This window comes from Bacillus sp. AY3-1 (genome assembly GCF_008368785.1).
Classification (GTDB): Bacteria; Bacillota; Bacilli; order Bacillales; family Bacillaceae_G; genus Bacillus_A; species Bacillus_A wiedmannii.
The window spans coordinates 1-57,671 of sequence record NZ_QORZ01000014.1; the positions used below are offsets into that span (position 1 = coordinate 1).

At 35.5% G+C, this 57,671-nt stretch carries 59 protein-coding genes, 1 pseudogene and 2 riboswitches (1 of these 62 running past the window's edge); of the genes and pseudogenes, 15 read left to right on the top strand and 45 right to left on the bottom strand.

Annotated features, from left to right (window positions below; all coding sequences use genetic code 11):
* Positions 1–21 precede the first annotated feature (21 nt).
* The 4 genes from queF to queC are packed head-to-tail and all read right to left on the bottom strand — an operon-like array spanning position 22 to position 2,400.
* Positions 22–519 carry a preQ(1) synthase gene (gene queF / locus DN389_RS09115; protein ID WP_000918895.1) on the bottom strand — a complete coding sequence of 166 codons (498 nt, stop codon included), beginning with the start codon at positions 517–519 and terminating at the stop codon, positions 22–24.
* An 18-nt stretch (positions 520–537) separates the two neighbouring features.
* Positions 538–1,254: a 7-carboxy-7-deazaguanine synthase QueE gene (queE, locus tag DN389_RS09120; protein WP_000036277.1), complete on the bottom strand. Its 717-nt coding sequence runs from the start codon at positions 1,252–1,254 to the stop codon at positions 538–540.
* On the bottom strand, positions 1,247–1,738 hold the full coding sequence (gene queD / locus DN389_RS09125) for a 6-carboxytetrahydropterin synthase QueD (RefSeq protein ID WP_000368411.1): 492 nt from the start codon (positions 1,736–1,738) through the stop codon (positions 1,247–1,249). The genes queE and queD overlap by 8 nt, the downstream gene beginning before the upstream one ends.
* Positions 1,738–2,400, bottom strand: a complete 663-nt coding sequence (queC, locus tag DN389_RS09130) for a 7-cyano-7-deazaguanine synthase QueC (protein ID WP_000711606.1) — start codon at positions 2,398–2,400, stop codon at positions 1,738–1,740. The genes queD and queC overlap by 1 nt, the downstream gene beginning before the upstream one ends.
* A gap of 93 nt (positions 2,401–2,493) precedes the next feature.
* Positions 2,494–2,537: riboswitch (PreQ1 riboswitch) on the bottom strand.
* Between the two features lie 208 nt (positions 2,538–2,745).
* Here queC and kinB point away from each other — a divergent pair.
* Positions 2,746–3,963 carry a sporulation sensor histidine kinase KinB gene (kinB, locus tag DN389_RS09135; RefSeq protein WP_088121686.1) on the top strand — a complete coding sequence of 406 codons (1,218 nt, stop codon included), beginning with the start codon at positions 2,746–2,748 and terminating at the stop codon, positions 3,961–3,963.
* A 3-nt stretch (positions 3,964–3,966) separates the two neighbouring features.
* Here kinB and DN389_RS28730 read toward each other — a convergent pair whose 3' ends face one another.
* From DN389_RS28730 to DN389_RS09150, 4 genes are all read right to left on the bottom strand, one after another.
* Positions 3,967–4,083 carry a DUF6254 family protein gene (locus tag DN389_RS28730; RefSeq protein WP_000038254.1) on the bottom strand — a complete coding sequence of 39 codons (117 nt, stop codon included), beginning with the start codon at positions 4,081–4,083 and terminating at the stop codon, positions 3,967–3,969.
* Positions 4,084–4,183: 100 nt separating this feature from the next.
* The gene (locus tag DN389_RS09140) at positions 4,184–4,717 is read right to left on the bottom strand and encodes a DinB family protein (protein ID WP_000941972.1); all 534 of its coding nucleotides are present in this window, start codon (positions 4,715–4,717) and stop codon (positions 4,184–4,186) included.
* A 140-nt stretch (positions 4,718–4,857) separates the two neighbouring features.
* Entirely contained in the window at positions 4,858–6,552 is a 1,695-nt protein-coding gene (locus DN389_RS09145) for a M3 family oligoendopeptidase (RefSeq protein ID WP_060489482.1), read from the bottom strand.
* A 160-nt stretch (positions 6,553–6,712) separates the two neighbouring features.
* Entirely contained in the window at positions 6,713–7,159 is a 447-nt protein-coding gene (locus DN389_RS09150; RefSeq protein ID WP_000203344.1) for a MarR family winged helix-turn-helix transcriptional regulator, read from the bottom strand.
* A gap of 194 nt (positions 7,160–7,353) precedes the next feature.
* Here DN389_RS09150 and DN389_RS09155 point away from each other — a divergent pair, with 194 nt between their 5' ends.
* Positions 7,354–8,850, top strand: a complete 1,497-nt coding sequence (locus DN389_RS09155; protein ID WP_098189700.1) for a DUF3149 domain-containing protein — start codon at positions 7,354–7,356, stop codon at positions 8,848–8,850.
* A gap of 29 nt (positions 8,851–8,879) precedes the next feature.
* On the opposite strand, the gene DN389_RS09160 is transcribed toward DN389_RS09155, so the two are convergent.
* The gene (locus DN389_RS09160; protein WP_000495533.1) at positions 8,880–9,161 is read right to left on the bottom strand and encodes an aspartyl-phosphate phosphatase Spo0E family protein; all 282 of its coding nucleotides are present in this window, start codon (positions 9,159–9,161) and stop codon (positions 8,880–8,882) included.
* Between the two features lie 397 nt (positions 9,162–9,558).
* On the opposite strand from DN389_RS09160, the gene DN389_RS09165 reads away from it, so the two are divergent.
* Positions 9,559–10,329: a divergent polysaccharide deacetylase family protein gene (locus DN389_RS09165; protein WP_001234116.1), complete on the top strand. Its 771-nt coding sequence runs from the start codon at positions 9,559–9,561 to the stop codon at positions 10,327–10,329.
* Positions 10,330–10,396: 67 nt separating this feature from the next.
* Here the strand turns inward: DN389_RS09165 and cbpA are convergent, their stop codons facing one another.
* From cbpA to DN389_RS28385, 11 genes and pseudogenes are all read right to left on the bottom strand, one after another.
* Entirely contained in the window at positions 10,397–11,020 is a 624-nt protein-coding gene (gene cbpA / locus DN389_RS09170) for a cyclic di-AMP binding protein CbpA (protein WP_001264215.1), read from the bottom strand.
* Between the two features lie 124 nt (positions 11,021–11,144).
* Complete coding sequence (locus DN389_RS09175; protein ID WP_000895986.1) at positions 11,145–11,774, bottom strand: class II aldolase/adducin family protein; 630 nt, start codon at positions 11,772–11,774, stop codon at positions 11,145–11,147.
* 254 nt (positions 11,775–12,028) lie between these two features.
* A pseudogene (locus tag DN389_RS09180) lies at positions 12,029–12,709 on the bottom strand (leucine-rich repeat domain-containing protein); the annotation flags it as partial.
* 581 nt (positions 12,710–13,290) lie between these two features.
* The gene (locus DN389_RS09185) at positions 13,291–14,073 is read right to left on the bottom strand and encodes a DeoR/GlpR family DNA-binding transcription regulator (protein ID WP_000117659.1); all 783 of its coding nucleotides are present in this window, start codon (positions 14,071–14,073) and stop codon (positions 13,291–13,293) included.
* Between the two features lie 40 nt (positions 14,074–14,113).
* Positions 14,114–15,298 (bottom strand): saccharopine dehydrogenase family protein, encoded by a 1,185-nt coding sequence (locus DN389_RS09190; protein WP_149237030.1) that lies wholly within the window; start codon positions 15,296–15,298, stop codon positions 14,114–14,116.
* Positions 15,295–16,392 carry a 2-aminoethylphosphonate--pyruvate transaminase gene (gene phnW / locus DN389_RS09195; RefSeq protein ID WP_000138234.1) on the bottom strand — a complete coding sequence of 366 codons (1,098 nt, stop codon included), beginning with the start codon at positions 16,390–16,392 and terminating at the stop codon, positions 15,295–15,297. Before phnW ends, DN389_RS09190 begins: the two co-directional genes overlap by 4 nt.
* Before the next feature lie 15 nt (positions 16,393–16,407).
* Positions 16,408–17,202 (bottom strand): phosphonoacetaldehyde hydrolase, encoded by a 795-nt coding sequence (gene phnX / locus DN389_RS09200; protein WP_048545023.1) that lies wholly within the window; start codon positions 17,200–17,202, stop codon positions 16,408–16,410.
* A 21-nt stretch (positions 17,203–17,223) separates the two neighbouring features.
* Positions 17,224–18,981, bottom strand: a complete 1,758-nt coding sequence (locus DN389_RS09205) for a putative 2-aminoethylphosphonate ABC transporter permease subunit (RefSeq protein ID WP_048567063.1) — start codon at positions 18,979–18,981, stop codon at positions 17,224–17,226.
* On the bottom strand, positions 18,982–19,983 hold the full coding sequence (locus DN389_RS09210; RefSeq protein ID WP_000006170.1) for a putative 2-aminoethylphosphonate ABC transporter ATP-binding protein: 1,002 nt from the start codon (positions 19,981–19,983) through the stop codon (positions 18,982–18,984).
* Positions 19,984–20,003: 20 nt separating this feature from the next.
* A complete protein-coding gene (locus DN389_RS09215; RefSeq protein ID WP_149237031.1) occupies positions 20,004–21,080 on the bottom strand; it encodes a putative 2-aminoethylphosphonate ABC transporter substrate-binding protein in 1,077 nt (358 codons plus the stop codon).
* 228 nt (positions 21,081–21,308) lie between these two features.
* Positions 21,309–21,461, bottom strand: a complete 153-nt coding sequence (locus tag DN389_RS28385; protein ID WP_000240799.1) for a hypothetical protein — start codon at positions 21,459–21,461, stop codon at positions 21,309–21,311.
* Positions 21,462–21,607: 146 nt separating this feature from the next.
* Here DN389_RS28385 and DN389_RS09225 point away from each other — a divergent pair, with 146 nt between their 5' ends.
* Positions 21,608–21,943 (top strand): DUF3905 domain-containing protein, encoded by a 336-nt coding sequence (locus DN389_RS09225; protein WP_000725963.1) that lies wholly within the window; start codon positions 21,608–21,610, stop codon positions 21,941–21,943.
* 38 nt (positions 21,944–21,981) lie between these two features.
* On the opposite strand, the gene DN389_RS09230 is transcribed toward DN389_RS09225, so the two are convergent.
* The 5 genes from DN389_RS09230 to phaR all read right to left on the bottom strand — a co-directional run bounded on the left by DN389_RS09230 (position 21,982) and on the right by phaR (position 27,191).
* The gene (locus tag DN389_RS09230) at positions 21,982–23,331 is read right to left on the bottom strand and encodes a TrkH family potassium uptake protein (protein ID WP_001204694.1); all 1,350 of its coding nucleotides are present in this window, start codon (positions 23,329–23,331) and stop codon (positions 21,982–21,984) included.
* 24 nt (positions 23,332–23,355) lie between these two features.
* Entirely contained in the window at positions 23,356–24,549 is a 1,194-nt protein-coding gene (locus DN389_RS09235) for an NAD(P)/FAD-dependent oxidoreductase (protein WP_046957072.1), read from the bottom strand.
* Between the two features lie 94 nt (positions 24,550–24,643).
* Entirely contained in the window at positions 24,644–25,729 is a 1,086-nt protein-coding gene (phaC, locus tag DN389_RS09240; protein WP_000206842.1) for a class III poly(R)-hydroxyalkanoic acid synthase subunit PhaC, read from the bottom strand.
* An 82-nt stretch (positions 25,730–25,811) separates the two neighbouring features.
* A complete protein-coding gene (locus DN389_RS09245) occupies positions 25,812–26,555 on the bottom strand; it encodes an acetoacetyl-CoA reductase (protein WP_000250411.1) in 744 nt (247 codons plus the stop codon).
* 153 nt (positions 26,556–26,708) lie between these two features.
* Complete coding sequence (phaR, locus tag DN389_RS09250; protein ID WP_000566954.1) at positions 26,709–27,191, bottom strand: polyhydroxyalkanoic acid synthase subunit PhaR; 483 nt, start codon at positions 27,189–27,191, stop codon at positions 26,709–26,711.
* Between the two features lie 199 nt (positions 27,192–27,390).
* Here phaR and phaQ point away from each other — a divergent pair, with 199 nt between their 5' ends.
* The 7 genes from phaQ to DN389_RS09285 all read left to right on the top strand — a co-directional run bounded on the left by phaQ (position 27,391) and on the right by DN389_RS09285 (position 32,864).
* A complete protein-coding gene (gene phaQ, locus DN389_RS09255; RefSeq protein ID WP_000903018.1) occupies positions 27,391–27,843 on the top strand; it encodes a poly-beta-hydroxybutyrate-responsive repressor in 453 nt (150 codons plus the stop codon).
* A 42-nt stretch (positions 27,844–27,885) separates the two neighbouring features.
* Positions 27,886–28,410: a polyhydroxyalkanoic acid inclusion protein PhaP gene (gene phaP, locus DN389_RS09260; RefSeq protein WP_149237032.1), complete on the top strand. Its 525-nt coding sequence runs from the start codon at positions 27,886–27,888 to the stop codon at positions 28,408–28,410.
* A gap of 101 nt (positions 28,411–28,511) precedes the next feature.
* Positions 28,512–28,955, top strand: coding sequence for a MaoC family dehydratase (locus DN389_RS09265; RefSeq protein WP_001067917.1), 444 nt, complete (start codon positions 28,512–28,514; stop codon positions 28,953–28,955).
* A gap of 147 nt (positions 28,956–29,102) precedes the next feature.
* Positions 29,103–29,288 carry an alpha/beta-type small acid-soluble spore protein gene (locus DN389_RS09270; protein ID WP_000241212.1) on the top strand — a complete coding sequence of 62 codons (186 nt, stop codon included), beginning with the start codon at positions 29,103–29,105 and terminating at the stop codon, positions 29,286–29,288.
* A gap of 114 nt (positions 29,289–29,402) precedes the next feature.
* Positions 29,403–30,722, top strand: a complete 1,320-nt coding sequence (locus DN389_RS09275) for a TrkH family potassium uptake protein (protein ID WP_000822345.1) — start codon at positions 29,403–29,405, stop codon at positions 30,720–30,722.
* A gap of 38 nt (positions 30,723–30,760) precedes the next feature.
* Positions 30,761–30,926: riboswitch (yybP-ykoY riboswitch) on the top strand.
* A 90-nt stretch (positions 30,927–31,016) separates the two neighbouring features.
* Positions 31,017–31,811 (top strand): TerC family protein, encoded by a 795-nt coding sequence (locus DN389_RS09280; RefSeq protein ID WP_000383317.1) that lies wholly within the window; start codon positions 31,017–31,019, stop codon positions 31,809–31,811.
* A 201-nt stretch (positions 31,812–32,012) separates the two neighbouring features.
* Positions 32,013–32,864, top strand: a complete 852-nt coding sequence (locus DN389_RS09285) for a formate/nitrite transporter family protein (protein WP_000893016.1) — start codon at positions 32,013–32,015, stop codon at positions 32,862–32,864.
* A gap of 27 nt (positions 32,865–32,891) precedes the next feature.
* Here DN389_RS09285 and DN389_RS09290 read toward each other — a convergent pair whose 3' ends face one another.
* The 9 genes from DN389_RS09290 to DN389_RS09330 all read right to left on the bottom strand — a co-directional run bounded on the left by DN389_RS09290 (position 32,892) and on the right by DN389_RS09330 (position 41,049).
* The gene (locus DN389_RS09290; RefSeq protein WP_098189693.1) at positions 32,892–33,203 is read right to left on the bottom strand and encodes a cyclic-phosphate processing receiver domain-containing protein; all 312 of its coding nucleotides are present in this window, start codon (positions 33,201–33,203) and stop codon (positions 32,892–32,894) included.
* Positions 33,204–33,217: 14 nt separating this feature from the next.
* The gene (locus DN389_RS09295) at positions 33,218–33,940 is read right to left on the bottom strand and encodes a prepilin peptidase (protein ID WP_149237033.1); all 723 of its coding nucleotides are present in this window, start codon (positions 33,938–33,940) and stop codon (positions 33,218–33,220) included.
* A gap of 112 nt (positions 33,941–34,052) precedes the next feature.
* A complete protein-coding gene (locus DN389_RS09300; RefSeq protein ID WP_098189691.1) occupies positions 34,053–34,763 on the bottom strand; it encodes a LutC/YkgG family protein in 711 nt (236 codons plus the stop codon).
* Positions 34,763–36,184 (bottom strand): LutB/LldF family L-lactate oxidation iron-sulfur protein, encoded by a 1,422-nt coding sequence (locus DN389_RS09305; RefSeq protein WP_000061936.1) that lies wholly within the window; start codon positions 36,182–36,184, stop codon positions 34,763–34,765. Before DN389_RS09305 ends, DN389_RS09300 begins: the two co-directional genes overlap by 1 nt.
* A 16-nt stretch (positions 36,185–36,200) precedes the next feature.
* Positions 36,201–36,920, bottom strand: a complete 720-nt coding sequence (locus DN389_RS09310) for a (Fe-S)-binding protein (protein WP_000869144.1) — start codon at positions 36,918–36,920, stop codon at positions 36,201–36,203.
* A 168-nt stretch (positions 36,921–37,088) separates the two neighbouring features.
* Positions 37,089–37,778, bottom strand: a complete 690-nt coding sequence (locus tag DN389_RS09315; RefSeq protein ID WP_254915158.1) for a FadR/GntR family transcriptional regulator — start codon at positions 37,776–37,778, stop codon at positions 37,089–37,091.
* Positions 37,779–38,006: 228 nt separating this feature from the next.
* A complete protein-coding gene (locus tag DN389_RS09320; protein ID WP_000494800.1) occupies positions 38,007–39,407 on the bottom strand; it encodes a sensor histidine kinase in 1,401 nt (466 codons plus the stop codon).
* 3 nt (positions 39,408–39,410) lie between these two features.
* Positions 39,411–40,082 carry a response regulator transcription factor gene (locus DN389_RS09325; protein WP_000049878.1) on the bottom strand — a complete coding sequence of 224 codons (672 nt, stop codon included), beginning with the start codon at positions 40,080–40,082 and terminating at the stop codon, positions 39,411–39,413.
* On the bottom strand, positions 40,075–41,049 hold the full coding sequence (locus tag DN389_RS09330; RefSeq protein ID WP_001234162.1) for a YncE family protein: 975 nt from the start codon (positions 41,047–41,049) through the stop codon (positions 40,075–40,077). Before DN389_RS09330 ends, DN389_RS09325 begins: the two co-directional genes overlap by 8 nt.
* 136 nt (positions 41,050–41,185) lie before the next feature.
* Here DN389_RS09330 and DN389_RS09335 point away from each other — a divergent pair, with 136 nt between their 5' ends.
* The 4 genes from DN389_RS09335 (at position 41,186) to DN389_RS09350 (ending at position 46,449) form a co-directional block, all read left to right on the top strand.
* Positions 41,186–42,301: a CdaR family transcriptional regulator gene (locus DN389_RS09335; protein WP_149237034.1), complete on the top strand. Its 1,116-nt coding sequence runs from the start codon at positions 41,186–41,188 to the stop codon at positions 42,299–42,301.
* Between the two features lie 117 nt (positions 42,302–42,418).
* Positions 42,419–43,831 (top strand): glycolate oxidase subunit GlcD, encoded by a 1,413-nt coding sequence (glcD, locus tag DN389_RS09340; RefSeq protein WP_098802257.1) that lies wholly within the window; start codon positions 42,419–42,421, stop codon positions 43,829–43,831.
* Complete coding sequence (locus tag DN389_RS09345) at positions 43,828–45,156, top strand: (Fe-S)-binding protein (RefSeq protein ID WP_149237035.1); 1,329 nt, start codon at positions 43,828–43,830, stop codon at positions 45,154–45,156. The genes glcD and DN389_RS09345 overlap by 4 nt, the downstream gene beginning before the upstream one ends.
* Positions 45,157–45,621: 465 nt before the next feature.
* Positions 45,622–46,449, top strand: coding sequence for a CAP domain-containing protein (locus DN389_RS09350; RefSeq protein WP_098189690.1), 828 nt, complete (start codon positions 45,622–45,624; stop codon positions 46,447–46,449).
* A 40-nt stretch (positions 46,450–46,489) separates the two neighbouring features.
* On the opposite strand, the gene DN389_RS09355 is transcribed toward DN389_RS09350, so the two are convergent.
* From DN389_RS09355 to inhA1, 11 genes are all read right to left on the bottom strand, one after another.
* Positions 46,490–47,095, bottom strand: coding sequence for a DUF1648 domain-containing protein (locus DN389_RS09355; protein WP_098149908.1), 606 nt, complete (start codon positions 47,093–47,095; stop codon positions 46,490–46,492).
* Positions 47,096–47,186: 91 nt separating this feature from the next.
* A complete protein-coding gene (locus DN389_RS09360) occupies positions 47,187–48,110 on the bottom strand; it encodes an RluA family pseudouridine synthase (protein WP_087984791.1) in 924 nt (307 codons plus the stop codon).
* A gap of 100 nt (positions 48,111–48,210) precedes the next feature.
* Positions 48,211–48,627, bottom strand: coding sequence for a hypothetical protein (locus tag DN389_RS09365; RefSeq protein WP_060489448.1), 417 nt, complete (start codon positions 48,625–48,627; stop codon positions 48,211–48,213).
* A gap of 101 nt (positions 48,628–48,728) precedes the next feature.
* Positions 48,729–50,921, bottom strand: a complete 2,193-nt coding sequence (locus DN389_RS09370) for an MMPL family transporter (protein ID WP_098189689.1) — start codon at positions 50,919–50,921, stop codon at positions 48,729–48,731.
* Positions 50,922–51,030: 109 nt separating this feature from the next.
* On the bottom strand, positions 51,031–51,678 hold the full coding sequence (locus tag DN389_RS09375; protein WP_000727812.1) for a phosphatase PAP2 family protein: 648 nt from the start codon (positions 51,676–51,678) through the stop codon (positions 51,031–51,033).
* 59 nt (positions 51,679–51,737) lie between these two features.
* A complete protein-coding gene (gene potD, locus DN389_RS09380; protein WP_000772499.1) occupies positions 51,738–52,787 on the bottom strand; it encodes a spermidine/putrescine ABC transporter substrate-binding protein PotD in 1,050 nt (349 codons plus the stop codon).
* Positions 52,788–52,825: 38 nt separating this feature from the next.
* Entirely contained in the window at positions 52,826–53,626 is an 801-nt protein-coding gene (potC, locus tag DN389_RS09385) for a spermidine/putrescine ABC transporter permease PotC (protein WP_000714201.1), read from the bottom strand.
* Positions 53,627–53,632: 6 nt separating this feature from the next.
* Positions 53,633–54,481 carry a spermidine/putrescine ABC transporter permease PotB gene (gene potB / locus DN389_RS09390; protein ID WP_000715495.1) on the bottom strand — a complete coding sequence of 283 codons (849 nt, stop codon included), beginning with the start codon at positions 54,479–54,481 and terminating at the stop codon, positions 53,633–53,635.
* Positions 54,478–55,461, bottom strand: a complete 984-nt coding sequence (potA, locus tag DN389_RS09395) for a spermidine/putrescine ABC transporter ATP-binding protein PotA (protein WP_000720323.1) — start codon at positions 55,459–55,461, stop codon at positions 54,478–54,480. Before potA ends, potB begins: the two co-directional genes overlap by 4 nt.
* A gap of 233 nt (positions 55,462–55,694) precedes the next feature.
* Positions 55,695–57,062: an aldehyde dehydrogenase gene (locus tag DN389_RS09400; protein ID WP_060489442.1), complete on the bottom strand. Its 1,368-nt coding sequence runs from the start codon at positions 57,060–57,062 to the stop codon at positions 55,695–55,697.
* A 171-nt stretch (positions 57,063–57,233) separates the two neighbouring features.
* Positions 57,234–57,671, bottom strand: the 3' portion of a protein-coding gene (inhA1, locus tag DN389_RS09405) for a M6 family metalloprotease immune inhibitor InhA1 (RefSeq protein ID WP_001035922.1). 1,950 nt of this gene lie beyond the right edge of the window; 438 of the gene's 2,388 nt are visible here — the last part of the coding sequence; its start codon lies beyond the right edge, outside the window; its stop codon occupies positions 57,234–57,236.

Sequence of the window (57,671 nt, forward strand, 5' to 3'; positions counted from 1 at the left end):
ATCCTTTCTTTCTATTATATATTAACGATTATCAATTGTTTCTGGATATAGATCATGGTTCATCATGCGGTAGTCTGCCATTTGTTCATACTTCGTGCCTGGGCGACCGTAGTTGCAGTAAGGATCAATTGAAATCCCTCCACGTGGTGTGAATTTCCCCCATACCTCAATGTAACGCGGATCCATTAATTTAATTAAATCATTCATAATAACGTTCATGCAATCTTCGTGGAAATCACCATGATTGCGGAAACTAAATAAATATAGCTTTAAAGATTTACTCTCTACCATTCTTTGTTCTGGAATGTAGCTAATATAAATTGTTGCAAAATCTGGTTGTCCTGTTTTCGGACATAAGCTTGTAAATTCAGGACAATTGAATTTCACAAAATAATCACGGTTTGGATGATTATTATCAAATACCTCTAAAATTTCTGGGCTATATTCAAATAAATATTTTGTATTTTGATTTCCTAATAATGTTACATCTTTTAAATCTTCATCTAATCTTCCTGCCATTTTAAACATCCCTTCTCATTATACTCCGCGTTTATTTCCCCATACTAACGCATGAAGCTGCGGCAATACTTTTGCATTATTCATCTCTTTACAATTTACAGCTTTATCGATCAGCCACTCATACTTATCTAATAATTTTTTAATCAACATCGTATCATCCACCGTTTTTGTATCATCATTTCCTACTTGTAAGAAAAATGGCACATCTGGATAACGTTCGTGCATATTAACTGCATACTCAAAGTCATAATCGTCAAATACTACTACCTTTAAACTAATATCTTTTCCTGCTAGTTTCTGAATAACAGCATCTAACTTCTGAAAATCAGTATTCATTGCCGAACTTGGTGGTTTTGGAGAAATCGTTATCTCATCAATTTGAAGTAACCAATCTTGCCATTTACTCCCTTGCGTTTCGATTGCTGTTCGCATTCCATTCTCTTTTAATATAGAAAGAAGAAACTCAATATTTTTCAGCAATGCTGGATTTCCACCTGAAATCGTAACATGAGAAAAATTTTCGCCACCAATTTCTACAAGCTCGTTCCAAACGTCCTCTGCTGTCATCTGTCTAATTTGATCTTTAGCCGATCCATCCCACGTAAAAGCAGAATCACACCAAGCACAGCTATAATCACAACCAGCCGTACGAATAAACATCGTCTTTTGTCCTACAACCATTCCTTCACCTTGAATAGTCGGACCAAATATTTCTAAGACAGGGATTTTACTCATCAAGCATCCACTCCCGTCTTACTTCCGCATAACTAGTCGGCGTCTCAAATAGACGAACAAATTCAACGCGAGCTCCTTTATATTCGTTCGCACGATTATCTTTTAGTAATGCTTCTGCCATCTTTTCATAAATCCAAACGACCATGTTTTCAGCAGTCGTATTCATTGCTGGTAACGTTTCGTTTAAATAACGATGGTCTAAATAAATTTCTATTTCATTCTTCCAAATTTCTTTTATATCTCCAAAGTCAATCGCAAGACCTATTTCATTTACATATCCACTAATCCCAAATACAACTTTATATGTGTGACCATGTAAGTTTTTACATTTCCCCTCATAACAGTGTAAATGGTGTGCTGCATCAAATGTAAATTCCTTGCTGACCATTACTCTTTTATTATGATATTTGAGCTGTTTACGCTGAATATCCTTGTCCATTTTTTGCAAATTTTCTACGATGCGAAATCCAAAGAAATTATCCATTAGTTATTTGCTCCTTCGCGTTCTTGTAGGTACGTATCTAATCCTGCTTTACGAAGCTGACATGCTGGACATTCACCGCAACCATCACCAATGATTCCGTTATAACATGTTAATGTTTTTTCTCGAACAAACTCGAATGCTCCAAGTTCATCTGATAATTTCCATGTTTCCGCTTTATCAATCCACATAAGTGGTGTATGAATTACGAACGGATAATCCATGGATAAATTTAAAGTAACGTTTAACGATTTCACAAACACGTCACGGCAATCTGGATAACCACTAAAATCAGTTTCACATACACCCGTTACAATATGACGTGCTCCAACTTGTTTTGCTAATACAGCAGCAAATGATAGGAATAGTAAATTTCGTCCATCTACAAACGTCGATGGCAATTCACCTTCTTCATGTGTAATCTCCATATCCGTTCTCGTTAACGCATTTGGAGCAAGTTGATTTAATAGACTCATATCTAGCACCGTATGTTTAATTCCTAGCTCTTTCGCAATTTCCGCTGCACAATCAATTTCTAGTTTATGACGTTGATTGTAATTAAACGTTACAGCTTCTACTTCTGCAAACTGCTTTATTGCCCAAAATAAACATGTCGTACTATCTTGTCCTCCACTAAAAACAACAACTGCCTTTTCTTTTTTCATTTCACTCATTCTCCTTCTCTACTACGAATAAGAAGAAAGAACGTTCTTGAACTGTCACAATAAAAAAACAAAACAATACCTAAAGATATTGTTGTTTCCATAGTTTTTTATAGAGGGAGTTCGCGAACCTCTCCCGTGCAATGCACGGAATTCCTTCTTTCATTGACAAAGCTTATTGTAACATATTGTATACTACCAGAAAAAATTTCTGATTTTTCCGCTATTTTTCCATTTCATTTCTTTCATTTTATAGTATGATGAATTTAATGCGAGAAGAGAGGAGGCATACCACTGAAACCCTTTATTATTTATCTCTTTTTAAATATATTATTCATCCTTGTTACAATGCTCGTATACCATTTATTTTGGAATCAAAAAGGGAAACGTTCTCCTAAATTAAATTCAGCTATATTTATTGTATTATGTTGCCTCGTTACTATACTATGTATCACTTTCGCAGCAAAAACAAATTATGGATTTCAATTTGATATGCGTCATATCGTATTAATTGTCGGTACATTAACCGGAGGTCCTATTGCTGGTGGATCTATATTAGTTGTATTAAATATATACCGCTTCTTATTAGGAGGAATAGGTGTTTTCCCATCGCTTATCGGTTCTATCCTTCTATTTATTGTCCTATTATTTACATACAAATTTTTCAACCGAACTTCTAATCGTATAAAAATAGCACTTGCTATTATCTACAGTCTCACATACGGATTTAGTTGGATACCTTTCTTCCTTTCAAAAGTTACAAACAAGGCTGATTATATACCACATATTATTGTGTATGAGTTATGTACGATACTTGGTACGATCCTTATTTTATATTTACTACACATATTACAAACTCAAGTTCGTCTCCAAAATGAACTTATGAATGCTGAAAAATTTCATTTAATTGGTGAAATGGCAGCGTCTATCTCTCATGAAATTCGCAATCCATTAACTTCAACGAAAGGATTTTTGCAACTTTTACAATCAGATACATGTACTGAGCAGGAGCGAAAATTATATATCGACATAGCCATCAACGGAATCGAACAAGCAAACCACGTTCTTACAGATTATTTAACCTTTGCAAAACCAAGTATTGAAAAAGAACAAAGATTACAGTTAGAAGAAGAACTACTACATGCATTATCGTTAATTACACCGCTTGCTAATTTAGCAAATGTACGTACACATTATATAAAGCAAAGCACTTCTTTTTTTATCGCGGGAGAAAAACAAAAACTAAATCAATGCTTGTTAAATATTTTAAAAAACTGCATTGAGGCCATGCCAAAAGGCGGTGATCTTTATTTCACATTAGTTCCTGATCATAAGCATATTCAGTTGTATATAAAAGATACAGGAATCGGTATGGATACCGAACAAGTGAAACGTCTTGGCTCTCCTTTCTACTCAACGAAAGAAAAAGGAACTGGTCTTGGAATGATGGTCGTGTTCAGTGTTGTTCAAGCTATGAACGGAAAAATCGATATTATAAGCGAAAAAGGTACAGGTACAACCTTCTTATTAACTTTTCCACTCATACAAAAAAACGTGATGAAATAATCATCACGTTTTTTCTGTTCCTTCAACTAATTCAGCAAAGGCTTTCACTTTGCCATGTGGTTTTTGATTTTCTTTACGTGCTTTCCAAGCGCGCTCTTCTTCTTTCTTTTTCTTGGACATACTTTTCAACTCCTTCTTTTCTTTCTCCATGTAGTATTCCAAAATAAGAAAGAAAACTATGCACGTATCAAAAAAGAAGTGGTCTCCCACTTCTTCCTACTTATCGCTGTAAAATTGCATGTTTCGCCTCTTTTAACTGCGTAAGATGTCTTTGTTCATGCAATTCAAGAAATTGAACCCACTGATACAAATTCAACTCATTAAAAATAGGATGCTTTAATCCATTTTCAAATAGATCTTTTTCATCTATAACACTATGAAGCGCGTGTAATAGTTCTTGTCGTGAATGTTCTAGCAATTGAATTCCTTGCTGTTTTTTCATTAACGTTTCTGTTGGTTCCATTTGCTGAGGAGCTTCTCGTTTATGTGTGCGATCAAGCGTAAGTTGGAGGTCTTTAAATGGAGTCGTGTTTCTTTCATTTTTTTGTAAAGCATATACAAGGGCAGATGTAACTGATTGTTCAACTAAATGCAAGTGATGCAAAATTTGAATAATACTCCATTTATCACGGCGTGGCTTTACATTCACTTCTGTATCATTTAACATTTCAATTTCTGATAATAGCGTGCTTCGAGTAGACTGTAGTGAGTTCACCAAACTTTCTAAACTCACATCCATATTAGATTGAAGCATACTTCTTTCCCCCCCTTTTTGTTGGTGAAAAGAGGTGCTCCTTATTAGAAACACCTCTTTAGTATTCTGAATTTTCTTTTATTATCTCATCATTTTCTCGTTATGTCGATGTTAAACATGTGAAAAAAAGCGCATGTTTTTTACAATTTTGTGTCGTCAATCGCATGTAGCCACGCTTCAATTTCTGTAATGACACTTTTCACACAGCCTTCAGCAAATGGTGATGTTAAATTTGCAACTTCTACTAATTCCAAGAATGATTTACTTCCACCTTGTTGACACAGATTCACATAATCTTCCCATGCCTCTTGTCTATTATCTCTTGCACGTTTCCAAAATTGCAGTGCGCAAATTTGTGCTAATGTGTAGTCGATATAGTAGAATGGCGAGCTATAAATATGTCCTTGACGTTGCCAGAATCCACCGCGCTCTAAATAATCATTATCTTCATAATCACGATGCGGCAAATACTTTTTCTCTATATTACGCCATGCTGTCTTACGCTCTTCTGGTGATGCTTCTGGATTTTCATATACATAATGTTGATATTCATCAACAGATACACCATACGGTAAAAACAGAAGTGCTGAACTTAAGTGAGAGAAATAATATTTATCTGCATCTTGTTCAAAGAATGACTTCATCCATGGCCATGTAAAGAATTCCATACTCATAGAATGAATTTCACATGCTTCATACGTTGGCCAATTGTATTCTGGAATTTCAAACTTACGACTTTCATATACTTGGAAAGCATGACCAGCTTCATGTGTTAATACATCAATGTCGCCAGATGTTCCGTTGAAGTTTGAGAAAATAAATGGTGCTTTATAATTCTCAATATATGTACAATATCCGCCACCAGCTTTTCCTTTTTTCGCAACTAAATCTAATAAATCATTATCTAGCATGAAATTGAAAAATTCATCCGTTTCAGCCGATAACTCTTTATACATCGTTTTCCCATGATTAACAATCCAATCCGCATCTCCTTTTGGAGTTGGATTACCAGTAGCAAACTCAAAGTTTTCGTCGTAATATGCTAACTTCTCTACACCGATACGTGCTTGTTGTCGCTTTCTTAATTCCGTTGTAACGGGAACGATATAATCAAGTACTTGCTGACGATAATTCGCCACCATTTCCGCATTATAATCTGTACGGTACATTCTTGCATATCCAAGTTCAACAAAGTTTTTGAAACCTAAAGATTTGGCGATTTTCGTTCTCACTTTAACAAGCTCATCATAAATACGATCTAACTCTTCCTCATTCTCAGCTAAAAATCCGTAATATGCTTCACTTGCTACTTTACGTTCATTTCTTTCTTTCCCTTGCATAAATGGAATCAGTTGCGATAACGTTCTTTCTTCTCCTGCAAAGTCAATTTTTGCAGATGCTAATAACTGCGTATATTGTGAAGACAATTTATTCTCTAATTGTAAATCTTTCACAACTTCATCAGAGTATGTTTTCAAATCACACTCCGCTAAAGCAAATAATTGCTTTCCATAATACGCTTCTAATTCTTCACGGAATGGAGAATGAATTAACGCATTATAATACTTTGTACCATATCCTTGTACAACTGGAGAGAATTCATCAAAGAAATCTTGCTCTTCCTTATAAAAAGCATCTGTCGTATCAACAGAATGACGAATGTAACAAAGATTCCCCATTGTACCGAAGTCGTTGCGAATTTCGTTAATTGAATTGATGACTTGTTTTTGTTCTTCTACAGTTTTTGCATTATCAAACTTCTCTAAAGCAACAGTAAACTTTTCTTTTAATTCTTCAATATTTGGCCGTTTATATTCATAGTCTTTAAATGACATGAACGAGCCTCCTCTCCATTATGTGCATCCCTACTATAATTCAATGCTTACTTACAAATCTCCTCTTATTCTTCAACAAAATACGGCAGATGCTGTCATAATTACATGTAAACAAAAGAGCCTTGGATTTCTTTATCCAAAGCTCTTTTGGAACATACTATTATTTTTCATATTTTCCAATCTTTTTTAATAGAGCAAGTAATTCATCCTTTTCCTCTTTCGTTAACATTTCAAAAGACTGATGTATAACTTGCTCATGCCCTGGAAAAATAGAAGCAATAAAGCTCTCTCCAGATTCAGTTAGTTGTGCATAAATAACACGTCTGTCATTCGGGCACGGAATTCTCTTTACTAGTCCCTTTTTCTCTAGCTTATCTACAACATATGTAATGCTGCCACTAGCTATTAAAATACGCTCACCAATTTGCTGAAGTGGTTGACCGCCTTTATGATATAACAGTTCTAATACAGCAAATTCAGTTGGATTTAACCCGTTACTTTGTATAGATTTATTTGTAGTATCCATAACAGATCGATGTACACGAGATAATGCAATAAATACTTTTAAAGATTGAGAAATATCTTCTCGTTCATTATTTGATGTCATACAACTTTCAACCCTTCACTTAAATTCTCAGTAATAAAAAGAAAAAACAACTTAGTACTTCATGTAAATTCCGAATGAGTATTCACTCATTCATTTCCTCTCCCCAAATATATTATGAATGATTCTTGAATAAAAACATGACAATTTTAACATAGTTTATATATAATGATAATAAAAAAGAAGGAGTACCAAATTTGAAAGTCAAATTCCACAGCATAGTTTTATATATGGTGCTTGTTATCCTACCAACGATAGGAATTGGTGCTACATTTTATTCATATCATTCGTATAAAATGAAGCAGGAAAACAAACTATCTGCTCACACGGTTCTCTTTTTATATAGAGACTATTTAGATCATCACCTTGGTGAAGCAATTTCCGCATTAGAAATGCTCTCAAAGGTCGTAGGAACCGAGACTGGAAATATAAATGGAGTTAAACAAATTGTACATGATACAGATGGAAACGATACACGTTTTTCTGGTTTATATTACGCTACACCAGAAGGCATCATTACAATCGCATCCGAAGGCGACCGACCACCTGTTGATGTCTCAGATCGCAAATATATTCAAGACGTATTGCAAACGAAGAAAACAACTGTATCATCAGCCATTACAGATCGTGTTCTTGGACATCAAGCTATTATGATTGCTTCTCCCATTTTCAATAAACAGAAGGAAATCTCAGGCTTATTGTTAGCAAGTTTACGCTTTGACTACATTTCATCATCTTTAAATGCCATTAAGCCACAATACCATTTTGAAGTAACTGATAAACATGATGTAGTTTTTCTCAACGATGATAATAACGAAACAAGTGATGCGCATTCTAATATGCTTACCACCCCACTCCAAAGATTAAATTGGAAGGTCTCTGTTTCTCCATTGCCTATCCATCAAAAAACTTTATATCAGTGGGTTGCAATAGAGTGTATAGCTACTTTATTTTTAATGTCTATTTTATTTTTACTTGCTCAATATATGTTGTTAAAACGTCAAACAAAACTGGAAAGACAACAAAATGAAATACAAAAAATTGAATTGGTTGGAACTTTTGCAGCTAGTACAGCCCACGAAATCCGTAATCCTCTTACCGGAATTAAAGGGCTCGTCGCTCTATTAAAAGAGAAATATAAAGATGAACAAGATCAGTTTTATTTTTCCGTCATCGAACAAGAAATAGAACGGATTAATGAAATTGTAAGCGAATTTCTTATTCTTGGAAAGCCAACTGCTATCATTGAACAAACATATGATGTGAGAACCATTCTAAATGAGGTAGCATTAATTATTCAATCTGAGGCGAATCTACATAACATTGTATTCCATTTACATTTGCCAGACCATCCTGTTCATATCCGTTGCTCAAAAGACCATATGAAACAAGTGGTTTTAAACATTACAAAAAATGCAATTGAAGCCATGAATTCTGGTGACACACTAATCATTTCCGTAACAAACAATGAAACACACGCACAATTGCAAATTATAGATACTGGAAAAGGTATTCCAAAACATATTCAAAAACACCTCTTTCATCCGTTCTTTACTAATAAAGATACTGGAACCGGTCTTGGACTTGTCATATGTAAACGAATTGTAGAGATGTACAATGGGCATATTTTTATTGACAGTATAGAAAACGAAGGAACGACAGTTCATATCGAAATTCCGTTACACCTAGTATAATTATCCTTATCCCAAAAGGGTAATTATACTTATTTCATAAAACCAGCCACAAGCATTCGCCAAAAATTACTTGATTTCCCTTCATATCCAATTTGAAAAATAGGTACCTTTATAATTGATAACCATTTTGGTGTTTGTTTTTCTTTATAACGCTGGTACTGTAAAATAAGCTTGTCCAATTCTTGACTCACTTGAATTGTCTCCATACTATTTAACCCACTTGTTAAACCTAATTGAATCATTTCTTCACGTTTCATATGAATATCACGTGAAAGCTTTTCTAATGTGTACTTCCTTTTTACAGTAAACATTCATATCCCCCTTATTATACTTCCATGCTCTCAACTTTACTTCTCCATTGGCCTTTTAACTACTTAATCATATTTGAATTTGAAGAATCAGAAAATTTAACATTTTCTCCCTGTAATTTACAAATCTTTACCCTCACTTTGAGAATTATTACAAATTATTCTATCTTTGTAAATACATTCGCAATAATAGACATTTTTTTCATCTTCTTTTTTTACAAATACCAATTAAATAGCGGATTCTCTATTTTCCATATACTTTTCTTCGACATTTTTTGTTTAATTTTTATAAAAACGCAAAACATAATGATGATTGATAAAGTGAAATTTAATCATTGGGGATTTTGTCCCTTCCTCACTGCTCGCAAATAGCGGGATAAAATAGAAAGGAAATATTTATATGCGCAAATATACGATTGCATTGCTTATATTTACTATGTTCTTACCATCCTTCTTGTTTCCTGTTCAAGCAAAGGCCCATACAAACAAAGTCGCTATTGTCATTGATGACTTCGGCAATAATATGAAGGGGACTGATAAAATGTTATCACTTCCTATTCCACTGACTGTTGCCGTTATGCCTTTTCTCCCTTCCACAAAGGAAGATGCGATAGCGGCTCATAAGAAAGGGCACGAAGTTATTATACATATGCCAATGGAACCTATTAAAGGTAAAAAAGAATGGCTTGGACCAAAAGCAATTACAACTGATTTAAGCGACGAAGAAATAAATAACCGACTCGAACAAGCGATTCAAGAAGTACCGCATGCAATTGGCATGAACAATCATATGGGATCAAAAGTGACCGCGGACGAAAGAATTGTACGACTTATACTTGCAGCTTGTAAAAAACACGGTTTATTTTATTTAGATAGCAAAACAAATCCTAAGAGTGTTGTCCCAAAAATCGGGAAAGAATTAGGAGTGCCTATTATTGAAAATCAATTATTTTTTGATGATGTGTATACAGCGGCACATATTTCAAAACAAGCCCAATTACTTATTAAAAAACTTCAAGAAAAACCGATTATGGTAGCTATTGGACACGTTGGACCTCCAGGTGAAATTACATCACGTGTTATAGAAACTTCTATTCCTAAAATTCGCGAACATGCAGATTTTATTTTTTTATCTGATTTAGCATTATCTCCACCTCCTGTTTCAAAATAAGATTCATTACTCGCACTAAAAAAGGTATCAATCTGCATATAGCAAATTGGTACCTTTCCTTTTCACCTTAAATATAATCTACATGACTCACCCTGAATCCTTTTTTCTCTATTTTTTCGATTAATTGCTTTAATCTTTTTTCATTTAACTCATCTGCTATATTTACGATAACGCGGCGAATATATTGATCACCGTTATCTAGCGTAAATAATCCACCGATATTAAAGGCTTTCAACAATGTCCCAAGTTCTTTAATCGTTCCCTTACAATCTTGTGTTGCAATCGTTAATATATAACCACCCGTCCGCATACCGAATGAATCTTCAATAACATCAAATATATTGGAATGCGTTAAGATACCGACAAATTCATTATAGTCATTTAGCACAGCTAAAAATGGAAGTCGACGAATAACATAAAATGCTCTAAAAAAAGAATCCTTTTCAAAAATAAATGCAGAGGAATCTCCCAGCATATGTTCCGTACTTAATTTCTCTAATCCGCTATTACACTTCTTTTCTAAAAGATCTACTTTATAAATAATCCCTATGAATTTCTTTTCATCTTCTGCTAATACAGGGATTGCTCGAAATCCCGTTTCATTCATAATGTGCAAAGCCTCTTCACCTGAATCGTTCATTTTGCAAAATGTTACTTGCTGTTTTGGCAGAAAATGATATTTAACTCGCAAAATATGTTCCTCCTTACATGTCAACATGTAATCTATATATAATAAGGAGACCTATATTTTATGAGTAAAATTATTTTTAAAACGCTTTCATTTCTTATTGACTTGTAACGACATCACAAACATTTTATATAACAGAGCTCTTTGCACCTTTTATCATTAACAACTTTACATGGTAATTCATTAAATATTCTATACCCTCTAGCCATTTTTTCGCTTCTTCTGGAGTTTTCCCCCACACAATCATGCCATAATTATGAACAAGAACTACTCCTCCACCTTCAATAAAATTCGGTACATTACTTTCTAATAAATCAGCAAATTTCTTCTCATCTTCTACAATCGGAATTGTCATTTCTGTTATACCTTCTTTTCCAAAAACACGTTCCACGCTACGTTTATCGAATGTTACTTCCCCTTCTTCTCCATATAACTCTGATATTAAATGGCTATCTACAGTCTGCACTTGTAAAATACATTCTGCACTACTTTTTTTATAAATATCCGCATGCATAAACGATTCTGCAGCTGGTTTTTCTTCATTTTCAAATACTGGCTCACACATACAATTAACAACAATAAAGTCTTCTTCTGAAAATAACCCTTTATCTCTTCCCTCAACGTTTATTAAAAAAGTTAACGGCTCTTTTGACGTACAAAGTGATAAACTAATTTTTGTTCCATAAAACCAATCACGAAGTGCCAATTCAGATTTCACATCTTTTAATTCATTCCATTTCTTTAGAAAAAATAACATTTCGTCACCCCCGGCATAATATTTATATAATGTTCGAATCCTTTCTATGTAAAAGGAATATTTTTTGATTATTCTAAAAATTTAATTGAATTATCACATGAGAACGCCTTTTTGTCAATATAGTTTCATAGCTCTTCTTTAAAATGGGCCATTCATATATCTATACTTCTGTCTATTACCTATTTCATTTTGTACATAAAAAATACGTTATTCTTTTTAAATCAAAGAATAACGTATTTTCTCATCTTTTATTTCTATATTGCATTATATAAAAACTGTGCATATTGTTCACGTGTTACGAAATCATCACCTAAAAAGTTTCCTTTTCCATCACCTTTTGATATATTATTATCCGCTAAAGCTTTCACATATCCTTCTGCCCAATGGCCCTTTGGTACATCTTTAAACTCTATTACTTCTTCAGCTACTTTTTCATTTACAACCTTTTAAATCACAGAACCAGTGAAGAAAATACCTGTATCATTAAATGGATCTTTCACTCCAAATTCATATACTTTCTCACCTGGTGTACTCCATTTCACTACACCATTACTATACGTACCACCATCACTCTTCAGACGGATTTTTGTAGATACCTCGCCGTCTTTTTCGTATATAGGTACTTTTACTTCTTTATTTACTTCTGTATCCTCTAAAAAGACTTTTTGGTTTTGAACATTAATATAAGCTTTCTTACTTAGTTCTATCACTGGTCTAACATCGCGGATTTCATTTGCAACAAAACTTAAATATACTAACTTATTCAACTTACTAACTGGCGATAAGTCTGAAATATAATTTGCTTCTAAATCAAGTTTTTGTAAGTTTACTAGATTTGATAATGGAGTAATATCCTTTAACTCATTATTAGGTAAATCTAATTCTGTAAGCTGAGTCATTTTAGCAAGTGGTGTCACATCTTCAATTGCTACTTTAGGATTTTTTATGTACTGAGAAACCATAGATGGCTCATCTTTTTGATCCTTATATATTTTAATCTCAGTATCGTATGTACGTTCACTAGCTGCTACCACCGACTGGTTTGCTTCAGCTTTTAGTGCTACTAATGCTGGAGTAGAGTATGTAGCAAATGGAATTGCTAATGTTGTGGCTACTACTAGCGCCTTAATATAACTTTTTTTCAAAATAATATCCCCTATCATACATAATTTTTATAATTGATAATATTACATTAAGTTTATATTTCCAAAGATAAAAAATAAAAAAACCCTTTAATCAAAGGGCCTTTTTACCTAGCGTATGAAGAATTTCACTTTTTTCTTTTTCATTAATAAAACCAATTTTTTGCAAAATATTTGCATACAATACAAGTTTATTATATATCCGTTCTGACATGCTTCTCCCTTCTTTCCTTCGACCAACTTTTTTTGTATTGGTAAATTATATGAAAGAGATGAGAAAATGTGTCCACTTTTTGCATACATACAAATCTTTTATCCCGCTATTTGCGGACAGTAAAACTCCCACCTCAAAAACAGGTGGGAGTTCAATTTATTTAGCAAATTGTCCATTGAATATTATGATTTTTGACTTCCTCTTCAAAACTATAGGGCATTTTCTTATCACAAATTACATGTTGAATACGTGAAAATGCTGCTATTCGGTAATTTCCTTTTACCCCTACTTTTGTATGATCACATAAAATATATGTTTTCTCCGCTAATTTCAGCATCGCTTCTGACAGTTTCGCCTTTTCTAATTCAAAACTAGAAACCCCAAAACCAGGTAACAATCCATCAATCGAAACGAATGCTTTATGAAAATGAAATTGCTGGATTACTTGCTGTGAAATAGAACCTGACACACGTGAATGCTTTGGAGATACTTTGCCACCAATAAATAAAACTTCACCGTGAAACATCTTTTTATTAATAGAAGAAATTAATTGTGTAGCTACTGGAAATGAACTTGTTACAATCGTTAAATTTTTACGATGAACAAGATATGGCACCATTTGAAGTGGTGTACTTCCATCATCAATCGCAATCACATCTCCATCTTCCACAAACGTTGCTGCTTTATACCCAATTCTCTTCTTCTCTTCTATATGCAGCATCTCTCGTTCTAACATTGGTGCCTCTATTCCAGCTCCCGGAAGTTGGACGGCTCCGCCATACACTTTCTTCAACTTCTTTTCACGATCCAATTCTTCTAAATAACGACGAATCGTCTCTGTTGATACAGCAAACTCTCTCGCTAACTCTGAAACTTTTACTTTCCCTTTAAACTCTACCTTCTCAAGAATGGTTCGCTTTCTTTCTTCACCTACTACAGACATAGATTCACCCCATTGATTTCTACCTCATACACTGCCTTACTTATACAAAGTTATGACTTTCTTTTTCAGTGAAAACTTCTTCATGAATATGAATACCACGCTTTTTTAGTTCATCAAAAATAATTTGTGGATTTACAAAAGCTTCCTCAGGTGTCACAACACCAACTTTGTTTACACTCCCTTTTGCGATTAACTCTGTAGCAATCCCAAATGGAATACCGACGTTTCTCGTATAAGCTCTTAATTTTTCCCATCCTACAACAGAACCATCAGATAACGGGTGTGTATGATATAATATGTGCCTTTGTTTCTCATTATTTTTCATACCTATTACTTCTACATGAAGCGCATAACCGTAAATTTCTGTTTCTTGCCCTTCTTTCGATTGCAATAAATAATTCGAAATACAATCCATAATGCCAATTTCTTTCCCATTTATGTCAACCCGATCATTACGCAATATACCATAATCATATAAAGCACGTACGAGCTGCATATTTTGCTTTGGCCAAGTTCCTCTCGTCTCTATCAGTTTGACCCCTTTATTTTCTAGTGCTTTTGCTAACGTAATCGTTTCAGAATGCGGTATTATATACTGCGTTTCCTTACCATAAGGCGCCGGTAATTCAATTTCTCTCGGACGCGCAAACGGCGGTACTTGCTTAAACTCACCATCTTCATATACTGTACGCGATGGTAAATGTGGATCATATTCATATGTCGTTGTTTCTGTAATTGATGCAGAAAAAGCAATTGGACGGTACGAGCCATGACTTACACGTACTGACCCTACAGTATCTAGCTGATTTGCTACATGCATTGCCATCATTTGCGTTACACCTGGCGTCATACCAAAACCAGGTAAACACGTTTTTTCATTTTGAGCAAATATAGAATGAGATTCATTTTCTTCACCAAATCCATTCAAATTCACACCGTGACAACCCGCTTCTGCAATACATCGAGTAGACAATCCATTTAACTTAATTGTCGTACCGTCCATTACAATGTCATAACCTTTCATTTTTGCAACCGTATCCTCGTGATTCGTTACATCTACTTTCACAAAATCAACACGAGGATCGTTGAGCCATTCTACTACTTTCAGGCCCTCTTCTTCATTAAAATCAGCTACTGTAATCGTCTCAAAAGATGAAAATTGCACTAAATCTAAAATTGCTTCACGACAAATTTTACCTGCTCCACCTAAGCAAAATACTTTCAACCTATAACAACTCCTTTAGCGATACTATCAACTAAGCGATTGATATCTGCCTCATGTACATCACCGATATTTCCAATGCGGAATGTATCTACTTTTGAAATTTTACCTGGATAAATAACAAACCCATCACACTTTAATTCATTATATAACTGCCCAAAATCGAACCCCTCTTCTGGATAAATGAAGGATGTAATAATAGGCGATTGATATTTTTCATCTACTAGTGGCTTAAATCCGATTTCTCTCATTCTATTCACTAATATTTTTTGATTGTTATAATATCGATTGTAACGTGCTTCTACTCCGCCCTCTTTTTCTAATTCAAGTAGTGCTTGATAAAAAGCGTGTACAACATGTGTAGGTGACGTAAAACGCCATTTTCCATTTTGATGTTCCATCGTTTCCCACTGATCAAATAAGTCTAATGATAATGAACGTGCCTGCCCTTTACATTTCACCAATTCATCGCGCTTCGCAATAACAAAGCCGAATCCAGGAACCCCTTGAATACATTTATTCGCACTACTAATTAGAAAGTCAATTTGCAACTCAGCGATATCTATTTCAATACCACCAAAACTACTCATTGCATCAACCAGTGTTACTTTTCCGTATTGCTTCCCTAATTTACATACATCTACAATTGGATTGATAATACCTGTTGTTGTTTCACAATGAACAACTGCAATATGTGTAATCTCTTTATCTCGTTGCAATATCTTTTCTACTGCTGCAATATTAGTAGGCTCCCACTCTTCTGTTTGACTGACCACCACATCTATATGTAACATCTCTGCCATTTGTACAATTCGCTTACCATACGCACCATTTGTACATACGAGCAGCTTTCCATTTTTAGGAACGACAGATCCAATCACTGCTTCAACTGAAAACGTACCGCTTCCTTGCATGAGAACAGTTGTATATGTCTCTTTTTCCTTCGTTGCTAACGATACAAGCTTAGCTCTTACCTCTTGTACCATTTTGTTATATTCAGCATCCCACGTACACCAATCGTATAACATAACTTCTTTTACTGTTTTGGTTGTTGTTAATGGTCCAGGCGTTAATAATAAATAGTGATTTTCAGTCATGATCCTATTCCCCTTTTATGAAATAATAAGTTCTTGTTTCTCGATATGTTCCATTACGTTTTCGAGTTCCTGCATCGTTTCTATCGTAAAGTGCGCCCCATTTTCAACGAAACGATTGCGAACTACTTCTATTTTTTCACGAAGTTCTACCGGATCCATATTCTCCACTTCCTCTTCAGTTAAGCCGAGTTCGCTACTGCCGAGAATTACACCCACTGTCCACATACCAGCATTTCTTCCCTCTTTCATATCTGATACTGTGTCTCCAACTTTTATCATATGATTCATTGGATATACACCAAGCTCCATCGCATTTTTATAGCACATCCACGGATACGGACGACCTGCTGGAACATCATCTGGTGTTACAAGAAAATCAGGTTTATACCCTTGTAGTGCTGCTTCTTTTGCTACAATATCCATCATTTCTCTCGTATAACCAGTCGTTGAACCAATTTTAATTCCTCGTTCACGTAAAGAAGCAATCACTTCTTTTACTCCATTAATCGGCGACGCATAGCGCGGTAAAATAGCGAAGAGAATCTTTTCGAATTCTTCATACATCTCCTGAATGTCTGCTTCTGTTGGTAATTGTCCGAAAATACGATTCCACTCACTCGCAATACGAGGCATCTCTGTTAATGCCCTAACATGATCAATTTTCAATAATCCCATTGGCTTACGGGCTTCTTCTGCAGTAATTGCAACACCGCGTTTATGGAAAATCTCCATAAATACTTCCAGTGGTGCAAAACATCCGTAATCAACTGTTGTACCTGCCCAATCAAAAATAACTGCTTCTACTTTCATCCAATCCATCACCCTTCTTATTTATCTTTTTTGCCATTGTGACGTTCGGTTACGAAGTGCTTTCGTTCCCCATTCATATACAACTCTCACTACAATATTTGTAACAACAATAAGTACACTCATTGCAGCTGCTGGTGCTACATTTCCTGCATCATCCATATTTACAATTGATACGGCAGCTAGTTTAAAATCAGCTGCATACAGGAATACAACTGCTGAGACAGTTACCATTGAATTTACGAAGTAGTACATTACCATTTCTAAAATGGCTGGTAAACACATCGGTACCGTAACTCGAAAGAATGTTTTATAAAACGGTATCCCCATCGACTGTGAAACAAGTTCAAACTCTCGATCTAATTTCTTTAAAGCTGTCGTTGCCGTAACAAATGTTACAGAATAAAAATGAATGATATTGACTAGTACTAGCACAGCAATTGTTCCGTATAGAGAATGGAACGGGTTCGTTACGGAAAGTCCAAAAATTTGTATGGTTGGTTGACTAAAGAAGAAGACGTAGCCTAACCCAAGTACTAAACCTGGTATCGCTAAAGGGACGATAGAGAAAAAGTAACCTACTTTTCGGAAAAATTGTAGCTGATCTATTTTCTCAATCGCATAAGCGAACATAAATGTTAAAACCGCTCCAATAACCGCAGTAATTGCTGAAACAATTACGCTATTTTTAAATGCTTCCAATCCATCTCCTGTTAAACTGGAAAAATTAAAATGCTCAAATGTAAAGCTCATATTATATGGCCATACTTTCACACTTGCAGCAATACCAACTGCCACAAATAATAGAATGATCATAAGCGTTACTACGCTACAATATACGAATGAAATAACATCTCGTTTCTTATTATTTATTATTCTGTAAGGTACTGATTTGGAAGATAAGAGATTCGCCTGCTTTCTTTGCGTAATGCGATCAACTGCAAAGGCAAATATAGCTGGGATTAATAAAATCATTCCGACAGTTGCACCCATCGGCATATTTTGCTGCCCAATTACTTGCTTATATACGTCAGTAGCAAGTACATTATATTGCCCACCAACAATTTTTGGTGCCCCAAAATCAGTGAAACTAAGTGTAAACACAACGAACATCGCACTAATTAATCCGTACTTTACACTAGGTAAAGTAACAGTGAAAAATTGCTTTGTTTTACTCGCTCCTAACATATTAGAAGCTTCATATAAACGATAATCAGAGCCTTGAAAAGCAATTAATAATATAAGAAATGCTTGCGGAAATGTATACATGACTTCAGCCATTACAATTCCTACTGGTCCATATAAAGGGATTTGTATCCCTTCAAACAAACCAAACATTCCTTTCGTTACTAACCCTTGATTACCAAATAAATATGTAAGTGCGATACCATGCATCATCGTTGGTGCGAATAATGGTAACAACGCAATATATTGGAATACACGCTTTCCAAAAACATTCGTACGAGCGATCGCATAGGCGTAAGCGAAAGCAAGTGTCACTGCAATAATTGTTGTCGCACCCGAAATCCATATCGTATTTTGTAATGATTGAACTAGCGTTGGTGTTGTGAAATATTTACTGAAATTCGCAACACCAATGAAAGCTCCATCTTTATCATAAAAAGCTTGTGTAAACAATTGTAATAGAGGTAATACAAGCATGATCAAAAACGCGAGAAGCATACCAATAATTAATAGTCTTTGTATCCACTCTTCTTTACCGATACGTCTCTTAATCTTTTTTTTCGTACTTTCTACCTTAAAATCTTCTAACATCTCCATCTATACAATGACCTTCTTTCCATATGACAACATATGATTTTCTGAGAAAGAGATTTGAATCGGCTTTCCTTTTCTAATTGCGGTTGCTTCTACTTCTGATGCCAATATATCCACTACAATTTTCTCGTTATAAAGATGTGTTTTTTCTTCTACGACCCGCACTTCCGTCCGATATACAGATCCGCGAAATTCCATACTTTCCACAACCGTTTTAATACCATCCTTTTGTACAACTGTTACATGCTCAGGACGAATTGCATGTTCTTCATTGTTTTTCGAAAAGAAATTAATAGAACCAATAAAATCTGCCACAAATGGATTGGCTGGTCTTTGATAAATCTCCTCTGGTGTGCCAATCTGCATAATTTCCGCATGATTCATTACAACAATTTTATCGGCCATCGTTAATGCCTCTTCTTGATCATGCGTAACCATAATAGTTGTTACTCCTACTTTTTCTTGCAAATCACGCATTTCTCTACGTAACTTTTCACGCACTTTTGCATCTAAAGCAGATAATGGCTCATCGAGTAACAAAATATCCGGAGACAGAGCGAGCGCACGTGCAAGTGCTACTCGCTGCTGTTGTCCACCAGACATTTGAGCAGGATATTTATCTTTTACATTCAGCAAATCTACAAGTTCTAGCACCTCTAGCGCTTTCTCTTTTACTTCTGCTTTTCCATATTTTTTTGTCTTTAAGCCATATTCAATGTTTTCAAGTGCTGTTAAATTCGGAAATAATGCATATGATTGAAACACCATTCCGAAATTCCTCTTTCCAGGAGGTAATGCTGTAATATCTTTTCCATCCACAGCTATACTACCTGTTGTTGCCTCTTCTAGCCCTGCTAAAATTCGAAGCAATGTTGTTTTCCCACAACCACTTGGGCCTAATAAACATACAAACTCATTTTTTTTCACAGTAAAAGAAATATCTTTTAACGCTGTAAATGCATCAAACTGTTTTTGAATGTGTTGAATTGATAAATATTCGCTCATTTTTTCTCTCTCCCACTCACTTACTTTTTCGGTTCTGCTTTTTGGCCAAACTCTTTTTCCCATTTTTCTAAAATTTTGTCACGATTTTCTGCTGCCCATTTAAAGTCATTCTTTTTGTATAACTTTTCTGTCACATCTTTAGGGAATCCATCTGGAAGTTTATAATCATTTTTAATTGTCGCAAATCCATTTTTCTCGAAGTATAACTTCATTACATCATCAGTAATTGCCCAATCTAAAAATGCTTGCGCTAATTTTTCATTTTTTGCATTATCTTTTTTAATAAGTGCGTTCGCTTCTACTTCCCAACCTAATCCTTCTTTCGGCAATACAACTTCAACTGGTGCACTTTTTTGTTTCTCTTTCAAAGCACTATAAACCATTGATACGCCAACTGGATATTCACCTGCGCCTGCTAATTTCGCTGGTTTTGAACCTGAATGAGTATAAGTTGCCATATTATCATGAAGTTTCTTCATGTAATCCCAGCCTTTATCTTCACCCATAATTTGTAACCATGCAGAAACTGTTAAAAATCCTGTTCCAGAAGAAGCTGGATGTGGCATAACAAGCGTTCCTTTATATTCTGGTTTCGTTAAGTCTTCGTATGATTCTGGCATCGATAAATTTTTCTTCTTTAATTCTTCTTTATTTATAGCAATCCCCGTCATAAATGCCGTATTACCTACCCATTTTTCTGGTTGCTTATCATCTTTAAATTGCGGAAGAACACGATCCGCTCCTTTTGGAGAGTATCCTTTTAACATATCTTTTTTATCTAAAGCTAATAGACTAGACGCTGCTGTTCCCCATACAACATCTGCTTGTGTATTTTTTCCTTCAGCTAGCAATTTCGCTGTAATAACCCCAGTTGAATCACGAACAATGTTCAGTTTCACATCTGGATACTTCTGTTTAAAAGAATCAAGGTAAATTGGTACAAGTTCTTCTTCAATCGCTGTGTAAACAGTTAATGATCCAGATAATTTATCATCCTTTACTTTTGCCCCAGCACTCTCTTCTTTCTTTGCACCACACCCCATTAATAACGAAAATACCATTCCAGTTGCTACAGCTTTAAAGATTGTTTTTTTCACTGTCTCTCTCTCCTTTTATAAATCTTATGTACAACTCTAATATAAACAACTAGTGTAAAAGCAGTATTAAACCAACATTAATCTTTTGTTTGTTGTTTGTTTTTGTGTAATACGTTGCTACTTCTATGTTTTTTCGCATTTTTCTGCTAATAATGAACACTAAATTTACAAATAATTAAAAAAATCTTTATAATCCCACAAAAAAATGAGACGTTTGTAAAAAACGCCTCATTTTTGTTTACCTTTTTTTGAATTACGATTTGCATACTTCGCGCTATTTTCTCCTTCATACTCTAATGCAAATTCTGCATCTGGTAAGCTTTCTTTCGGAGTTTTATTATTGTTGATTGCCGCATTTTGTTTCACTTTTCTTTTTACCAATACATTCACCTGCTCTCAAGAATTCACTTTCTACTCTAGTTTAAAACAACATTAAATAATTATTACTGGAAAGTGTTAACAAGTACATAAGGCCGCTAGATGGAAATACTACCTATGAAGAAAGCATTAGAAAAGGGGCGATTATTTTGAAGAAGAAAGATAAAATCCAGTCACCAATTTTAGATGAAACGCTCCCGCATCAAATGAATTTCCCATCTTTTAAAGGAACAGGAAAGAAGATGCAACAACCTTTCATAAATCAATATGACGTCGTAATCGGAGACAGTAAATATGATTCCGAGAATAGTCCACTTCACAATTGGACTGATGAAGTAGACCCTGCCATTATGGCTGGAGAAGAATGGATTCATCCTACAAATGATATTGGGTGGATTTCAGAAGAAAATCAAGAGTTGCTAAAAAAAGAAGTGGATAATAAGAATGAGGCTTTTATGCATCCGCAATTTGGCATTAACGACTAAAAAACCATTCTACCTCACATAGGTAGAATGGTTTCATACTATCCAATAATAATTCGCTCTTTCGGGTATTTATAGCGAGGTGGCTGCTCTCTTCCCCCACTAGCCAGTATAAATGTTAAAATACCGACACGCCCAATAAACATAAGTACAATGAGTACAAGTTTACCAACAGTTGTTAAATCTGGCGTAATACCTGTCGATAGCCCTGTCGTCCCGAAAGCAGAACACACTTCAACAATTAAACTCATAAGCGGTACATTTTCCGTAATAGATAAAATAAAGAGTGCTGTGGCACATAATAAAATCCCCATCGTCATAACGACAGATGCTTTTAGTACGTCCTCTTCATGTAACTGACGTTTGAAGACTCTAACCGTTCTTCCGCCTCTTGCAAAAGTGTATAACGATAATATACTAACAGCGAATGTTGTTGTACGTATTCCGCCCCCAACCGAACTTGGAGATGCCCCTATAAACATTAATATACTCATAAATAAAAGCGTCGGTTGTGACAATTCACGTATATCCATTGTAGCAAGTCCACCGCTTCGCGTCGTCACAGATTGGAATAATGTATAGAAAACTGTTTCATGCCATGACTTTCCTGCTAAAAATTGATTTCGTTCTAGTAAAAAAATCATAATTGTTCCAACGATAACGAGTGCAAAAAATGTTGTTGTCGTCAATTTTGTAAATAACGAAAAGCGGAATAGTTGCTGTCGCCTTTTACTAAAGAATTGCTTTATTTCCATTAACACCGGGAAGCCAATCGCTCCTAAAATAATAAGTAACATATGAATCATTTGCACAATATAATCTTTTTTGTACGGAATTAGTGATTGTCCAGTTAAATCAAATCCCCCGTTCGTAGTTGCACTAACAGCGGCAAAGAAACCGTGAAAATAAGCTTCTTGCCAAGTTGGAAAATAAAGTAGAAATCTTGTACCTAATAGTATCGCTCCAATAAGTTCTATCGAAATAATTACAATTAAAATAGAACGCATCAATTCTACAAGGCCTGATAAATTCCCTTGATTATGGTCTGCCATAATGAGTCTTCTTCTCTGCAAACCGATCTTTTTCCCCGTTATAATCCAAACAAACGTACCAAGTGCCATAATTCCTAAGCCGCCTAATTGTAAAATAAGGGCTAACATAATAATTCCTGCCGTAGTAAATGTATCTGAAATCGTAACAACAGACAGTCCCGTAACACTTACCGCACTAACAGATGTAAAGAGGGCATCGATAAATGTCCATTTCACACCAGACTTCGTAACAAACGGGAAACTAAGCAATATCACCGATACAACTACTGCTAATAAATAAAACAAAACAATGAGTTGTACAGGACGTAATTTTTGTAAAAACTTTTTTATATCTCTCATTCCATCACTTCGCTACCTTTTTTTCTATCGATTAAATAAAGAAAAATCTTCACTTTCTTTATTTGTAAATAACTGCTCAAATAATTTGGCAAATACCATTCCATACACAGTTCCATTACCTCCATACGGCAATGCGTAAAATAAATTATGTATCTCTTTGTCTTCTTTTAAAATAGGGAGACCATCATGACTACCGCCAAATGCTGCCGCCCAATAGTACTCTGCCTGTATATTCTTATACTGTGGGAACATCTCTTTTACAATGTTAATAAGGATATCACGCTTATGCAATAATTTCGTATCACCAATTGCTTGAATTTGCATCGCTTCATCTAATCCGCCTACAATAATACGGTTTTGATACGTTCGAAAATATAAGTAAGGCCGTGCTGTTTCCCAAATTAATGATTGTTCATGCCAGCCTTCAAATGAATCTACCTTATTTGTCACCACTGCATATGATGTTTCCACTGTTGTATTTTTTTCTTTCTTTCCGAAAAGTGCTTCATAACCTGTCGCCATAATAATATTCTTTGCTACAATTTGATTTCCTGTTTTCGTGTAACAAATTAAATCGTTTTGGCGTTTTTTTATATGTATGGCCTCTGTATGCTCAAGTATAGTAGCTCCCATTTGATTTGCTTTATGCAAAAGGCTATGCGCTAATAAATACGGATTCACTTCGGCATCACCATGCGTATATAACGCTGCTTGTTTTATAAATGAATACTTCTTCTTCATATGTGAATCGGTAAAATATTCAACCGGGAATCCATAATGGCGTAACGTATTATATTCTTCTTGTAAAAACGATACATCCTCATTTCTACTTGCATAATACAAACTACTTCGCGGAATAAACTGGGGATCAATATCGAGAGTCGGTACAACTTGCTCCATTGTTCGTAGCGCTTCGTAACAAAGCTTATATGCTCGTACCCCCTTTTTTTCACCAAATGTATGGATAAGTGAGGTTAGCGATTTATCATGAAGAAATTGTAGTAAACCTGTATTAGCAGCTGTGCTACCACATGCGATTGCTCGTTTTTCAATGAGCGTAACACGCATTCCAATTTTCGCTAACGAATACGCTATATGAGCACCTGCTTCTCCGCTTCCGACTACAAGCACATCACATATCATATCATTTTCTAATGATGGATAACAAGGTATAGAAACTCCTGTATTCCAAAACAACTTACCAGTCATAAGTTTCATAATTATACTCCTAAAATATAAATTTCTCCTTTCTATCTTTTGTTATTTCCCATAAAAAAATCCAACTAACATACGCTAGTTGGACTTTTTATTTTTAATTAGAACGCTCCTCAAGCCAATTTCCAACCGTCGGATATGTTTGTTTTACCGCTGTTCCACCGTAAACGATCGACATATGTCCCGTTGGTAAACATACATATTGTTTATCTGTGCTAGAAATATGGTCTAGCAAAGCTTCTACTTGGCATGGCAGGGCGATATGATCACGTTTCGCAGAAATATTTAAGACATTCGCCTTAATATTTGCAAGGTCTACCTTTTGTCCACGAATAACGAGTTCACCTTTCACTAATTTATTATTTTGATAAAAATCACGAATCCATTGTCTATACGATTCACCTGGGAATGGAATACCGTCACCAACCCACTTTTGAACTAATTTCCAGCTTTCGACGAAGCGCTCATTTTCTGAACGATCGAGTAAAGCGACATATGGACCGACAAAGTTTGTAATTGGTTTTAACATCTTATTTCCGAAATCAATCATTTCTGGCGGAATATTTCCGAATGTATCAACCGCTTTATCTAAATTGAAGTATTTCTCATCTAATAAAGGACCATATAATCCTGTTTCAGAGAAATCAAAAGGACTTGTCATAAAGATTAAGTTGCGAATTGGCATGTGCGGATGAAGTGCTGCATAAATAGAAGTTAGCGTTCCACCCATGCAATAACCAAGTAAAGAAATCTCGTCCGATTTCGCAGTTCTCATTACTTTCTTCACTGCTTTTGCAATATAATCAAACACGAAATCATCAAATTTCAAATGACTATCTTCTAAACCAAATGTGCCCCAATCAAGCATATACACATCAAAACCACGATCTACTAAATATTCCACTAAACTATTTCCTGGAGTTAAATCCATAATATACGGTTTATTAATAAGCGCGTATATTAATAGGATTGGAACTCTCTGTGTTTTTTCTTGTTTTGGAATGTAACGATACAGCTTCGTTTTATTCTTCGTCCAAATAACTTCTTTCGGTGTTAAACCAACTTGTGGTTCTGGTTCGCGTAATAAAACTTCGCTCGCTCTTTTCACACGGCGATATGCTTTACGATATTCTTCTGGGTACAACTCCAATTGCTTTTCCCATTCCGTTACGAATGTAGTCATTTTTCTATCTCCTTTTCGGTCGATTTATTTCTAAAAAAAGAAGTGCATTCCTGCTATGGATATGCACTTTTTTCTTACTTCATTACATGTATAATCCACCGTTAATGTTTAATTGCTGACCTGTGATATATGCACCGTCACGGCATAGGTATACTACACCTTTTGCAATTTCATCAGCTTGACCAAAACGTTTTTTCGGGATTTTCGCAACGATTTTTTGACGTACTTCTTCTGGTACTTCTGCTACCATTTCAGTATCAATAAATCCTGGGCAAATTGCGTTTACAGTTACATTTGTTTTTGCAAGCTCTAATGCTAATGATTTTGTAAATCCTAACATACCTGCTTTTGCTGCAGAGTAGTTTGTTTGTCCAAATCCACCAGCTTGGCCAATAATAGAAGAAATACTAATGATTCTTCCTTCTTCTGCTTCCGATATGTATGGAAGTACCGCGCTTGTTGTATTAAATACACTGCTCAAGTTCACGTCAATTACGCGCTCCCAATCTTCACGATTTAATTTTTTGAATGTACGATCTCTTGTAATACCAGCATTATTAACAAGAATATCAACTTTACCAAAATGATTCACAGCTTCTTCTACAAGTCTGTTTGCATCTTCTACTTTCGAAACATCCGCTTGAACTGCATAAACGTCATGTCCTTCTTTTCCTAATTCATTTACTAAGTTTTCAGCTGCTTCTTTACTGCTGTTATAGTTAATAACTACTTTTGCTCCCTCTTGTGCTAATGCTACTGTAATTGCTTTTCCAATTCCTTTTGCCCCACCTGTTACGATTGCTACTTTGCCATTTAATTGAACCATTTCTTTTCCCCCTTAAATGAATTTGCGAACGATTGTTATGAATCATTTTGGTACTCATATGAATAGAGTCCATATATTAATTATGTTTCGTTGTTTATACATGAAAAAGAGATTCTCCCTTTCCCTTTTACACGTTATAAACAAACGCTATTATCATTTTTTATTTTCCGGCTTATTCGCAGGTTTTACTTCTTCTTTTGCAGGTACTTGTAGTTTCGCTAGTACTGCATTTTGCTTTTCTAGTAACTCTAAAATTTGATCAACTTTCGTTTCTAGCGTGCGAATATCTTGTTTTACTTTCGTAACATCACGCTTTAATGTAGGAGCTTGTCCTAATGAATCCACTTTCTCTTCTAGAATTTCCTCAATGTTATCAACTTTATTTTCTAAATTGATAACAAGCGTAGCTACTCTAGCGATATCCTCTCTCGTCGGCACATTCACCTGTTCTAAATAATTTTTTGTCGTATCATTTAATGCTTTCTGATAAAACAAATTCAAATCTAGAACGCTGCCCATCCAAGCAGAATATTCTTCTGTTTTAATTGTTTCATTGAGCGCTTTTCCCCAAAATGTTTCGGTTTGTTCATAAGCATTTTTCCATGCTTGCAATGGATCGAATTTTTGATCAATCACTTCGCCTACACTCCCTTTTTCGTTTTTGAAACAATTCAACCTATTCACTATTTTCTAATATTCTGAATAAAACTTCAAGTCTATATTTTATTTTTCTTTATTTTCCAATAAATGTGTTGACATTAAAAACAGATAGGTGTAAATTGCACTTATAAGCAAAAAAATTCCATCTAACTGATTCATGAGGTGATGCACAATCATGCTACATAATGAACCAGAACACCCAGAAAGTTTGGAAAAAAACCAAGCGAAACAACCGAACTCCATGCCAAAAAACTTCTTAGTTCCTTTCTTACTTCTCTGTCTAAAAGACTGGAGTCTTCATGGTTACAAACTCATTCAAATGCTAATGGACATCGGCTTTTCTTCTGTTGACCAAGGTAATGTGTATAGAACACTACGCAAATTAGAAAAAGAAAACCTTATTTCTTCTACTTGGGATACAAGCGAAGGCGGGCCAGCGAAACGAATTTATTCTTTAACAGAATATGGAGAGCAATATTTAACAACATGTGCAACTTCTTTTGAACATTATCAAAATATGTTGCGGACGTTTTTTACGTTATACACCAATGCATTCTTTCCGTTTTCTACTTCTCCAGAAAAGGATGAAAAGGATTCTTCATCTTCACCTGGTGGTACAGCAGAGTAATCTGCGTTCACAATATGCAAAAAAACATTTGGAGGTCAAACAATGGAAACTAAGCCATACGAATTAGTCGATGCATTTTGGAAAAACTGGTCTCAATCTCTTTCCCTCTTCTCTTCAGCTGGGAAACAATTAGAGCAACTTACTTTAGAAACGTTAAAACAACAACAGGACGCTTTGCATAAATTAACATCAGGAGTAGATGAACTAGAAAAAGAACTACAACAATTCACTGCTCAGTTCAATAACCAATATACCGATTACGTGAAGCAATTAACTGGAAACTCGTTAAATGATCAAATTAACGAGTGGCAAGGGAAATGGAATGAACTTTCTACTCAAATGCACCAACTTACTGTTTCTCCTACGAAAACATCTTTGTCTATTCTTACTCAAACTAGCGGTCAATTTGAAGAAACAACAAAACAATTTATTGAACAACAACAATTACAACGTGAAGAGGTTCAAAAACAGTTAGAAGTTTTTTTGGGAGAGTTCAAGTCCAAACAACTAGAACTCGCAAAGCAGTTCGAGGAAAACTCAAAAAATTTATTTACTTCCAGCAAGTAAGAAAAATGTGGGAGCTAACTGCAGCACAAACAAAACTCTTTCTTCCTCCTACTACATCAAGATGGCTAGCATTTTTCGATATGGAAAAGAAGGAGGCCAAAATGAATCCATTTCAAGAAGCACAAACTGTTCCGGAGCTTCGTTATGATGAGATTCAAGTCGGTGATCAAGCATCCCTTACAAAAACTATTACGGATGAGGACGTTATTAATTTTGCAAAATTAACTGGAGATGTGAATCCGATTCATATTTTAGATTCTTTTGCAAAAACGACAATGTTTAAAGAACGTATTGCTCATGGCATGCTCGTTTCCAGTTTCATTTCGACGATTCTTGGAACGAAACTCCCTGGCAAAAACACGATTTATTTATCTCAAAACGTTTCATTCCGTGCTCCTGTCAAAATCGGTGATACACTTCGCGTTGTGGCAGAAGTCATTAAAAAACGAGACGATAAAAAAATCATTACGTTGCAAACAAACATATATAATCAATCCGGTGATATTGTCGTGGAAGGTACAGCGACAATACTGAAAAAAGAGTAGCAAATTTGCTACTCTTTTTTCTATCCAATAACTTCTAATCACACCGATTACTTCCGTGTATGAGTACGTCGTTTCCACATAAAATAACGTTACCAGTTTAGATAAGTATTTAGCTGAACTGGACTACTTATAAGGATGTGTATCAACATGGTAAAAACAAACAAATTACTAGTTCCAGGTGCAGAACAAGCGCTTGAACAATTTAAATATGAAATCGCACAAGAATTCGGTGTTAGCTTAGGTTCTAATACAGCATCTCGTTCAAACGGTTCAGTTGGCGGTGAAGTAACGAAACGACTAGTCGCTTTAGCTCAACAACAATTACGTGGATAATACAATAACCTATGGCTTAGAGGCAGATATTCTCTGCCTCTTTCTATTTTTAACATACATAATCGTGCTTTTTCACATACTAGTAAGAGCAAACTGAAAGGAACGATATGTGACATGAAACGGATTAATATTAGCATGAGTCCTCCCCGTGTTCTTACTTTGTCTTTTATTACGTTATCAATTATCGGTACATGCTTATTAAAACTACCAATTGCTACAACAACTTCTATTTCATGGATCGACGCTTTATTTACAACAGTTTCTGCTTGTACTGTTACTGGGCTTGGTGTTGTAGACACCGGAAAAGTATTTACTTTGTTTGGACAGTGTGTCATTTTAACGCTTATACAAGTAGGGGGACTTGGCATTATGAGCTTTGCCGTTTTAATTGCAATTATGCTCGGCAGAAAAATTGGTCTTCAAAACCGAATTTTACTGCAACAAGCGTTAAACCAAACGAACATTGGTGGCGTCATTCGTCTTGCCAAAGCATTATTTTTATTCTCTTTTACAGTCGAATGTATCGCTACTTTGATTCTTTCTTTTGAATGGGTACCAAAATACGGGATTGCTAAAGGGATCTATTATAGCTTTTTTCATTCGATCTCTGCTTTTAACAATGCTGGTTTTTCTGTGTGGAGCGATAATTTAATGTCCCATTCTCATAGCATTCTTGTCAATCTCGTTATCTCCTCCCTCATTATTTTAGGTGGGATTGGTTTTACAGTAATCGTGGATATAAAAAGAAAGAAAAATTTTAAAAACCTTACATTACACTCAAAACTTATGCTCTCTTCTACTCTAATCGTCAATATTATTGCGACTGTTTTTATTTTTATATTCGAGTTCCACAATTCCCTTTCTATGAGAGGATTTACCCCATTTGAAGAAGGAATGGCCGCTTATTTCCAGGCGGTTTCAACTCGTACTGCCGGGTTTAATACAGTTGATATTTCTGCATTATCAAAGCCTTCCCTACTATTAATGATGCTCCTTATGTTTATTGGCGCTGGTAGTGCTTCAACCGGTGGTGGAATTAAGTTAACAACATTTTTAATCATGTTTTTTGGGGTATTTAAATTTTTACAAGAACAAGATGATATTGTCGTGTTTAAAAAATCTATTAAAGATACTCTCATTGTCAAAGCATTAACCATCACTATTATTTCCATTTCATTTATCTTTTTTGCTATTTTAATTTTAAGTATTACTGAGCGAGTTCCTCTATTGATGAGTGCTTTCGAAGTATTTTCAGCATTTGGGACTGTCGGTCTCAGTATGAATTTCACACCACACTTAACTATGATCGGAAAAGCTATTATCATCTTTATGATGTTTTTTGGGAAAATGGGACCTTTAACATTGGCTTTTTCATTTGCACGTAAAAAGAACCGAAAAATAAAATATCCGAATGAAGATATTTTAACAGGTTGACAACCGTATAAATTATCCATATAATGAGAGTACAATAGCATATCTCCAAAGGGGAGTAGCGTCCAAGAATATTTCTTGGAAACAAAGTCGTCATTACGTAGAACTTAGTTCTTCCGGCTTTGTTGGCATTTTCATTACATATGTCTAGCAAGACCTTTGCCTATTAACGGCAGAGGTCTTTTTTGTATTAATTTCCAAATTCTTCCAAAGTTAATAGGCAGGAGTATGGGGAAACTAAATAGTGGGGAAATTCTTCACTTATTTAGTACTTATAGAAATGAGAGGAGAATGTACATGGATGTATCATTATTATTGGAGTATGGTTGGGTATTACTCATCCTAATTGCACTAGAGGGGATTTTAGCGGCTGATAACGCTCTCGTTCTTGCAATTATGGTAAAACATTTACCAGAAGAAAAACGAAAGAAGGCACTATTTTACGGATTAGCGGGGGCATTTGTTTTCCGTTTCGGATCGTTATTTATGATTTCGTTCCTAGTCGACGTATGGCAAGTGCAAGCAATCGGTGCCATTTACCTTATGTTTATCGCTGGTAATCACTTATTTAAAACGTATGTTAAAAAGAATACGGATGAAGAAACAGAAGAAAAAGAAGCAAAGAAAAAACAAGAGAACTTTTGGTGGACTGTATTTAAAGTTGAGGTTGCTGATATAGCCTTCGCAGTTGATTCAATTTTAGCTGCAGTTGCATTAGCAATGACTTTACCAAAAACAGGATTAGGTACAATTGGTAGTCTTGATACTGGGCAATTCGTTGTTATCTTTGTAGGTGGACTTATCGGGTTAATCATTATGAGATTTGCAGCAACTGCTTTCGTACAAATCTTAAAACGTAAACCAGGACTTGAAACTGCAGCATTCTTAATTGTAGGTTGGGTTGGTGTGAAACTAGCAGTTTATACATTAGCACACCCTGCATTAAATGTAATTCCGCATTCATTCCCAGAATCTACACTATGGAAGCTTACATTCTGGATTGTATTAGTCGGAATCGCAGTTGGCGGTTGGTTCTTCTCGAAAGAAGTAGAAGTAAAAGTAGAAAAGAATTTAGACGAAAAAGCGCTGTAATTACAGCGCTTTTTCTTTTTCCCTTCCCCCCTCAATGTCCAGAAAAAATTCTATTATACTACCATTTGTAAGCGTTTTCTCAATATATGTATGTCCTTTTTGTGAAACATTGCACAAACTTATTGAAACTAAGAACAATTCCATGTACTTTATTCATATAAGGAGTATTTATAGATGATGTACTAAAGGAGCGTATTACTCATGCTAGAGCAAGGAATAGATTATGTTGTCAAACTGGCTAAGAGCAAAAAACAAATGCTAGATACAAACCCGATGCAATATTTCATTCGTGCCGCACTTGCGGGTATTTATATCGGTTTTATTATTGTACTATGTTTTAAATTAGGTAACTTTTTTCACATTGCAGATTCACCGGCAACTTATTTAGCTGCTTCTATGTTTTTCGGAATTGCCCTCGTACTTATTATATATGGCGGTGCTGAATTGTTTACTGGAAACACAATGTACTTCACTGTAGCAACTTTAAGAAAAGAAACAACGATTTCTGATACACTTCGTAACTGGGTCGCTTGTTATGCAGGGAATTTAGCTGGAGCTTTATTCTTTGCCTTACTATTTTATGCAACTGGAATTTTCGAAGCAATTGATCACGGCCATTTCATGAATAAAGTAGTAGAAGGAAAAATGAATACACCTACAATACAATTATTCTTTAAAGCAATTTTATGTAACTGGCTTGTATGTCTTGCGTGTTTCTTACCTTCTCAAGTGAAAGGTGATACAGCAAAAATTATGATGATGATGCTACTCGTTTTCACATTCTTCTTATCCGGTTACGAGCATAGCATTGCAAACTTATCACTGTTTGCTCTATCTTTAGTTTCACCGCATCCGGAGACAATTTCTTTTGCAGGTGCTATTCATAACTTAATTCCAGTTACAATCGGTAACATTATTGGCGGGTCCGTCTTTGTCGGCATGGTATACCATTACTTAACAAAGAAAGTACCTGACGTGAAACAAGAAGAAACTGAATTAGTAGCGGCTCAACAAGAAGAAATCATTCCGTTACAAGCACATATGAAACATTAAAAACTCCAAAGTTTTACTTTGGAGTTTTTAGCTCCCCACATATTTAACAATAAGGTGCGGATTAATTCCGCCTTCTTCCTTTCCCTTATTAATTCTCTGTTTCATCTTGTGCATACCGATGACATCATTCGTATGAAGGTGAATTTCATTTACATATAAACCCTCTTTACAAAAAGCCTCTACAAAATCTAATCCATTTCTTTTCCCCCATCCCATATTAAAATCAAGGGAAAGAATATTCACATCATAATCCCGAACCATTTGCAAGGCACATTCTACTGTAGTGGCGGGCACATACCCGTACGGACAACTTCTTTGATCATCCATATATACATTCATGTTCTATCCTCTCTCTATTTTGTATACGTGAACAACATGTAACATATTGCCCCAAGGCTGATAAAAGGACCGAACGGAATTTGGCTCCTCATTTTTATACGTTTTAATACTATACCAACTCCAAAGAAACAAAGACTAAAGCAAGATGCTAAAAATAAGATCATAAAAATCCCTTTCAGTCCCACTATAAATCCAAGTAACGAAAGTAATTTTATATCTCCTCCACCAAGCCCTTCTGGATATATCTTTTGCATGCAATATAACAAAATGAATATAACGCCACTACCAACTATACTATCTGTCCAAGTCACTAACGGCACAAAAACACATTCTAAAATGAGTAAACAGACAAACCAAGCTAAAATACGATTGGGGATTAACATATATATGTAATCTGTAACTGAAATAATAAGAAGTAGAGAAAAAAGCGATAAAATGATGATAAGCTCCCGTTCCACCCCAATCATATATACAGTAAGAAGAAATATCATTCCTGTTACAAGTTCAAATACTACGTACAAAATTGAAATTTTCCTCTTACAATTCGTACAACGTCCTCTTTGTATACAAAAAGAAATGATTGGAATCAATTCTTTTGGCTTTAGCACATACTTACAATAATGACAATGTGAACGCGGGGTAATGATAGACTCACCTAGCGGTACTCTCATCGCAATTAACATAAAAAAAGAACCAAACACCATCCCCACTAACAATGCATATAAATAAGTGAACATCCCTTCCTCTCCTTTCCAGAAGAACATAGCAAAAAAAGGAGAGAAATTCTACTTCATATTATTTCTATTCTATTAAAAAAGCAGGCCATTTTCTGGCCTGCTTTCCCCTCTTTTATACGATGAAATATACTGCTTTTAATGGTCCGTGTACTCCGACAACAAGATTCATTTCAATATCTGCCGAGTTACTAGGTCCTGTAATAAAGTTAATACAAGATGCTACTGCCTCGCCATTTTCTACACGTGTGTTCATATCCTGAACTGCTTGTGTAATACGAGGCACAAGTGTTTCACGTGGAATAATAGCAAAGTATACAGTCGGTAAAAAGTGTAAAGAACGACCTTGGCCTTTATGACTTTGTACAACAATCGTACCAGATTCAGCTAAAGTATAATCACTAAATGCGATTCCAATATTCGCTCTTTCTGCGATACGCATATTCTCTTCTTTTTTCTCAGGATCCCATACATTCACTTCAACATTTTGCTTTGGAAGCTCTTCTTTAAATAAAGAAGTCAATCCATAAGAATCAAAACGTTCGTCTGCCGATAACATAATAGGTCCCCCGCCGTTTTCCACGATTACTTTTTGAATATCTTCACGTAAACGGTCTTTTGTCGTTTCCACTACAGTTGTATGAATGTTTGTACATTGATTTTTAAATACTTCTAACAATTCTTCTTTTGAATAATCTTTTAGCGTTTCTACATTCACATTACTTTTCCATGCTGGACGCTTTACGCCTTCCGTTTTCCGCTCACGTCCAAGTTCTTTTGCAATATTATCTAGAAAGGACTCACGGTTTTGAATTAATCCTGTCATTATTTGTCCCCGCCTTTCTTATGATCTTTATACCAATCACGGAATCGTTCTTTACTTGGAGCCGGGAATTCACGAATATCTGTCCAGTTTTTAAGTGGCCCAACACCTTTTGATACACGGTTGCCCGATGTAAATGGACTCATTGCTGCTGGCGCCATTTTTGATCCCATTTTATATAAAGCTGCTGAAGATGCACCCATACTAAACATTTTCATTGCTAATTTTTCTGCAAGTGGTGCACGTCCTTCTTGCTCAACAATTACTTGACGATGTTTTAATAATAAATCATGCAATGGTATTTTTACTGGACAAGCTTCTGTACACGCTCCGCATAAACTAGAGGCATATGGAAGCTCTTTGTAATCATCGTATCCACCTAAAAGTGGTGTTAATACCGCACCGATTGGCCCTGAGTATATAGAACCATACGAATGTCCACCAACGTGACGATATACAGGACATACGTTAACACAAGCAGCACAACGAATACATTGCAATACTGAGCGGAATTCAGACCCAAGAATTTGAGAGCGGCCATTATCAACAACAACTAAGTGGAATTCTTCTGGTCCATCTACTTCCTCTTCTTGGATTGGTCCCGCTACAGTTACATAACTTGTTAATTTTTGCCCTACTGCACTACGACATAGTAAACCAACTAAAACATCTAATTCTTCCATTGTCGGAACCATACGTTCCATACCCATTACTGCAATTTGAGTTTTCGGAATCGACATAACAAGATCGGCATTACCTTCGTTCGTTACTAAACAAAGAGAGCCAGTATTTGCAACTGCAAAGTTACAACCTGTCACACCAATTTCTGCATCCATAAATTTCTCACGAAGTTGTTTACGAACAAACTTTGTCATTTCATATGGATCATCAGAATTTTCATAGCCAAGCTTTTCTTTAAATACATCACGAATTTGCGTTCTGTTTTTATGAAGTGCGGGCGCAATAATATGTGAAGGTGGATCGTTATCTACTTGCAAGATATACTCTCCTAAGTCACTTTCTAACACTTCACAACCAATCTCTTCAAGGGCATGATTCATACTAATTTCTTCAGTTACCATTGATTTTGATTTTACAACTTTCTTCGCTTGTTTCTTTTTTGCAACGTCTTGAATATACTTTGCTGCTTCCTCTTTCGTTTTCGCAAAGTACACATGTCCGCCTCTTTTTGATACATTTTCACTTAACTGCATTAAGTAATAATCAAGGTTTTCTAACGTATGTTGGCGAATTTGTTCACCTAGTTCACGCCACTCTTCCCAGTTTCCTAATTCTTCCGCTGCTTTTAAGCGATTCGTATATAAGCGCGTTTGCGCAGAAGATACTGCTCCGCGCATAAAAGAATCTTGAATTCCATCGCCAACGCGATCATTAAATTTTTTCTCACTGATTTTCATAGACATAGCTTATGTTCCCCCTTCATGAGCGACTATTTAGTACCTCAGCAATATGCATTACTTTTATTTCTTTTCCTAAACGCTCAATACGTCCGCCAATGTTTAACAAACACCCACAATCTGCACCGATTAAATAATCAGCACCTGTTTCCATTGCACTATCTACCTTTTCATCTACCATTTGCTCAGAAATTGGAGTCATCTTCACTGAAAACGTTCCCCCAAACCCACAACAATTTTGTTCGTTTGGCAGTTCTCTCACAGTTAATCCTTTTACGTTTGATAATAAAATTCCTGGTGCTTCTTTTACTCCAAGCAGGCGTGTCATATGACAAGATTTATGAATAGTAGCTATCCCTGGTAAGCTTGCACCAACATCTGTCACTTTTAAAACATCTACAATAAATTGTGTAAATTCATATGTTTTATCAGCAACCTTTTGTGCACGTTTAGCCCACTTCGGATCATCTTTAAAAACATGCGGATACTCATGAAACATTGTCGCACAAGAACCAGATGGTGTAACGATATATTCTGCATCTTCGAAAGTTTCAATCATATGTTTCATCGCTTCTTTTGCTGCTTCTACATGGCCGCTATTATAAGCAGGCTGACCACAACAAACTTGTGCTTCTGGAAATTCAATTTCACAACCTAAACGCTCCAACACTTCAACTGTTGCTTTGCCGACGTTTGTTTCAAACATATCGACTAAACAAGTAACAAATAAAGTAACTTTCATAATTATTACTCCCCCTTTTTACAACTCCACCAACAAACATATGGTCATCAGATGACTGAGAAAAGAAGAAGTAGGCTCAACCATGGCCTATCCTCTCCCTCTTCTAAAGAAAACGCTTACTTAATCTTTCTCTATTTTATCAAAAAATTTGATTTTTAAAAGATTAAATTACGAATTTATATCGTTTTTACCTGTGACAATATGTTCTACATTTGTTAAATGATCTAGCATTGCTTGCTGCGCTAATTCTACATCTTGCTTTAACACTGCATCATATATAACTTGATGCTCTTCTATAAGTCGTTCTGATGTTGTTTGTTCACCATATAAAATAATGCGTCTTGATTCACCAATCGTTTCAGCAATCATCTCTGAAACGTGATTCATGAGTTCAATCAAAATGTTGTTATGCGAAGACTCCGCAATTCCCATATGGAACTGAAAATCTGCTTTTTCGCCAGCCTTTTCATCTCCAATGCTCTTTGCCATTTCATCTAACCAATGCTTCATATTTTGCAAATTATCTTCCGTACGTTTTGCCGCAGCTGCTCGAACTGCCCCCACTTCAAGCACCTTTCGTACTTCTAATAAGTTTAAAATATCTTCTTTCTTCATTAATAATTTATTGTTTAATGATTTTGTTAATGAAGAAGAATCGAAATTCTTTACATATGTACCTTCTCCTTGTTTCATCTCAATTAAGCCCATTGCTCTTAGCGCACTTAGCGCTTCACGAACAGCAGATCTACCAACTTGAAACTGCTCAGCTAATTGATGTACAGGAAGTAGTTTGTCACCAGGTTTTAACGTACCATTTTTAATCATTGTTAAAATAGCTTCAGATACTTCTTCGTAAATCTTTTTCGGTTTAATAGATTTGTACTCCAGTTAAATCACCTCAGTATCTTCCAAACAACAATTGAAACGATTTATAAGAACTTTGCATCATAACTATTTTAGAACGAATTGGTAAGAAGTACAAATGTTTTGTTCATAAAATCGTCAAATTTTTAATATTTATTTGATATTAATTTATATTTATTCCTCTATTCGTTTGCACTCATGAAGAAAAGCATGTCCTTCACGTTAGAACATGCTTTCTTCAACTTGTATTTTCAATTTAAAACTAACCGTCGTTCCATGCCCTTTTTCACTTTCAATTCGCCACTGTCCATCATGTATATGAACAATTTGTCTGACAATGGCAAGGCCTAAACCTGTTCCCCCATGTTGACGACTTCTCGCTTTATCAACGCGATAAAAACGTTCACCAAGATTTTCTAAATGCTCTGTTTCAATACCGATTCCTGTATCTTTTATGTTTAATTCACAGTAATCATCTATCTGCCTGAGTGTTATCATAATATCCCCGTTTTGATTTGTATACCGTATCGCATTATCTAACACGTTATGAAGCACTTGTTGCATGCGATCCTCATCAATCATTACAATGATTTCTGGATTTAAATTTGTTGAAATACGAATTTTCTTTTCTATAAACTTAATCTCATACGTATCTAACACATCTTCAATCAGTTGTGAAAAAACGATAGGCTGTTTCTTTAACGGAAAATGTTCACCTTCTAATTGTGCTAAATCTAATAAATCATGAACGAGACGCTGCATACGACCCGCTTCTTTATGAATGAGCTGTGTTACTTTTTCCTGCTGTGGTCCCTTCGCTACACCATCTAAAATAGCTTCACTATATCCTTTTATATAACTAAGCGGTGTTCTTAGTTCATGCGAAACGTTAGCTAAAAATTCCTTACGCTTTACGTCTTCTGTCTCTAAAGAATTTGCCATTTTATTAAATGCTTTTCCTAATCGTCCAATTTCATCTTCGGAAGAAATTGTAATCCGTTCTGAGAAATCTCCCGTAGCCAAATGATTGGCAACTCGTTCCATTTGCGAAAGCGGTCTCGTAATAGCAATAATAATCTTTCTACCAATCCATATTGTCAGTAAAGTCATAGCAAGTGCTAACGGTGCTAAAATAAGGCCCATATCATATATTAAGTCTTTTATACTTTTTAAAGGAATATAAGAATATACAATGCCAACTAACTTTTTATTTTCTAAAACAGGGATGACAACCCCCATAATATTTCGGTCAAAATGTTCCTCATAGCCTATCTTTGTCACAGTTTTTCCATCTAATAATGCTTGCCTGTCCCCTTCACTTATAAGAGAATGATGATGCACATCAAAAGGTAAACACGCGCTTAAATCACGCGGATTAGATACGAAAAGAACATCTGAACTCGATATTTGATCAAATGCTCTTACTTTCTCTTCAAAAGTTGCTATTCCTTCACGCTTATCATATTGCGCAGCAAGACGCTTCCCTTCCATTACTAATGAATCTTTTAAATTATCAACGTATAGTTTTTCATACGAGTATAAAGATACAAAATAAAGAAAGGAAACTGTTACACATACTGCACATACTACTGTAAGCCAAAGCTTCTGTACCATCGTAAACATACGTTACACCTCAAATTTATAGCCTACACCCCAAACCGTTTGAATGTAGTTTCCACTTTCTCCAAGCTTCAAACGCATCGTTTTCACGTGCGTATCCACTGTTCTTGTACTTCCGGCATAATCATATCCCCATACCTTTTCCAGCAATTGTTCCCGGCTAAATACTTGTCCCGTATGTTGGCAAAGAAAATAGAGTAAATCAAACTCTTTTACTGTAAGAGAAATCGGCTCACCATCAGCCTCAATCTTCCTACTTTTTTCATTAATAAGTATCGGTCCAAACTGAATCTCCTCTTGTTGCTCTTGCTTTGTATAACGTCTTAACACAGCTTCCATACGAGCAATTAGTTCTCCAGGACTAAAAGGCTTTACAATATAATCATCTGCTCCCATACGTAAGCCATTCACCCTATTCCACTCTTCACCTTTTGCTGTTAAAAATATAATTGGTACATCCGACGTTTTTCTAATTTCTTTACAAACTGAAAGTCCATCCATCTCTGGCATCATAATATCTAATACAACGAAATCATAATGATCAGTCTCTAATTTTTTTAGAGCCTCTTTTCCATTTTCAGCTTCTCCCCACTCGTATCCGAAATTATCTAAGTACATTCCAACAAGCTGCCTCATATCACTTTCATCATCTACAACTAGCACCCTATATTTACTCATTGTCCTTCCCTTCCCTCTCTATGAGTTGAAACGGCCCTTTTCCGACTTTAATTGTTTGTTTTATTTTCAAGCTCTTCATATCCATGACACACACTTCATCACTATCATAGCTTGCTACGTATCCTTCTGCTCCGCTCTTCAAAAATGCAAATGGATTCGATCCTACTTCTACAGAAGCCACCTCTTTATACGTACTAACATCAAACTTTCTAAGCGTATTCGAACCGTGACTTAATGCATATACATTCTTATTATCCTTCGTTATATTCACAGGCATAAACGGAGCATGTAAAGAACGTACCATTTCTCCGCTCTGCAATGAATACACTAATACTTTTTCATTGACTTGATTTCCATCACCATGTCCGCCAATCCATATTTCTTTCCCATCCGGGCTAATTGTCGCTCCCGTTGATGCTGGGGGAATCATAAAGGATTGTATCACTTCTTTTTTCTTTGTATCAATGGTCGTTAGCTTCGTATCATAAAAGTTTAATACAGATAACTGGTTATCGTGCTCTACCATCGTAATTGGTCCTTTTCCTGTTGATACACTCCCTGTCTCTTTCCCTTTTATCGTAAAGAACCTTACCTTTTGGGCAGTTTGATCGGCAGCAAATAATTGTTTTTTATCCTCGGATACAATCACATTTACAATGCCTTTTCCCGTTTTATATTTGTCCACTTGCCTTCCTTCTGCTAGTGAATATACATACATGTACTCTAACTGCTTGCCATATACAAGTATGTCCTCACCGTTTGGAAGTAGTGCAACTCCTGCCATTGGTTCATTAAGTTCCCATGTCGTAATTAACTTTTTAGTTTTTTCATCAACAAAACTAATACTACCTTCTTTTATATTCGTTGTTATAATAACACTTTTATCTTTAGCAATCGGTGTATATGAACTTCCTTGACACCCTACTAATAGAAATAAAAAACAGAGAAGAAAAACATACTTTCTCAAAAGATTCCCTCCATCTTCGGATGATTTCGTTATAATTGTAAAATAACAAATAAATGTGTGGAAAGTGTGAAATTTTCCTTTCTTACTTCATTTACATATATAATGTACAACAAATAGAATTTGAGGTGTGCAAATTATGCTTTTTCCTGATTTAGCGAATAAAATTGTACGAGAAGTACGCAGATTAATTAAAGAAAATATCATTATCATTAATATACAAGGCGTTATTATCGCAAGTACAGATGTAGAAAGAATCGGCCAATTTCATGAAGGTGCACTCCGATGCGCGAAACAAAAGAAAACTGTCATTATTACAAAAGCAGATGAACGACGTTTGCAAGGCGTAAAGGCGGGTATGAACCTCCCCTTACTATTTCATGACGAAGTAATTGGTGTCATTGGAATTACAGGCGAACCTGAAAACATTTCGCAATACGGAGAAATATTACGTAAAATGACCGAACTACTCATTCACGAAAACTACTTTTTAGAACAACTAGAACTTGAACACCGTTCTTATGAAGCATTTGTCTTTGATTGGCTTCAAAATACAGACTGGTCTCCAAGCTTTCTCGATCGCGCAAAAACACTTGGTATTGATTTATATAAGAAGAAACAACTTATTTTGTTCTCTATCGATCAAAATGACACGATGCTTCAGCGTAAGATTTGGCAACACGTACGCAATCTATTAACAAAGGAGCATCTATTTGTTCGCTGGGGAAATGATCGATTCATTTTATTTACAGCCACAAACTCCAAAGAGCAAACGTATCAATTTTTAAAAAGATTAAAGCAAGACTGTGAAACTTTGTTTTCTATTCCTTTATATATTGGGATTGGACAATCCGTTACTCCAAGTAATATGAACTTATCGTACGAACAAGCATTACAAGCTCTTTCCGTATCACTTGAAACGAAAAAAATTGTATTTAATGAAGATTTACGTTTAGAAATGTGCTTACAAGATATTTCTGCTGAAACGCGGGAACAGTTTCTAAGGCGTACCATCGAAAACTTACTATCATCTCCTGAGCTTATGCACACTTTACGCTTATTTATTGATTATAACCAATCCTATAAACAAACAGCTGAACAATTACATATACACATTAACACATTGCATTACAGACTTAAAAAAATTGAGGAGCATACAGGACTTGACCCGAAACAATTCAAAGACTTAAACATTTTATACTTCTCGCTCCTCTTATTAGATAATCACATAAAAAAGAATGATAAAAAAGATTAATCTTTAGATGATTATACATAGAAAGAATCCCCCAACTTTTTTATCATTATAATGAAAGCACTGTTACAACGTTTTTTATTATAATCAAATACGTTAACAGTTTGAGGGGGATTTCCAATGTTAGAAAAACAAATTATTCATTCATTCGTATCCATTGTTGGCGAAGATAATGTAGATACATCCAATATGGGGCGTTTAACGTATAGTTATGATGCCACTCCAAACTTCCAAGCAATGCCTGATGCAGTCATTGCTCCTCGTAATACAAATGAAGTAGCTGAAGTGTTAAAAATATGTAACACTCACAAAATCCCTGTATATGTTCGTGGTTCTGGAACAAACCTTTGCGCGGGGACATGTCCACTTGAAGGCGGTATCGTCCTTATCTTCCGCCATATGAATAACATTTTAGAAATTGATGAAGAGAATTTAACAATTACTGTACAAGCTGGTGTAATTACACTTGATATTATTAAAGCGGTAGAAGAAAAAGGTTTATTTTATCCACCAGATCCAAGCTCGATGAAAATTTCTACAATCGGCGGTAACATTAATGAAAACTCAGGTGGATTACGCGGATTAAAATATGGCGTAACACGTGATTATGTGATGGGTCTTGAACTTGTCTTACCAAATGGCGATATTATTCGTACTGGCGGTAAATTAGCAAAAGATGTAGCTGGTTACGATTTAACTCGTTTATTTATCGGTTCTGAAGGAACACTTGGCGTCGTAACAGAAGCAATATTAAAACTTGTTCCTATGCCTGAAACGAAGAAAACGATGCTTGCACTATATGAAGATATTAATGAAGCTGCACGTGCTGTTTCTTCTATTATTGCAAATAAAATCATTCCAGCGACACTTGAGTTTTTAGACCAGCCGACAATTGAAGTAGTAGAAGAGTTTGCACAAATCGGTTTACCAACTGATGTAAAAGCAATTTTATTAATCGAACAAGACGGTCCACCTGAAGTTGTCAATCGAGATATTGAAAAAATGGCTAACGTTTGCCGCTTCATGAATGCAGTCGATGTTCGCATTGCAAAAGATGAAGCGGAAGCAGATGCACTTCGGACAGCTCGCCGTAGTGCACTATCAGCACTTGCAAGATTAAAACCTACTACAATATTAGAAGATGCAACGGTACCACGCTCACAAATAGCTCCGATGGTTGAAGCTATTAATGCGATTGCAAAAAAATATAATATTCCTATTTGTACGTTTGGGCATGCTGGCGATGGCAACCTACACCCAACTTGTATGACAGATGCTCGTAATGAAGAAGAAATGCACCGAGCTGAACAAGCTTTTGCTGAAATATTTGCGAAAGCAATTGAACTTGGTGGCACAATTACTGGTGAACATGGTGTTGGTGCGATGAAAGCTCCTTATTTAGAAATGAAATTAGGTAAAGAAGGTATTGCTGCCATGCAAGGAATTAAACAAGCCTTCGATCCAAATAACATTATGAACCCTGGCAAGATGTTCGCGAAAGACACTCGCAAAAGAGTGGTGGTTGAGCGATGACAACATTAAATAAAGAAAACATTCAAAAAGAATTTAAAGAAAGATTAAGTGAAGATGAACTACTAAACTGTATGCGATGCGGTTTCTGTTTACCTACTTGTCCTACTTACATTCAATCTGGATATAAAGAATCACATTCACCACGAGGACGTATTGCATTAATGAAAGCGGTCGTTGACGGTTTAATTGAACCAGATGAAGATGTTGAAAATACATTGAATGTTTGCCTCGGCTGCCGTGCTTGTGAACCTGTTTGTCCATCAGGTGTAAATTACGGACATTTATTAGAAGAAGCTCGTGATATTATAAATCAAAACAAAAAGTTCTCGGTGCCAGTGAGAGCCGTTCGTAAAGTCGTTTTTGAAGGGCTCTTCCCCCATCAAAATCGAATGAGAACATTAACAGGGTTAATCGGATTTTACCAACGTTCTGGTTTACAAACGCTAACACATAAAATGGGTATTATGAAGTTATTCCCTGAAACACTTGCAACAATGGATCTCGTTTTACCAAAAGTCCCTAAAATGAAAGCAATGAAAGATCGTCCTGCATTTTTACCTGCTGAAAGTACAAAAAAGAAACAAGTTGCATTCTTCACAGGCTGTTTAATGGATACGATGTTTTTAGAAACAAATAACGCAACGATGAAACTTCTTCAGTTAGCTGGTTGTGATATCGTTATTCCGAAAACACAAAGTTGCTGCGGTGCATTACATGGGCATGCTGGTGAAAAGAGCGGAGCGAAAGAATTAGCGACACGAAATATAAAAGCATTCGAAGATTTAAATATCGACTATATTATTACGAATGCAGGTGGTTGCGGAGCTTACCTCGTAGACTACGATCATCTTTTAAAAGATGATCCACAGTGGGCTGAACGCGCAAAGCAGTTTGTTTCTAAAATTAAAGATATTACTGCTATTCTAGTAGAACTAGATTTCCATAAACGAAATGACTTACGACTTCCATCGCAAATTATTACGTATCAAGACTCTTGTCATTTACGCAATGTTATGCGAACATCTTCAGAACCTCGTATGTTACTAGAAGCAATTCAAGGCGCAACATATCGTGAAATGAAAGATGCGGATCGCTGCTGTGGTTCTGCTGGTATTTACAATATTGTTCATTCAGAACTATCCATGGAATTTCTAGATTATAAAATGGACCGTGTACATGAAACAGAAGCAGCAACTATTGTTACTGCAAATCCAGGTTGTCTACTACAAATGAAATTAGGCATTGAACGAGAAGGAATTTCTCATAAAATGAGAGGAATTCACATTGTAGATTTATTATTAGAAGCAATTGAAACCAACTCGTAATAACTCGTAACATACGTAATAATAGGAAAACGGCTATCTCCTTCGTCTATGTAAAGAGATAGCCGCTTTTTTGTCCGCTACAATATTAAAAATATGTTACTTTATTATAAAAAAGAACAACAGATACATTACAGTTTTGTAAAAATCAATCCAGTATATTCCTAAAAAAAACTCTCAAACCATTGATACAATAGGATTCTTCATTTTCTGTTTAGGTAAATTCATCCAAAATACCCCTCTTAAAACGAAGTATAAAAATGCTGAAAATTCCTTTTATACTCTATGTTTCTCTTATTTTTCCTCTTTTCCCCTCTTAGGATAAATTAGGTAAATTTTAAGTCTATGAATTTTTTTCCATCTTTTTTCTCACAAAATCTATGCTACGATGAATTTGTCAGTCAGACAGGCTGTCAAAAACAAATCGTGTGAAAACAAATTAAAACTTTATATAGGGGGACACACATTATGAAAAAGCGTGTTTTATTATCTGTAGCTGCTGCAACGGCTCTTACTTTAGGAGTATCTTCTCTAGATGCACAAGCTGCAACAGTACAACCATCTAACATAAAGGTTCAAAATATTCAGCATTCAAAAGTGATGATGAAGCAAATGAGCCAACAAGAATTACAAGCATTCTTACAATCTATGGGCGTGGAATCATTAGCACAATGGCAACAAGGAAACTTCCAACCAAATTGCATTATTCCTGGTCAACAACCAACTGAAAATGTTGTAACTGAGCAACCAACAGCTAAGCCAGAAACTCAAAAGCCTGCTGAGCAAAAACCAGTTGAACAAAAGCCTGCTGAAGAAGTTCAAAAACCAGAAGCTCAAAAACCTGCTGAAAACAACAATACTCAAAAACCTGCTGAACAAAAACCAGCTGAGCAAAAACCTGCTGAAGAAGCAAAATCTTTAAGCGAATTCGAACAACGTGTTGTTGAATTAACAAACGCTGAACGTGCAAAACAAGGCTTACCAGCACTAAAAATCGATACTGAATTAAGCAAAGTAGCACGTGTTAAATCTGAAGATATGCAGAAGAATAACTACTTTGATCATAACAGCCCTACATACGGGTCTCCGTTTGACATGATGAAGAAATTTGGTATTTCTTATACATCTGCAGGTGAAAACATCGCTCAAGGCCAACGTACACCTGAAGAGGTAGTACAAGCTTGGATGAACAGTGCTGGACACCGTGCAAACATCTTAAATAACGGCTTCACTCACATCGGTGTTGGCTATGTAGAAAGCGGCAACTACTGGACACAACAATTTATTACGAAGTAAATAGATTAAAAGAGTCTTCTCATAATGAGAAGACTCTTTTTTATGTTTCATAACTTTCTATTATGTATGAGTATAAAATGTAAAACATGAACAAAATAGAACCACTACTTATTACACTAAGTAATACATAAAACCCCCACTTCAAGTTCAAAAATAATGAAAATAATATACTACATGCCATCATTTGAAAAATCCGCCTACTCACTAAACGGATCTTTTGTAATTTGATTGGGTCTTTTTCCGTACTCTGAACTTGTTTAAACAACTTACTAAGCATAAAAAGAAACATACTAATCCCAATTGTTAGTCCTGTTTGAAAGGATATCATACTTCCAAAATTAATAAAGAGAATGAGCATATGGATAAACAACATAAATAAAGTAATCGTCTTTAGAAATCCACTTATAATGACATGCTCGCCTTCATTAAACTTATATATATTATGTGAAATAACATACATCAATCCATGTAAAAAAATAAGAAAAAAAGGAATAAATGCTATAACAACTTGTTTACTCATAAAATCGTTCGGCCCACCATTTTCATCCCAATGTACAGCCATCTCATTTGGTAAATATGGATAGAGGCATAGAGTAACTAAAAGACAAACGAAAAATATTCCTAGTATGTATTTATATTTGACCAAGCAATTCTCACCTCTCTTTTCTCTTAACGGCTTCGCTTCTTTTAGAGAAATTCCTGCAAGAATCTACTTTTCTCAAATTTAAACTTACACTTTACGCATTCATTCTTTGAAATTCTTTCATTGTATCATTTAATTTTGCAGGGAATGGTACATCCACTTCGATCTCTTCTTTCGTAATTGGATGTAAGAAGTTTATCTTCATCGCATGTAATGCTTGCCTGGACATATATTGCGTTTGTCCACCATATAATACATCCCCAACTAATGGATTACCATGATAGCTCATATGAACACGAATTTGATGGGTTCTACCTGTTTCTAATTGTAACGTTACGAACGTAACATTTTGGTTTTTAAAATACTTCTCTACTTTATAAAAAGTGATAGCTTGATCTCCCTTTGGAGAAACACGTCGTCTCGTCGCATGATGGCGATCTCTTCCAATAGCTGCGTCAATTGTTCCTTGCTTACCTTTTACTTTCCCTTCCACAAGCGCCGCATATGTTCTTTTAATTTTTCGTTCCATTAATAAACGATCCATAATTGCACCAGCAATTCTATGCTTAGCAAACACGACACCACCTGTCGTATCTTTATCTAACCGATGAATATGACGAACCTTCGTCTCTAAACCTTGCATTTGAAAATGAAAAGCAACAAGGTTTGCAAGTGTTCCCATCCCACCTTTTTCCGCAGGATGCGTATCCATCTTCTCAGGCTTATTTACGATGAGTACGTGATCGTCTTCATATACTACATCTAATTCACCATATTCAGGATCTACATCGTATTCTTCTTCCATAAACATATGCACTTGTAACTTATCGCCTTCTTTTAAAAGCTCATTCCATCTTCTCTGTTCTCCGTTAACGGTAATACCTTTTTCCATACGAAGCTGATGTAACAACTTTTTCGGTATTTCCCATTCTATTTTTAATAACGAATCAATACTTATGCCATTCCATTTCGCTGGAACAGTAATTTCGCACCATTCGCCCTTCTTCTTCGTTTCCATACTGTATCACCTTATTTCTATTGATTCTCTCATTGTAACGGAAAACACAATTTGATGCACCGTCAAAAATAGAGGCCAGTCTTATAGTAGACTGGCCCCCTCACGCTCTACGCCGTTTCATTTCCTGCAATACTTCTTCCGCTTTTTGCTCATACGATAAATCTTTAAAGAAATCCGCCAATCTTTTATAATCATTATACGTATCTAATAAGTCATCAATTTTTTCTACTTTCATCACTTGTTGTTTTTGCTTCATTTTTACTGGATAACGATAGCCCGATACTTCTTGTATTTTGTAATACTCATCCTCTACTTGAATGACCTTTACAAGTTCCTCCTCTTCCGCATCCATCGTATACCCATCAAAATCTCTAAGTAATTCATAAATGATATGAGTCCATTCATCTTTTGGATAATATCCTTTTTCTAACCGATAACCGACAATGCGATACATATGCCCATCGTTTTCTGCAAACTGTACTGTATCATTTAGCTTAAACTTAAAATAACGAAACATTGCCTTCACCTACTTATATGTAATGTTCTTATCACATACTATTTGCAAAATGTAGGTCTTGCTATTCATAAAAAAATACTCATCTATAAGATGAGTATTTTTTACGATGATTTTTCTCTTTTCTTTCGGAATGGTAACCACCAGTTCCAATCTCCAAACAGTTTCATTAAACTTGGTACAAGCATAAGACGAATAATTGTTGCATCAAGGAATATTGCTAATGCAACACCAAGCCCCATTTGCCGTACTGGTAAAATATCAGTAAAGGCGAACGCACCTGTTACAACAATCATAATTAACGCAGCTGATGTAATGATCCTACTTGTTGACACAAGTCCTTCTAACGTTGCTTGATCATTATCTCCTGTTTCTTCATATAACTCATGAATACGTGAAATAAGAAAAACTTCATAATCCATACTAAGCCCAAATACGAGACCGAAAATAAAGATTGGTAAGACAAATAGAACAGGACTCGCTTCTAAACCAAAATGCCCACCTTCAAATAACCAAACAACAATTCCAATTGTTGCGCTTAAACTAAGTATATTCATAATAATCGCCTTAATTGGAATGAGTATAGATCGGAATGCAAATAATAATATAACAAAGGTCGATCCAAATATAACAGACATACCAATTGCAACTTTATCTTTAATTTCATCTTCTAACTCTTGTTGGAACGTCGTCATCCCGCCTAAATAATACGTAACATCTGTTTCTTTATAATTTTGTTTAAAATCACGAACCCACTGTTTAGCAGTTTCAGTACGTGGTTTTGTTTTCAAAAAGATTTCTATCGTCGTCTTATTTCCTTTCGTATACGCTTCAAATATAGGAGCTAGTTTCGCCGCTTCTGGCGACTCTAACATTCCAGCAACTTGATCTGCTTTCATACGAGTTAACCCGTCGTATAAGCTTCTAACTTCATATACTTTCTTATCATCTTTTAACTTTTGAACGACTTCTTCTATCTTTTGTAAACTTTCTTTTTCTTTCATATCTTTTTTCGTCTCTACCACTAACGTAACATCAGCATGTTTTTTTGCAGTTTTATTAAATGCCTCTTCGTACTTCTCATATGCAATTCTTGTATCACTTTGTTTAGGTAGAGCTTCTACGTCAGGGAACTGCAAATTAGCTGTACGTAACGGTAATAAGCAAATAACAATAAACGTTGTAACAACAATAATCATTGCGATTGGATGTTTCATTACAAATTGCGCAAATTTACGCCACGCCTTTGCCGGCGTATGTGCTACTTGATTCTTTTTTAATATTCGTTTCCCAATTAATGATAATAGCGCTGGAAGAAGTGTGAGTGAGAATAAAATACTCATAATCACAACAATCATTCCGCTAATTGCGACAGACTGAATATAATCGATCTTAAAGAAAAACAAGCCGGATAATCCAACAAATACACATAATCCTGAAAATACGATAGCGCGCCCTGCTGTTTGATATGTAATTGCTATCGCTTCTTTTACCGTTCGCTTTGCAACTTCCTCTCGAAAGCGATTTACAAATAATAGCGCAAAATCAATAGATAGCGCAAGTCCAATCATCGGTGCAACATTTAACACAAAGATAGATAGTTCCTTATCGCTACCTATAAAGTATAATATGCCCATCGTACTAATAACACTAAGTGCCCCATTTACAATTGGTAAAATAGATGCCAAAAGGCTACCAAATGAAAATAGTAATACGAGAAATGCAATTGGTAATCCAATCATCTCTGCTACTTTTAAATCATTTTGCGTTCTTTCATTAATCTCTTGATTAATTTTTGGAAACCCTGTTGGTATTACTTTTAGTGCTGCATTACTTTCTTTTTCGATTTTATCAGCAAATTGCAATGTCTTTTCCATTCGTTCTTTATTTGTTTTCCCGGAAAATAAAATTGTCGCATAGCCGATATCATCTTGTAACATTTCTTTATTTTGCACTGGGTGATGGAAAGATTCATATGTCTCTTTCTCTTGTACATTCTTTACAATTCCCTCTACTTGCTTTTGAAATTCCTCATGTGAAGCACCCTTATTTTTTTCAAAAACGAGTAGAAGTGTGTCTTGAGACCTCTTAAAATCTTTATCTAAAATTTCTTTCGTTTTTTGATAGTCCCCTTCCGTTTGGAAACCATCACCGCCTAATACTCCCGGCAGCTTTGGAGCGAAAATACCGAGTGCGATCGCAACCAATAGTAACGCTACAATTACTGTATAACGAAACTGATACAAAAAAGCTCCTAATTTCCCCCACTTATCTACTTTATGTACATTTGTTTTCACACATTTTCACCTACTTTAAATAATTCAATTGTCATTTATACTGTATCACATCTTCGTACAAACAAAAAACGTCTGGAAACGCTATAATGATAGTTTTTCCAGACGTTTTTTATCTCTCTTTATTAAGTCCCAATCTCTTGGTAAGTAAACGATGGCAGTAAATCGCCATAATTAACAAAATACCACCTACGCAATAACCAGCTAAAATATCAGTTGGATAATGTACATTTAAAATAACTCTACTTAATCCAATCGATACAATTACAATTCCCATCAAAATCGTTATAACATATTTTCCAGTTACACTCTTCAAATTTGCCGCAATAATATAAGTAAGAAACCCGAATGTCATAATAGATAACATTGCATGTCCACTAGGGAAGCTATACCCAAGCGCATCCAACGTTTCATTTAACGATGGGCGCTCCCTTTTCACAATTTCTTTTATCCCTTTATTAACAAGATGTGTTATTAAAATGCCCATTGGATACACGATCATCGCAGCATAATAACGTTTTCTCCAAAAAACAAGTAAACTTATAGCCAGTGTAGTTACGATCCCGATAGCAGAACCTAATTTTGTATAGTGTGAGAAAAATGTAAGCGAACCTTCTGTTTGTAATCCTTTTACTAATGCTCGGACATATGTATCCATCACTGTAACGCCACCCGCATGTACACGCCAAGCAACAATGCCAAATACAGCAAGTAATAAAACGATACATACTACCTCATATTGATGCAACTTCTTTTTCAAGCGATTTCCTCCTACTATGAAAAAATGCGATTTCTATTTTAGAAACCGCATTTCCTTACTTATTTACCTTTTGTTTTTAACTCTGTCCAGTAACGATCATAGTCTTTTAGCTTATCGTCTACATCAACAAGCCATTCTGTACGATCTAATTCTTCTTTCGTTAAGAAGATCATATGATTATCACGATATTCTTTACTATGAAGAGGATGAGCTTTTTCATTAGGATTACTGTATCCAATTGACTCGTAGTTTTTCACACTTACTTTTTCATCTAATAAGTAGTTCATAAACTTCTCTGCAAGCTCTTTGTTTTTCGCACCTTTTGGAATTGCTAACGTATCAGCCCAAATTGTGCCGCCTTCCTTTGGTACAACGTACTCTACATCTTTATTATCTTTTGCGATAAATGCTGCATCTCCAGACCAAACTGTTCCGATCCAAGCATCTTCTGTAATGAATTTTTGTTTAATATTATCTGTATCAAATGCTAATAAGTTTGGAAGCAACTTCTTTAAATCATCTGCTGCTGTCTTTAACTGTGTATCGTCTTTCGTGCTGTTTGAGAATCCATGCTTCTTAAGACCCATACCTAATACTTCACGAGAATCATTTAATAAAGTTACATGCCCTTTATATTTCTCATTCCATAGGTCAGCCCAGCTTGTAGGAGCTTCTTTCACATACTTTTTATTGTATGCAATACCTGTTACGCCCCAAGTATATACTAAAGAATATTTATTCTCTGGATCAAACGCCGGTGTTTTGAAGTTAGAAACCATATTTTCGATATTTGGGATATTCTTTTTGTCTAACGGCGCTAATAAATCCATTTTCGCCATTGTTTTAACCATGTAATCAGACGGCTGAATTAAATCATACTTCGCGCCACCTGCTTGTAATTTCGCAAGCATTTCTTCATTACTTGCATACTTATCATAGTTAATTTTCACGTTATATTTCTTTTCAAAATCTCTTAGCACTTGCTCATCAAAATTGTCAGCCCAGCTATAAATGTTTAACTCTTCTTTCTTTTCACCACAACCAGCAAGTACACCAGCAACAAGGCTAAAGCTAATTGCTGCGCCGGCTAATCTTTTCATTAATTTCATCGGTTTATTACCTCCTCGTACTTTCTATATCGTTCGTATTATAAAGGAAGGTGTCCTCCAGAGTTTTCTTCACCATCTGCACCTTTGTTACGGAAGATTTCAGATAGAACCATTAATCCTACGATAGCTACAATTAAAATTGTAGAAAGTGCATTAATTTCTGGTGATACTCCGCGCTTAACCATACTGTAAATGTATAATGGCAATGTTGTTGATCCTGGTCCTGATACGAAGAAACTAATTACAAAATCATCAATTGATAATGTGAATGTTAATAATGCGGCCGAAATAACTCCTGGTGCAATTGCTGGGAACGTTACATAACGAAACGTTTGCCACGGCGTTGCTCCTAAATCATTCGCAGCCTCTTCTAAATCACGTCCCATACCAGAAAGACGCGCTGCTAAAATAACGACAACAAATGAAATACTAAATGTAATGTGCGCAATAATAATTGTTGTTTTGCCAAGTTCCATACCTAATTGACTAAATAAGATAAGTAAAGATAATCCCATTAAAATATCAGGAATTAAAATTGGTAAATACACAAGACCGTTAATAGCCCCTTCATAACGATATTTATAACGATGTAACGCAATCGCGAAAATCACACCAAGAACTGTCGTTACAACCGTCGTTACGATCGCAATCGTCATACTATTTACAAACGCATCAATAACATCTTGCTTTTGAAATAAATCTGTATACCAATGGAATGTAAAACCTTCCCATTCCGCATTAATGCGAGAATCATTGAAGGAATATACCATTAAAACCATCATTGGAAAATACAAGAACAATAAAATTAACCAAGAATAAGAAACTAAAAACTTCTTCATCTTTGCCTATTCCCCTCCGTTCCCATCATATTTATATACTTTCGTTGCACGATAATATAAGTAAATTAACAGAACAGAGAATAGAACAACAATCATAGATAACGCAGATCCAAACGGCCAGTCACGCGCTCCTAAGAATTGATTTTGAATTACGTTTCCAATTAACGCTACTTTCGATCCACCCATAACGTCTGATACAACAAACATTCCGATAGAAGAAACAAACACTAAAATAGAACCAGTAGCAATCCCTGACATCGTCATTGGTACTGTTACATTCCAAAATGCCTTTGCTGGTGTTGCTCCTAAATCATAAGCTGCTTCTAGCTTACGCTTATCAAGCTGCTCAATCGCTGCATACACCGGTAAAATCATAAATGGTAATAAAGAATAGACCATTCCGAGTATTACAGAAGGTGTGTTATATAGTAAATTTAAAGGTTCACTTATAATACCTAGTTTCAATAGCAATGTGTTTACAAGACCTTGTGAACGTAAAATAACAATCCATGCGTATGAACGAACAAGGAAGTTAATCCAAAACGGGATCGTTGCCAATAATAAAAGAATTGAACGGTATTTGCGATCAACAATTGTAATTGTATAAGCAAATGGATAACCAATTACTAAACAGATTACTGTTGTAATAACTGCAATCTTAACAGTTTCCCATAACGTTCCCATGTATAGTGGATCAAACACACGAGCTATATTCTCTAACGTAAATTGCATTTCCACTGTTCCGTATGCTCCGCGCTGCATAAAGGCAAATGCCAATACAAACAGAAGGGGAATTAGGAAGAAGATTAACAGCCACGCGACTGTCGGTAGTGCGAGTAATTTCCCTTTTTTCAATTTAAGGTCACCTCGTCCTCTTGCTCCCAGCCTACGTATACATTATCTCCAATGCTCCACTGCGCTGCTTCTTCAGCAGTTTGATATGCCATTAGTAATTCTGATGTTTTCTCGTCACGTACATACAGCTTTTCCATATTTCCAACAAACTCAACGTCTTCAATATGTCCAAGATGGTATTCTTTTAAAATCGGCTCTTCAACCGAACGTACTTTTACGTTTTCAGGGCGAATTGCTACATAGCCTTCCCCGTTTTTCACAATATTATTTTCACCGATAAATGTCGCAACGAACATTGTTTTCGGCTTATTGTAAATTTCTTTCGGCGTTCCAATTTGCTCAATATGTCCTTTATTCATAACGACAATACGATCACTCATGCTCATCGCTTCTTCTTGATCGTGCGTTACGTATATGAATGTAATTCCTAAATTACGTTGTAAGTTTTTCAATTCACGTTGCAAATCTTTTCTTAACTTAAAGTCTAACGCCCCAAGTGGCTCATCTAGTAATAATACACGCGGGTTATTTACAATCGCTCTCGCAATTGCTACACGCTGCTGCTGTCCACCAGAAAGCTTTGCAGGTTTACGATTACGGAACTCAAGTAACTGCGTTAAACGCATTGCCTCTTCAGCACGCTCTTTCTGCTCTGCTGCCGGTACTTTCTGCATTTTCATACCGAAACAAATATTTTTCTCCACATTCATATGTGGGAATAGCGCATAATGTTGGAACACTAAGTTCATATGACGCTTATATGGTGGCAAATCGTTAATCTTTTCATCATCTAATAAAAGATTCCCTTTAGTTGGCGTTTCAAAGCCTGCGATCATGCGAAGTAACGTTGTTTTCCCGCAACCACTCGGCCCTAAAATCGTTAAAAATTCCCCTTCTTTAATGTCTAAAGAAAGAGGTGGGATAATCACTTGATTTCCAAAATGTTTTTCTACTGCTTCAACTTTAATAATCTTTTTCATTTTCCCGTCCTATCTACCTTAAATTTTAATTTTTATATTCATGAATAAATATTTATGTTCTATAGACTATTTTTTGTTTCGATCCAAACAAAAATGGTTGTTTAGCGTTCTCTTCTATTCTTTATGTAGTATGTTTGATTCATTTTTGCATGATACATATGTCGAACAGAAAAACCCCTTCCATTACGAAGGGGCTATTATCATACGGCTACGCCTACTGATAAACACCATCATCATTTTAACAACTTTCGTATGAATTTTAAAGCACTTTTTGTAGAAGAGTAACGAATTTTCATATCGAATGCCGTAGATTGGGCTAAAATGCTTTTATAATGTGAAAAAGTCCGAAAACTTTCTTCCCCATGATAACTACCTAATCCACTACTTCCAACACCACCAAAAGGTAAATATGGCGTTGCAAGATGATAGACAACATCATTAATACAGCCTCCACCATATGAAATATTACTTGTCACTTTCTTTTGTACTTCTTTATCTTCAGAAAATACATATAACGCTAACGGCTTCGGATGTTGCTGAATTGTGCCAATTACCTCTTCTATGTTGTCGTATTCTACAATTGGTAAAATCGGACCAAAAATTTCATCTTCCATAACAGTACTTTGCCATGTAACATTCGTTAACACTGTTGGTTCTATATGTAAAGTTTCTTTTTTATAGTTCCCGCCGATTACCGTTTTACCATCTTTCAAAAATGAACATAAACGTTCAAAATGACGTTCAGTCACAATTCGTACATAATTGTCATTGTTTAGTGGATCTTTTCCATACTGCTCCGCAATTTCGTGTCGTAATGCCTCGATTAACTGTTCTTTCACCGAAGCATGCACATACATATAATCAGGCGCTACACACGTTTGCCCTGCATTTAAAAACTTCCCCCAAACAATTCGTCTTGCTGTTACATCTATTTTTGCATCTTTATGTACAATACATGGGCTTTTTCCCCCAAGTTCTAACGTGAGTGGCGTCAACCGTTTCGCTGCTGCTTCCATCACAACTTTTCCAACACCTACACTACCTGTAAAGAAAATATAATCAAACGGTTCCTTTAACAATTCCGTACTCTTTTCTACACCGCCTTCTACTACCGCTACAAGCTCTTCTTGGAATAATTCCTCTAACATCCTCGTAAGCACTTTGGAAACGTTTGGCGTTAGCTCTGACGGCTTTAAAACAATTGTATTTCCAGCCGCCAACGCTCCTACAAGAGGTGCAATTGCTAATTGAAACGGATAGTTCCACGGTGCAATAATAAGTGTCACACCGTACGGTTCAGGAACTACTTTCCCCTTTGATCCAAAATGAGTGAGTGCTGTTCGAACCCGCTTCGGTTTACTCCACGATGAAATATGCTTCAATTGAAAGGAAATTTCTTTTAATACATATCCAACTTCCGTTGTAAACGACTCATGAACTGACTTATTTAAATCTAATTTCAATGCCTGAAATATTTCTTCTTCAAAGCGCTGAATGCCTTCATAAAGCTTCTTCAAATTATTCTTTCTCACTTCTACACTTCTCGTATGGCCATTATAAAAATATGCTTTTTGTTTATTTACAATAGAAGAAACACTCATTCATTCACCTTCTCCCACTATTTTTATCCAATTCTTTCATTATTTATATAGACTTCATATATAATAAATTTCTATTCGTAAAGTTACATTATATATAATTTCTTCTTTTATATAAAATTCATTGCTCACAAAAAAACTACCGAAAGAAAATCTTTCGGTAGTTTTACTGTATTAACGATATAAACGAACAGCACCTGCAGAATTATCATCAGCTTGTCCTACTACTTCAAACTTCAGGCCAAGATTCGGTAAAATACGTCCTGCATCTGGAATCTGTTTATTAATATACGTTTTCGAATCATCAAACTTCGGTACGCCTGCTAAGCCATTATACGTATACGTTCCACGCGTTGGAGATACAACTTTCCAAGCTGGCGTTTTATCAAATGAGAACGCCGCATCAGCGATTTGGAATCGTGTACTACTTGCTACTGTTGGTTTACCATTTAAAGTTCCAACAATTGCTTCTGGATGAGAATCAACTACGCCAAGGAAACCATGTCCTGGATGTAAACCAACCCAGTTATCTGTATAAGCTGAGTCTGCATACCATACAACCATACCTGTGTTGTATTCTGGACCGCGAGCATATTTCAATGCGTTATCCGA

What these genes read in the sequence shown, in the direction of transcription:
- queF (WP_000918895.1), bottom strand. Translation starts at nt 519, where the DNA reads ATGGCAGGAAGATTAGATGAAGATTTAAAAGATGTAACATTATTAGGA.
- queE (WP_000036277.1), bottom strand. Translation starts at nt 1,254, where the DNA reads ATGAGTAAAATCCCTGTCTTAGAAATATTTGGTCCGACTATTCAAGGT.
- queD (WP_000368411.1), bottom strand. Translation starts at nt 1,738, where the DNA reads ATGGATAATTTCTTTGGATTTCGCATCGTAGAAAATTTGCAAAAAATG.
- queC (WP_000711606.1), bottom strand. Translation starts at nt 2,400, where the DNA reads ATGAAAAAAGAAAAGGCAGTTGTTGTTTTTAGTGGAGGACAAGATAGT.
- kinB (WP_088121686.1), top strand. Translation starts at nt 2,746, where the DNA reads ATGCTCGTATACCATTTATTTTGGAATCAAAAAGGGAAACGTTCTCCT.
- DN389_RS28730 (WP_000038254.1), bottom strand. Translation starts at nt 4,083, where the DNA reads ATGTCCAAGAAAAAGAAAGAAGAAGAGCGCGCTTGGAAAGCACGTAAA.
- DN389_RS09140 (WP_000941972.1), bottom strand. Translation starts at nt 4,717, where the DNA reads ATGCTTCAATCTAATATGGATGTGAGTTTAGAAAGTTTGGTGAACTCA.
- DN389_RS09145 (WP_060489482.1), bottom strand. Translation starts at nt 6,552, where the DNA reads ATGTCATTTAAAGACTATGAATATAAACGGCCAAATATTGAAGAATTA.
- DN389_RS09150 (WP_000203344.1), bottom strand. Translation starts at nt 7,159, where the DNA reads ATGACATCAAATAATGAACGAGAAGATATTTCTCAATCTTTAAAAGTA.
- DN389_RS09160 (WP_000495533.1), bottom strand. Translation starts at nt 9,161, where the DNA reads ATGTTTACTGTAAAAAGGAAGTACACATTAGAAAAGCTTTCACGTGAT.
- DN389_RS09165 (WP_001234116.1), top strand. Translation starts at nt 9,559, where the DNA reads ATGCGCAAATATACGATTGCATTGCTTATATTTACTATGTTCTTACCA.
- DN389_RS09175 (WP_000895986.1), bottom strand. Translation starts at nt 11,774, where the DNA reads ATGTTATTTTTTCTAAAGAAATGGAATGAATTAAAAGATGTGAAATCT.
- DN389_RS09185 (WP_000117659.1), bottom strand. Translation starts at nt 14,073, where the DNA reads ATGTCTGTAGTAGGTGAAGAAAGAAAGCGAACCATTCTTGAGAAGGTA.
- phnW (WP_000138234.1), bottom strand. Translation starts at nt 16,392, where the DNA reads ATGACTGAAAATCACTATTTATTATTAACGCCTGGACCATTAACAACA.
- phnX (WP_048545023.1), bottom strand. Translation starts at nt 17,202, where the DNA reads ATGAAAGTAGAAGCAGTTATTTTTGATTGGGCAGGTACAACAGTTGAT.
- DN389_RS09205 (WP_048567063.1), bottom strand. Translation starts at nt 18,981, where the DNA reads ATGGAGATGTTAGAAGATTTTAAGGTAGAAAGTACGAAAAAAAAGATT.
- DN389_RS09210 (WP_000006170.1), bottom strand. Translation starts at nt 19,983, where the DNA reads ATGAGCGAATATTTATCAATTCAACACATTCAAAAACAGTTTGATGCA.
- DN389_RS09230 (WP_001204694.1), bottom strand. Translation starts at nt 23,331, where the DNA reads ATGAGAGATATAAAAAAGTTTTTACAAAAATTACGTCCTGTACAACTC.
- DN389_RS09235 (WP_046957072.1), bottom strand. Translation starts at nt 24,549, where the DNA reads ATGAAACTTATGACTGGTAAGTTGTTTTGGAATACAGGAGTTTCTATA.
- phaC (WP_000206842.1), bottom strand. Translation starts at nt 25,729, where the DNA reads ATGACTACATTCGTAACGGAATGGGAAAAGCAATTGGAGTTGTACCCA.
- DN389_RS09245 (WP_000250411.1), bottom strand. Translation starts at nt 26,555, where the DNA reads ATGGTTCAATTAAATGGCAAAGTAGCAATCGTAACAGGTGGGGCAAAA.
- phaQ (WP_000903018.1), top strand. Translation starts at nt 27,391, where the DNA reads ATGCTACATAATGAACCAGAACACCCAGAAAGTTTGGAAAAAAACCAA.
- phaP (WP_149237032.1), top strand. Translation starts at nt 27,886, where the DNA reads ATGGAAACTAAGCCATACGAATTAGTCGATGCATTTTGGAAAAACTGG.
- DN389_RS09265 (WP_001067917.1), top strand. Translation starts at nt 28,512, where the DNA reads ATGAATCCATTTCAAGAAGCACAAACTGTTCCGGAGCTTCGTTATGAT.
- DN389_RS09270 (WP_000241212.1), top strand. Translation starts at nt 29,103, where the DNA reads ATGGTAAAAACAAACAAATTACTAGTTCCAGGTGCAGAACAAGCGCTT.
- DN389_RS09275 (WP_000822345.1), top strand. Translation starts at nt 29,403, where the DNA reads ATGAAACGGATTAATATTAGCATGAGTCCTCCCCGTGTTCTTACTTTG.
- DN389_RS09280 (WP_000383317.1), top strand. Translation starts at nt 31,017, where the DNA reads ATGGATGTATCATTATTATTGGAGTATGGTTGGGTATTACTCATCCTA.
- DN389_RS09285 (WP_000893016.1), top strand. Translation starts at nt 32,013, where the DNA reads ATGCTAGAGCAAGGAATAGATTATGTTGTCAAACTGGCTAAGAGCAAA.
- DN389_RS09290 (WP_098189693.1), bottom strand. Translation starts at nt 33,203, where the DNA reads ATGAATGTATATATGGATGATCAAAGAAGTTGTCCGTACGGGTATGTG.
- DN389_RS09295 (WP_149237033.1), bottom strand. Translation starts at nt 33,940, where the DNA reads ATGTTCACTTATTTATATGCATTGTTAGTGGGGATGGTGTTTGGTTCT.
- DN389_RS09300 (WP_098189691.1), bottom strand. Translation starts at nt 34,763, where the DNA reads ATGACAGGATTAATTCAAAACCGTGAGTCCTTTCTAGATAATATTGCA.
- DN389_RS09305 (WP_000061936.1), bottom strand. Translation starts at nt 36,184, where the DNA reads ATGTCTATGAAAATCAGTGAGAAAAAATTTAATGATCGCGTTGGCGAT.
- DN389_RS09310 (WP_000869144.1), bottom strand. Translation starts at nt 36,920, where the DNA reads ATGAAAGTTACTTTATTTGTTACTTGTTTAGTCGATATGTTTGAAACA.
- DN389_RS09320 (WP_000494800.1), bottom strand. Translation starts at nt 39,407, where the DNA reads ATGTTTACGATGGTACAGAAGCTTTGGCTTACAGTAGTATGTGCAGTA.
- DN389_RS09325 (WP_000049878.1), bottom strand. Translation starts at nt 40,082, where the DNA reads ATGAGTAAATATAGGGTGCTAGTTGTAGATGATGAAAGTGATATGAGG.
- DN389_RS09335 (WP_149237034.1), top strand. Translation starts at nt 41,186, where the DNA reads ATGCTTTTTCCTGATTTAGCGAATAAAATTGTACGAGAAGTACGCAGA.
- glcD (WP_098802257.1), top strand. Translation starts at nt 42,419, where the DNA reads ATGTTAGAAAAACAAATTATTCATTCATTCGTATCCATTGTTGGCGAA.
- DN389_RS09345 (WP_149237035.1), top strand. Translation starts at nt 43,828, where the DNA reads ATGACAACATTAAATAAAGAAAACATTCAAAAAGAATTTAAAGAAAGA.
- DN389_RS09350 (WP_098189690.1), top strand. Translation starts at nt 45,622, where the DNA reads ATGAAAAAGCGTGTTTTATTATCTGTAGCTGCTGCAACGGCTCTTACT.
- DN389_RS09360 (WP_087984791.1), bottom strand. Translation starts at nt 48,110, where the DNA reads ATGGAAACGAAGAAGAAGGGCGAATGGTGCGAAATTACTGTTCCAGCG.
- DN389_RS09365 (WP_060489448.1), bottom strand. Translation starts at nt 48,627, where the DNA reads ATGTTTCGTTATTTTAAGTTTAAGCTAAATGATACAGTACAGTTTGCA.
- potD (WP_000772499.1), bottom strand. Translation starts at nt 52,787, where the DNA reads ATGAAATTAATGAAAAGATTAGCCGGCGCAGCAATTAGCTTTAGCCTT.
- potC (WP_000714201.1), bottom strand. Translation starts at nt 53,626, where the DNA reads ATGAAGAAGTTTTTAGTTTCTTATTCTTGGTTAATTTTATTGTTCTTG.
- potA (WP_000720323.1), bottom strand. Translation starts at nt 55,461, where the DNA reads ATGAAAAAGATTATTAAAGTTGAAGCAGTAGAAAAACATTTTGGAAAT.
- DN389_RS09400 (WP_060489442.1), bottom strand. Translation starts at nt 57,062, where the DNA reads ATGAGTGTTTCTTCTATTGTAAATAAACAAAAAGCATATTTTTATAAT.